Annotated in this window: 38 protein-coding genes (2 of these 38 cut by a window edge); 21 read left to right on the top strand and 17 right to left on the bottom strand. The window is 54.0% G+C overall.

Translation table 11 applies throughout. The annotated features are described in order from the left end of the window. The 6 genes from J4G78_RS15160 to infA all read right to left on the bottom strand — a co-directional run. Nucleotides 1-23, bottom strand: partial view of a MarR family winged helix-turn-helix transcriptional regulator gene (locus J4G78_RS15160; protein ID WP_207987361.1) — the beginning only. Its footprint begins 421 nt before the window's first position; the window shows 23 of its 444 coding nt (coding positions 1-23); its start codon is at nt 21-23; its stop codon lies beyond the left edge, outside the window. A 9-nt stretch (nt 24-32) separates the two neighbouring features. Beyond that, nucleotides 33-2,123, bottom strand: coding sequence for a TonB-dependent receptor (locus J4G78_RS15155; RefSeq protein ID WP_207987360.1), 2,091 nt, complete (start codon nt 2,121-2,123; stop codon nt 33-35). Then, complete coding sequence (maiA, locus tag J4G78_RS15150; protein WP_207987359.1) at nt 2,123-2,755, bottom strand: maleylacetoacetate isomerase; 633 nt, start codon at nt 2,753-2,755, stop codon at nt 2,123-2,125. Before maiA ends, J4G78_RS15155 begins: the two co-directional genes overlap by 1 nt. Nucleotides 2,756-2,838: 83 nt before the next feature. Then, nucleotides 2,839-3,843: a ribonuclease E/G gene (locus J4G78_RS15145; protein ID WP_207987358.1), complete on the bottom strand. Its 1,005-nt coding sequence runs from the start codon at nt 3,841-3,843 to the stop codon at nt 2,839-2,841. Further along, nucleotides 3,836-4,405 carry a Maf family protein gene (locus J4G78_RS15140; RefSeq protein WP_207987357.1) on the bottom strand — a complete coding sequence of 190 codons (570 nt, stop codon included), beginning with the start codon at nt 4,403-4,405 and terminating at the stop codon, nt 3,836-3,838. The genes J4G78_RS15145 and J4G78_RS15140 overlap by 8 nt, the downstream gene beginning before the upstream one ends. Nucleotides 4,406-4,518: 113 nt before the next feature. Beyond that, a complete protein-coding gene (infA, locus tag J4G78_RS15135; protein ID WP_108810762.1) occupies nt 4,519-4,737 on the bottom strand; it encodes a translation initiation factor IF-1 in 219 nt (72 codons plus the stop codon). 218 nt (nt 4,738-4,955) lie between these two features. On the opposite strand from infA, the gene J4G78_RS15130 reads away from it, so the two are divergent. Then, a complete protein-coding gene (locus tag J4G78_RS15130) occupies nt 4,956-7,523 on the top strand; it encodes a TonB-dependent receptor (protein ID WP_207987356.1) in 2,568 nt (855 codons plus the stop codon). 239 nt (nt 7,524-7,762) lie between these two features. Here the strand turns inward: J4G78_RS15130 and J4G78_RS15125 are convergent, their stop codons facing one another. The 8 genes from J4G78_RS15125 to hisG all read right to left on the bottom strand — a co-directional run bounded on the left by J4G78_RS15125 (nt 7,763) and on the right by hisG (nt 16,251). Beyond that, nucleotides 7,763-8,638 (bottom strand): cupin-like domain-containing protein, encoded by an 876-nt coding sequence (locus tag J4G78_RS15125; RefSeq protein ID WP_243457123.1) that lies wholly within the window; start codon nt 8,636-8,638, stop codon nt 7,763-7,765. Beyond that, nucleotides 8,635-9,852, bottom strand: coding sequence for a GNAT family N-acetyltransferase (locus J4G78_RS15120; RefSeq protein WP_207987355.1), 1,218 nt, complete (start codon nt 9,850-9,852; stop codon nt 8,635-8,637). Before J4G78_RS15120 ends, J4G78_RS15125 begins: the two co-directional genes overlap by 4 nt. A 154-nt stretch (nt 9,853-10,006) precedes the next feature. Further along, entirely contained in the window at nt 10,007-12,124 is a 2,118-nt protein-coding gene (locus J4G78_RS15115; protein WP_207987354.1) for a sodium-translocating pyrophosphatase, read from the bottom strand. A gap of 158 nt (nt 12,125-12,282) precedes the next feature. Continuing rightward, nucleotides 12,283-13,218 carry a thiamine-phosphate kinase gene (gene thiL, locus J4G78_RS15110; protein ID WP_207987353.1) on the bottom strand — a complete coding sequence of 312 codons (936 nt, stop codon included), beginning with the start codon at nt 13,216-13,218 and terminating at the stop codon, nt 12,283-12,285. A gap of 90 nt (nt 13,219-13,308) precedes the next feature. Continuing rightward, nucleotides 13,309-13,758: a transcription antitermination factor NusB gene (nusB, locus tag J4G78_RS15105; RefSeq protein WP_207987352.1), complete on the bottom strand. Its 450-nt coding sequence runs from the start codon at nt 13,756-13,758 to the stop codon at nt 13,309-13,311. Beyond that, on the bottom strand, nt 13,755-14,282 hold the full coding sequence (locus tag J4G78_RS15100; protein WP_207987351.1) for a DUF1993 domain-containing protein: 528 nt from the start codon (nt 14,280-14,282) through the stop codon (nt 13,755-13,757). The genes nusB and J4G78_RS15100 overlap by 4 nt, the downstream gene beginning before the upstream one ends. A 20-nt stretch (nt 14,283-14,302) precedes the next feature. Further along, nucleotides 14,303-15,601 (bottom strand): histidinol dehydrogenase, encoded by a 1,299-nt coding sequence (gene hisD / locus J4G78_RS15095; RefSeq protein WP_207987350.1) that lies wholly within the window; start codon nt 15,599-15,601, stop codon nt 14,303-14,305. Beyond that, a complete protein-coding gene (hisG, locus tag J4G78_RS15090) occupies nt 15,601-16,251 on the bottom strand; it encodes an ATP phosphoribosyltransferase (RefSeq protein ID WP_207987349.1) in 651 nt (216 codons plus the stop codon). The genes hisD and hisG overlap by 1 nt, the downstream gene beginning before the upstream one ends. A gap of 40 nt (nt 16,252-16,291) precedes the next feature. Here hisG and J4G78_RS15085 point away from each other — a divergent pair, with 40 nt between their 5' ends. Next, on the top strand, nt 16,292-17,359 hold the full coding sequence (locus J4G78_RS15085; protein ID WP_207987348.1) for a DUF2332 domain-containing protein: 1,068 nt from the start codon (nt 16,292-16,294) through the stop codon (nt 17,357-17,359). Between the two features lie 245 nt (nt 17,360-17,604). After that, a complete protein-coding gene (locus J4G78_RS15080; protein ID WP_207987347.1) occupies nt 17,605-18,567 on the top strand; it encodes an alpha/beta fold hydrolase in 963 nt (320 codons plus the stop codon). A gap of 65 nt (nt 18,568-18,632) precedes the next feature. On the opposite strand, the gene J4G78_RS15075 is transcribed toward J4G78_RS15080, so the two are convergent. The 3 genes from J4G78_RS15075 to J4G78_RS15065 are packed head-to-tail and all read right to left on the bottom strand — an operon-like array spanning nt 18,633 to nt 19,662. Continuing rightward, nucleotides 18,633-19,001 (bottom strand): cupin domain-containing protein, encoded by a 369-nt coding sequence (locus J4G78_RS15075; protein ID WP_207987346.1) that lies wholly within the window; start codon nt 18,999-19,001, stop codon nt 18,633-18,635. Continuing rightward, a complete protein-coding gene (locus tag J4G78_RS15070) occupies nt 18,998-19,381 on the bottom strand; it encodes an NUDIX hydrolase (protein WP_259371340.1) in 384 nt (127 codons plus the stop codon). Before J4G78_RS15070 ends, J4G78_RS15075 begins: the two co-directional genes overlap by 4 nt. Further along, nucleotides 19,378-19,662 (bottom strand): BolA family protein, encoded by a 285-nt coding sequence (locus J4G78_RS15065; RefSeq protein WP_207990772.1) that lies wholly within the window; start codon nt 19,660-19,662, stop codon nt 19,378-19,380. The genes J4G78_RS15070 and J4G78_RS15065 overlap by 4 nt, the downstream gene beginning before the upstream one ends. A gap of 67 nt (nt 19,663-19,729) precedes the next feature. Between J4G78_RS15065 and J4G78_RS15060 the strand changes: the two genes are divergently transcribed. The 18 genes from J4G78_RS15060 to J4G78_RS14975 form a co-directional block, all read left to right on the top strand. Next, the gene (locus tag J4G78_RS15060; protein ID WP_243457122.1) at nt 19,730-20,344 is read left to right on the top strand and encodes a J domain-containing protein; all 615 of its coding nucleotides are present in this window, start codon (nt 19,730-19,732) and stop codon (nt 20,342-20,344) included. A gap of 53 nt (nt 20,345-20,397) precedes the next feature. Next, a complete protein-coding gene (gene cobS / locus J4G78_RS15055) occupies nt 20,398-21,387 on the top strand; it encodes a cobaltochelatase subunit CobS (protein ID WP_207987344.1) in 990 nt (329 codons plus the stop codon). Between the two features lie 127 nt (nt 21,388-21,514). Further along, nucleotides 21,515-23,623 (top strand): transglycosylase domain-containing protein, encoded by a 2,109-nt coding sequence (locus J4G78_RS15050; RefSeq protein WP_207987343.1) that lies wholly within the window; start codon nt 21,515-21,517, stop codon nt 23,621-23,623. A gap of 80 nt (nt 23,624-23,703) precedes the next feature. Continuing rightward, on the top strand, nt 23,704-25,533 hold the full coding sequence (gene cobT, locus J4G78_RS15045; protein ID WP_207987342.1) for a cobaltochelatase subunit CobT: 1,830 nt from the start codon (nt 23,704-23,706) through the stop codon (nt 25,531-25,533). Next, entirely contained in the window at nt 25,530-26,201 is a 672-nt protein-coding gene (locus J4G78_RS15040; RefSeq protein WP_207987341.1) for a nitroreductase, read from the top strand. The genes cobT and J4G78_RS15040 overlap by 4 nt, the downstream gene beginning before the upstream one ends. Before the next feature lie 205 nt (nt 26,202-26,406). Beyond that, nucleotides 26,407-29,547: a CHAT domain-containing protein gene (locus J4G78_RS15035; protein ID WP_207987340.1), complete on the top strand. Its 3,141-nt coding sequence runs from the start codon at nt 26,407-26,409 to the stop codon at nt 29,545-29,547. Beyond that, nucleotides 29,547-31,601, top strand: coding sequence for an adenylate/guanylate cyclase domain-containing protein (locus J4G78_RS15030; RefSeq protein WP_207987339.1), 2,055 nt, complete (start codon nt 29,547-29,549; stop codon nt 31,599-31,601). The genes J4G78_RS15035 and J4G78_RS15030 overlap by 1 nt, the downstream gene beginning before the upstream one ends. Then, nucleotides 31,588-32,391 (top strand): hypothetical protein, encoded by an 804-nt coding sequence (locus tag J4G78_RS15025; RefSeq protein ID WP_207987338.1) that lies wholly within the window; start codon nt 31,588-31,590, stop codon nt 32,389-32,391. The genes J4G78_RS15030 and J4G78_RS15025 overlap by 14 nt, the downstream gene beginning before the upstream one ends. 105 nt (nt 32,392-32,496) lie before the next feature. Next, nucleotides 32,497-34,287, top strand: coding sequence for a ShlB/FhaC/HecB family hemolysin secretion/activation protein (locus J4G78_RS15020; RefSeq protein ID WP_207987337.1), 1,791 nt, complete (start codon nt 32,497-32,499; stop codon nt 34,285-34,287). Nucleotides 34,288-34,306: 19 nt separating this feature from the next. Next, entirely contained in the window at nt 34,307-42,724 is an 8,418-nt protein-coding gene (locus tag J4G78_RS15015) for a beta strand repeat-containing protein (protein WP_207987336.1), read from the top strand. A gap of 87 nt (nt 42,725-42,811) precedes the next feature. Next, nucleotides 42,812-44,266 carry a cysteine--tRNA ligase gene (cysS, locus tag J4G78_RS15010; RefSeq protein WP_207987335.1) on the top strand — a complete coding sequence of 485 codons (1,455 nt, stop codon included), beginning with the start codon at nt 42,812-42,814 and terminating at the stop codon, nt 44,264-44,266. Further along, on the top strand, nt 44,263-45,240 hold the full coding sequence (locus J4G78_RS15005) for a D-2-hydroxyacid dehydrogenase (RefSeq protein ID WP_243457121.1): 978 nt from the start codon (nt 44,263-44,265) through the stop codon (nt 45,238-45,240). Before cysS ends, J4G78_RS15005 begins: the two co-directional genes overlap by 4 nt. 166 nt (nt 45,241-45,406) lie before the next feature. Next, nucleotides 45,407-47,053 (top strand): acetolactate synthase large subunit, encoded by a 1,647-nt coding sequence (locus tag J4G78_RS15000; RefSeq protein WP_207987334.1) that lies wholly within the window; start codon nt 45,407-45,409, stop codon nt 47,051-47,053. Between the two features lie 28 nt (nt 47,054-47,081). Next, the gene (locus J4G78_RS14995; protein ID WP_207987333.1) at nt 47,082-48,518 is read left to right on the top strand and encodes an aldehyde dehydrogenase family protein; all 1,437 of its coding nucleotides are present in this window, start codon (nt 47,082-47,084) and stop codon (nt 48,516-48,518) included. Between the two features lie 259 nt (nt 48,519-48,777). Then, entirely contained in the window at nt 48,778-50,178 is a 1,401-nt protein-coding gene (locus J4G78_RS14990; RefSeq protein WP_207990766.1) for a multiheme c-type cytochrome, read from the top strand. Continuing rightward, nucleotides 50,178-52,172: a heme-binding protein gene (locus J4G78_RS14985; protein ID WP_207987332.1), complete on the top strand. Its 1,995-nt coding sequence runs from the start codon at nt 50,178-50,180 to the stop codon at nt 52,170-52,172. Before J4G78_RS14990 ends, J4G78_RS14985 begins: the two co-directional genes overlap by 1 nt. 374 nt (nt 52,173-52,546) lie before the next feature. After that, nucleotides 52,547-54,343, top strand: a complete 1,797-nt coding sequence (locus J4G78_RS14980; protein WP_375140373.1) for a hypothetical protein — start codon at nt 52,547-52,549, stop codon at nt 54,341-54,343. Between the two features lies 1 nt (nt 54,344). Next, nucleotides 54,345-57,671, top strand: the 5' portion of a protein-coding gene (locus J4G78_RS14975) for a hypothetical protein (protein ID WP_243457119.1). 912 nt of this gene lie beyond the right edge of the window; the window shows 3,327 of its 4,239 coding nt (coding positions 1-3,327); the start codon lies at nt 54,345-54,347; the stop codon falls past the right edge of the window.

Genomic DNA, 57,671 nt, shown 5'->3' with positions numbered 1-57,671 from the left:
AAATCATCAAGACTTGTTGTCATAAGTAATATTTATTCAATTCTGGTCCGAAGTCCAATCCAAAATGTCCTTGGAAAGGCTCGTTCGATAATATTGCTGCTACTAATCGCCGTCTCTACCCGCGCGTCGAACAGATTTTCAACCCGCCCTTCGACCAACAGACGATCATTCACTGCAAAAGCCAGACGGCCATCGACCGTGAACGCATCGTCCAGCCGGCGGGAGTTCTGGTCATCTTCGAACTGATTGCCAATATAGCGCAGCGAGACCGCGGCACCGGTGCCGTTTTCCTGCTCCCAAAGCAGGCTGGCGGAAGCATTATGCTCCGGTATCTGTGCCGGACGCAGACCATTAACGGCTGCGGCATCGCCAGAGGCATTGACCTCGGCATCAACATAGGAATAGGCGGCCCGGGCAGACAGATTCTCCACAAGACTGCTCAAGTCAAATTCGGTGTCGATTTCGATCCCTTTTGACTCGATGGAATCCAGATTTTGACGCTGGCGGAATACCCCTGCCCCGGATACGAAACCCACACCGGGAAACAGTCCCGGTCCGCTGTCGAGCGTGACATTGGCAACGGCATCATCCAGCTCGTTATAAAAGACGGTGATCCCGACCGAAACATTTTCACCGTCCCAATCCAGTCCCAATTCGGCGCCCTTCACCCGCTCCGGTTCCAGCAACTCGTTTGCAGCCGTGGCGTCCGGACCCACACGGAACGGGCGGAACAGTTCATTGAGGGTTGGCAAACGCCAGCCAAGATAGGCAGCACCGCGCAAGGTCAACTGATCGGTCGCGTCAAACGCAAAGCCTCCGCGCGCGGTAAATTCCGTGCCATCGCGATTATCAAATTGGGCATCTGTCCGCACGGAACCGGGGAAGGGATTGATGAGTTCAATCTCTCTACGAAAACCATCATCAATGGTCCAAAAATCGATGCGTCCGCCGCCAGTGAGTGTGAGGGCTTCCGTTGCCTGCACGCTGGCCTCTAAAAAGGCGCCATAGGTCGCGGTAGAGCCACCCGCATTGCGGCTGCGGCGCGGGGTATCATCGTCGAGGAAGAAGAAATTCTCGTTCGTCTCCCCTTCCGTCCGCCGCCAGTCGCCGCCGATGCGCAGTTCAACATTGTCACCGACCGGAGGGCGCACCTCAAACCGTGCACCAAGTCCGGTCGAGGGCACATTAAACTGTTCAAACACCCGGCTGACGCTGTTGCGATCCGCAGCGACGCCGCCAAAGCTCACGTCAAAATTGCGGATCTGGACATAGCCGAGGGCCGACCATTGCCAGCCGGTATCAGACCGGTTGACCAGCCGGATGCTGGCATCAGCGCCATCATTATGGTTTTCACTAAAGGCAAAACCGCGTTCGCGATCATCGGTAAATGCGCGGACATTGGCCTGCAATTCGGTATTGTCTGTCAGCGGCGCGACATAGCGCACGGCCAGACCGGCCTGCTCATATTCCGCCTGACGATCGACATCGCCGCGCTGACTTTCGATGATCGGAATGAAACCGTCGCCGCGCGCGTAGTTGGCGGAGACAGTCAACTGCCCCTGCCCCAACTCGCGGCCGAAAAGCAAGTCCGCCTCGACGCTGTTGCGGCTGCCATAGGCCGCGCCCAGTTCGATCAGATTGCCGACATCTTTGCTGAACAGTTCGATGGTTCCGGCAATGGCTCCGGACCCTTCCGAACCACTGCCTCCGCCGCGCGTTATGCGCGCAGAGCTTAGTGCCAGCGCGTCGTAGCCTGGCCAAGCCACCCAGCCGCCAAAGGGGTCGGCTTGCGGAACACCGTCCAGCAGCAGCACAGCGCGCGAAGACGCATTACCGCCCAGACCGCGGATAGTGATACCTTGACTGGTCGGATTGGCAGAGCGCGCATCGGAGCGACGAAACTGTTGCAGACCGGGAACCGTGCGCAATGCATTCTCAATGCGCTCATCTGTGTCCAGCTCGATTTCGATGGTGCTATAGGCATCATCCGCGTCCGGCAGCGGCAGGCCAGTTACGGTAATGCCCTCCGCAGCTTCGGCATCGGCTACAGTTTCCGCGGCAACCGGAACACTCAAAAGACAAACGGGCGCCACAAGCGGCCACGCCAAAATTGATTTTTTCATTAGTCTGTTTTTACCTGTTCGGGCGCTGCGTCATGAAACGCCGCCAATTTATTGCAAACCGCATCAATGCGCACAAGTTTTGGAAAGGCCGTCATATCGGTTTCAAACCGGCGGCCATTATACATTTGCGGGACAAGGCAGACATCGGCGAGATTGGGCGCATCGCCGCCAAAAAACCCGGCGTCCGGTGCCATGGCTTCCAGCGCCTTGAAACCCTCGCTGACCCAATTGCGATACCAGATGTTGATCGCTTCCTGATCCTGTCCCATTTCATGCTTGAGATATTTCATGATCCGCAGGTTATTAACGGGGTGGATGTCGGCCGCGACGACCAGCGCTTGCGCCAACGTCCGGCTGCGTTCCAGCGGATCGCTCGATACCATCGCCGGCTCAGGAAATTTTGCATCGAGATAGTCGATAATCGCGAGCGACTGGGTCAGGTCGTGCCCGTCGATATGGAGCATTGGAATAAAGCCCTGTGGATTGCGCGTAAGATAGTCCGCCTGCTTGGTGCTGTCGTCGAGCAGATTTTTGCTGACTGATTTATACGCAATGCCCTTTAGGTTGAGTGCGATACGCACGCGGTAGCTCGCAGAGCTGCGCCAATAGTCGTAAAGAATGATATCTGTCATGCAACGGCTTGTGCAGAGGACATGGACGAATTGCAAGGGGTGTAGCGACGAGTGACAAAACCCTCTTCCTCAAGGGGAGAGGATTAGCTAATCTGCCCACCTGCGATTGGAATATCACCTTTGGCCTCGACCGAAACATCCCGCCCGGTGCGCTTTGATAGCGCGTCCAGCCAAGCCTGCGGATGGTTCAGCTTCGCCGCAACCGCCGGATGAACGTCGAGCTGCAGGGCACCGGTTCCTTGCGTTCGTTCGGCCTGACGCAAAAGCGCCAAAGTGGCACTTAACACCTTGTCCGCCTGCATCACTTCCAGAACCGAAGGACCGGTCTTGCGGGCGACAACCTGCATCAGGCCGAAACCATTAATCGCCGTCCGTTCACATTTTCCGGCCATGTGCTGATCAAATATCGTGGAAACTTCTGTCCGCTCCGCTTTTGCCTCCAGGGTGGGAAAATCCACGCCAATGGAACCGCCGATATCAAAGCGCGTCAAAGCCAGTGCCACCGCTTTGGCTGCGCGTTTCGCCAACTCATAGGGCGCAAGCGGGCCGTCCACATCGATCACCGTCATCGCTGGCGTAAGCGAGACAAGCAAACTGCCGCCATCAAAATCGATCCGCCCGGTTTCCGCCTGTTCCATCGCCTCGTTCCAGCCAAAAGCCGAGAGCCTATCCGGCTCATGCGCCTGAATGGTCCGGACCGGTTCGCCGCCTGCTTCGATAATATCCAGCAGGCTCGGACCCATAGTCAGCGCACTTCCTTCGGCTGCTGGCCGTGCTTTTGCCCGCTTCGATTGCCCGCCTTTTTCGTCCAGCGCTTCGCGCACAATTTCAACCCGCACGCTCGCACCTTCGGTCAATCCTTTGGGCAATGGTTGCAGCAAGCCTTGCTCGCCGCTTGCCAGCGTCACGATGCCGGATCGTCCCGCCACCCATTGCTCGGTAAATTGCGCATCGACGATGGAAGCCAGTGTCGCGCCAGTGCGACCACGCTCGACCCGAACCGCAACCAATTCACCATCCGCAACGCGCAGCGCCCGGTTTTCACCGATACCGGCTTCATAAAGCCAGCCGTTTTGGAAATCAGTCAACAGGATAGCCCGAGGAAATTAGCAGATTGCGGGTCTCATAGAGCGGCAACCCCATGATTCCGCTGAAACTGCCACTGATTGAAATGACAAAAGCTTCGGCAAGACCCTGAATGGCATAGCCACCAGCTTTGCCCTGCCCTTCGCCGGATTGGATATAGGTGTCGATCTCGCTGTCCTGAAACCGTTTGAACTTGATGATGCTGTCGGACAGTTTCGTCCGCGCAGTCCCGTCCGCTGCGATGACGCAAACCGCCGACATGGTATGGTGCCGCCGCCCGCCCAGGAGCTTCATAAACTGGCGCTGTTCCGCTTCGTCTTCGGCCTTGCCCAGGATACGCCGTCCCACAGCCACAATGGTGTCGCCCGCGATCAGGACTTCACCGTCCTCGCGTGCGACCGCAGCCGCCTTTTCCTGCGCCATGCGTATAACATAATCGCGCGGAAGCTCAGCCTTCAGGGGTGTTTCATCAATGTCTGGAGAAGCGATCCGGTCAGGTTTCACGCCCAACCGGCCAAGCAGTTCCAGCCGGCGCGGGCTGGATGAGGCGAGGACGAGTTTCATATAGCTATTCCGTCATGCTGAACTTGGTTCAGCATCCAGAGCGACAATCCGCAATCATTGTGTTTCATAACCCTGGATCCCGGATCAAGTCCGGGATGACGAACGGAATTTCGTCACTTAAACCGGTAGGTAATACGACCCTTGGTCAGGTCATAGGGCGTGAGTTCCACGAGCACTTCATCGCCCACCAGCACACGGATGCGGTTTTTGCGCATCTTGCCAGCGGTATGACCAAGGACTTCATGGCCATTTTCCAATTCGACCCGGAACATCGCGTTGGGGAGTAATTCGCGGATCATCCCCTTCATTTCCAATAATTCTTCTTTTGCCATTCGGCTTTACTTTATCCCTATTGATTCGGTGTTTTTAAAACGTGTTGCGGTGCGCCATAAACCCAATTTTCAAAAAAGGGAAGGATTTGCTGCGCAGCGGCAAATAGCCTCTCAGGCGGCTTGCGACAAATTATTACAAACATTTGATTGATGACAACCGCACTGCACGGCAGTTTGGACGTGTTTCCCCCAATGCCTGAGTTGTTAGAGCTTTAGTAATGACCCAAACCTCCCCCAGATTTTTCGGCGCCAGCCTGCTGGCCCTTTCCTTCACGATTGCGCTTCCCGCGCATGGCCAATCCAATGACGACGAGCTCAAAAACGAGGATATCGTCGTCACGGCGGAACGCCTGCGCGGGTCGGTAATCACCGAAGTTCCGCCGATCGTCGAGCTCGATGCCGGTGACGTTGCCAGCTATGGTGTGTCGTCAATCGAGGATTTGGTCGAAGAGCTAAGCTCGCAAACCACGTCCAACCGTGGACGCGGCAGCGGCCGGCCCATCGTCCTGATCAACGGCCAGCGCACGTCCGGTTTTCGCGATATCCGCGACTTGCCGCCCGAGGCCATTCAAAGCGTACAGGTTTTCCCCGAAGAAGTGGCGCTGCAATATGGCTATGCGCCGGATGAGCGGGTGATCAACTTCATCCTGAAGGACAATTATACCGGCTTTGGCGCCGAGGCGGAATATGGCGTCCCGACCCGCGGAGACCAGAGCAATACAGAGCTGGAATCGACCTTTACCCATATTGGCGAGAACAGCCGGTTAAACCTGAATATCGAATATGAAACGCAAAGCGCGATTACCGAAGCAGAGCGCGGCATCATCCAGGACCAGGCGGGCGATCTGGTCAATCTGGGCGATTTCCGGACGTTGAGCGCGCCATCGGATAATGTGGAATTTAACGGCAATTATAGCCGCACCTTTGCCGATGGCACATCGCTGTCGTTCAACGGCGGATATATATATGACAAATCCCGCGCCCTGTTGGGACTGGCCAGCGGCACGCTGGATATTCCCGCAACCAGCCCTTTCGCGCAATCCGCCTCGGATGAAAGCCTGTTCCGCTACTTCACCCAATTCGGCCCGCTGCGCAAAACCGTCGAGACCAACACGTTTCAGGGCGGCGCGGCGCTGAATGGCGTGACGTCCGGTTGGCGCTATTCCCTGACCGCCGACTATGCGCGCGAAGAAACCGAAACCGCGACCGATAATAGCGGCGATATCAGCGCCCTGCAGGCAGCGATTGACGCCGGTACAGCAGACCCGTTTGCCAGCGACTTTGGTACCTTGCTGTCGCCCCCGATCACCGATGAAGCGCGGTCGGTCAGCAACACGCTCGAAACGCTCGCGACCCTGTCGGGCGCGCTGATCACGCTGCCCTCCGGTTCGGTCACCACGACCGTGCGCGGCGGCTATAGCCGAGAAGATCTCGACAGCCGCGACATCACCGATGGCGTGACCACACTCGGCAGTCTGGGGCGGGATAATTTCAATGCGGGAATCAGTATCGATATCCCGATTGCGGACGAAAATATCGATGTAACAGAAGCCATTGGCCAACTGTCGATCAACGGCAATCTGGGCTATAGTGAGCTTTCGGATTTTGGCGGTCTGGTCGAATTTGGCTTTGGCCTGAACTGGGAACCGCTTGACGGTCTGGTTTTTACCGCGTCGGCGATTGGCGAAGACGCCGCGCCAACAATCGAGCAGCTTGGCAATCCGGTCATCGTCACCCCCAATGTCACCACTTTTGATTTCACCAATGGCGAAACCGTGCTGACCAGCATTACCACGGGCGGCAATCTCGACCTGCCAACCGAGAAACGGCGGGATATCAAGCTGGCGGTCAATTACAGCCCGGAATGGTTGGATGGCATGACGTTTCTCGGCGAATATATTCGCAATAATAGCGAGAATGTCGCCTCCGACTTTCCCCTGCTGACCGAGGAAATTGAGGCGGCTTTCCCCGACCGCGTTACGCGGGATGAAACCGGCCGGCTGGTCGCCATTGACCAGCGTCCCGTCAATTACAGCAATGTGCGCAGCGAAAGCATCCGCTATGGTCTGGAATTTTCCAAACGCTTTGGCCAGCGGCGCGGGGGTCGTGGATTAAGAGGTGCAGGCAGGCCGGGTGCCGGAGATGGTGGACCACCACCCGATGACGCCCGTCCTCCAAGCGATGGACCGCCACCGGAAGGTGGGCCCGAAAGCGCGCCTTCCGAAGCCGGTCGGGCCGAAGCGGGAAGACCCGGCGCGCGCGCCGGCGGACCGCCACGCGGTGGTGGCAGACCCGGTGGGCGTGGTGGCGGCCGCTGGCGCGTATCGGCCTATCACACCGTTCATCTCGACGAGCGCGTATTAATACGGCCCGGCGTCGAAGAGCTCGACCTGCTCGACGGATCGGCGATCGGATCCACCGGCGGCCAGCCGCACCACGAATTTGAGCTGGAAGGCCGCTGGTTCAACAACGGCATCGGCTTTCGGGTCCAGGCAGAGCATCAAACCGCGACGCGCGTGGATGGCGGGCTCACCAGCTCTGATCTCAGTTTCTCCGATCTCACGACGCTGAACCTGCGCGCCTTCATCAATCTTGATGATCGCGGCACCCTGACCGAGCGGTTCAAATTCCTCAAAGGCAGCCGCATCGCCTTTCGCATCGACAATGTCTTCAACGATATTCAGGACGTGCGCGACAGCGACGGATTGGTGCCGCTCAGCTATCAACCCGGCTTTATCGATCCGATCGGGCGTTACGTGGAGATCAGTTTTCGCAAGCGGTTTTAGATGTATCCGTAATCACCACTAACCCCTGTTCGTCACAGATAATGCTTTCCTACAACTAAGACACTATGATATTGTAAAACTGTCTTTTTCACTGTTTTATATATGGATCTTGGCGACTTTCCTAAATGAACAAAAGAGAGTGAGAATTATGTGAACTTCGAAAGAATTGCGTACTATATTGATAGCCTCAGGACCTTGTACACTTTGTAAACTTAGTAAGAATTTTCCTTTCATAATGGCTATTTCACCAAGTGCAGATTCCGCAAAATCCGCCAGCTCATAGCCTTCACCTTATTATGATTCGGGAACCGGTGGGGTGCCTTGGGGTTCATCCCCCAACCACGCAACATATGATTAAAAACATGGGCGTCGGCTTCCGCAAAGCTCCAGTCGGAACGCCAGGTGATGGAAAGGGAAATGCTTGGCTCGGACCCGTTTTGGACGAAGTGCGGCGCCATAACCGGCACGAAAATCGCTTTGCCGGCTGTTAGATTATAGACCTGTCCTTGCTCGAAAAACGCGTCCTGCCAGACAAGATTGCGCGGACCGCCGCTATGATAGGATTCATGCGCCATGGAGGGCGCGAATCTCTCGTCACCGGGTGGAAAAACCGTCATGGTCTTTTCACCGCGCAATTGCAGTAAAATATTATGCTCTGGATCGAAATGATAAGGCGTCATGGCATTCGGCGATGAGACAAAGATAAAACCTTGCGGCCGCATCATCTTGCCGGTCTTGCTTTCAAGAATAGGTTTGATCTCTGCCAGCAGAGAAAGCAGCAACGCCTCATATTCCGGTATCTGCTCAATATTTTTGAGCACGGCCCAGCTTGCGGAACTTTCGATCATCAAGATTGTATCGGCAATGGACATGCCATTGTCCGGCACGTCATCCGGAGCGATTCCCACAGGCAGATCGCCCGGGTTATATTCTACGCTGGCTTTTGGCAGAGCTGTGCCGAGCTTCGCCAAAGCATCAAGCGTCAGCAATGTGTTGGCTGCCATATCATGATTGAGTATTTGCGGCGTTTCGGGATAACATTTCGAAAATTTTCGGCGCGCATCATCGCTGAAAACCTGTTTGCCAAACGCGTCTTTTCCCGACATCTGATTCATTTATGTGCCTGCGCAATATCAATAATTTCGCGCTTTTTGATATGGGCCATCAGGTCTTCCCCCAGACGGACCCCACGGAACATGGCGCCACGCGACAGGCCTTTGAGTTCGATGGAAAAGCGGCCGATGTGCCGGCGTCCGGACCATAAGCTGTCAATCATAGGATGACCTTCGGTCGCACAGCTGTCCATCCAGTCTATATCCCGTTGATCGAGAATTTTGAGATTTTCCACTTGCAGCAAGACGCCGGGCGAAAACCGCGCATAGGCCTGGTCGAACGCTGTTTTGAAGGAAAAACTGCCCGGTGCCGAGCGAAAATTTACCAGCATCGCCAGCGGCTTTCCATCCAATCGCAGATCATGGCGTTCCAGCTGGCCGGACGACGCGGCACCTGCCAGTGTTTCGCTAAAAAAAGCGCGCGTATCTTGAGAACAATCAAGCGCGGAGCCTTCCCGCCCTTTCCAGCTTTGCCGTTCCAGTTTCAGGAAATCATCAGTCCACCCATCAAGCCCAGCATCATCCATTTGATGCGAAAATTTAATTTCGCCCAGCTCAGCCAGACGTTTAGCTTGTCGGCGCAATTCCTTACGCTTCTTGGATCGGATGGTTTCTGTATAGTAGCTATCAGCATCCAGATTGCTATGCAGCCATGCTCGGGCCTCGCTATGCACGAGATCGCAGCGGCGCTGTTGCCGAACGCAAACGGAACGCAAGGCTTGATCGAGTGGGCCACCGACCGTCAAACCTCTGATGTGCAGAAAACCAGGCCAGTTTTTGATATCCAGTTCCCTGAACAAGGCTGTCCAGAATTGGTTTTCAAATCCACTGCGCACCAATGGCGTGCCCAGAAAGCTGTTATGATGAGTCCAGTTCTGGACAAACGGCACCGGCCAACGGCCAAATTGCCGAGACGGTCCAATCGGTAGCAACCCGAGCAGGTCAGATTTGTGCGGCACACCTGCCCAAAATAGAAACAAGCTAAGATCGGGATGGGTGCTGAAATGCTTTAGCGCGGGGTTCAGCAACAAATGCTCGTAATAGACATTTGGCTCGGCTGCATTGCGGGCAAGCTTTTGCCATGATGGCAGCAAATTTTGGCCTGTCGTCGCAACGGGCTGCAGCTCTGCTGAGGCAGAGGATACCAGAGACACGCGATCGTCGGTCTCATAATCAACCGCATCATCACTTTGGGCCTGAAACCCGCCTGCATCCATAACCTTACCCTTATTGTCGGGGTCATTTGCTAGCAAAAATAGGGTAATAAGCGATTAACGGCGATTATTCGGTCTGCACGAGGCGTCGTACCCAAGCAAAACCCCGCCGGAATTGCTTCCAGCGGGGTTTGTTCAACCAATATGCCGGCTTGGCTTATGCCATACCGTGCGCCAGCGCTGCGAGCAGCAACAGGGCCACAATATTGGTGATCTTGATCATCGGGTTCACAGCTGGACCAGCGGTATCCTTGTACGGATCGCCCACTGTATCCCCCGTCACGGCCGCTTTATGGGCTTCTGAACCCTTGCCGCCATGATTGCCGTCTTCGATATATTTTTTCGCATTATCCCATGCGCCGCCGCCTGCTGTCATCGACAGGGCAACAAACAGACCAGAGACGATCACGCCGAGCAGCAATGCGCCGAGAGCCGCAAAGCCATTGGCCTGATCCGATACAGCGGTGACCACGAAATAAACCACGATCGGTGCCAGTACTGGTAGCAGCGATGGCAGGATCATTTCCTTAATCGCCGCCTTGGTCACAAGGTCCACCGTGCGGGCATAGTTCGGCCGCGATGTGCCATCCATAATGCCCTTGTCAGCAGCAAACTGTGCACGGACGTCTTTCACAACATCACCCGCAGCACGACCGACAGCGGTCATACCCATGGCTCCGAAGAGGTAAGGTAATAGCGCACCAAGCAACAAACCAACTATCACATAAGGATTTTCGAGGCTGAAGCTCACTTGCAGATCCGGGAAGAACTCTCTGAGGTCAGCCGTGTAAGCCGAGAACAAGACGAGAGCAGCCAAACCAGCAGAACCAATGGCATAACCTTTGGTCACCGCTTTGGTGGTGTTACCCACAGCATCCAGTGCATCGGTTTTGTCCCGAACGCTTTCGTCCAGACCAGACATTTCAGCGATACCGCCGGCATTATCCGTAACCGGACCATAAGCATCCAAGGCCACAACCATACCGGCCAGAGCGAGCATGGATGTTGCCGCGAAGGCCAAACCGATCAAACCTGCCAACTGATAGGCCACAACGATACCGATCACGATTACCAACGTGGGCAGAGCAGTTGCTTCCATCGAAATAGCCAGCCCCTGGATCACGTTGGTGCCGTGGCCGGTCTCCGATGATTTGGCGATCGAACGCACCGGGCGATATTCCGTACCCGTGTAATATTCAGTGATCCAGATGATCAGACCAGTAACGGCCAGACCAACCATCATCGACCAGAACAGAGCCATGCCGGTAAAACCGCCCGTGCCATCAAGATTAGCACCGATAACCGTGTTCATATCACCCAGCGTGCGCATCGTGACATACCAGATTGCCGGGATTGAAAGCACGGCGGTGGTGATGAAGCCTTTGTACAAGGCACCCATGATGTTGGTGCCGCTACCCAAACGGACCATATAGGTACCAATGATTGAGGTAATGATGCAGACGCCGCCAACGATAAGCGGCAATGACATAAGGTCATAAAGCACCGTATTGCCAACCAGATTGCCAACCGTGAGCGCCAGCAGCACCATCGTAGCACCGACCGTCACCACGTAGGTTTCGAACAAATCGGCGGCCATACCAGCGCAGTCACCAACATTGTCTCCTACGTTATCAGCGATTGTTGCAGGGTTGCGTGGATCATCCTCAGGGATGCCAGCTTCAACCTTACCAACCAAGTCGGCGCCAACGTCGGCTGCTTTGGTAAAGATACCGCCGCCGAGACGTGCAAAGATCGAAATCAGAGAAGCACCGAAGGCCAAGGCCACCAGCGAGTCAATAACCGTGCGGCTTTTCGCTTCGAGGCCCATTTGGGTAGTAAGCACCCAAAAGAAAATCGAGATCGCAAGCAGCGCAAGACCAGCAACCAACATTCCGGTTACTGCACCAGCGCGAAACGCGACAGTGAGACCAGTTTGCAAACTGTCGCTAGCGCCCTGCGCCGTGCGGACATTCGCACGAACCGAGATGTTCATACCGATATAACCAGCAACGCCGGAAAGAATGGCACCAACAAGAAAACCAACGGTCGAAATACCACCTAGGAACAAGAAAACGATAACCGCGACAACGACGCCGACAATACCAATCGCGCGATATTGGCGGTTCAGATAAGCTTGTGCGCCCTCTTGAATAGCAGCAGCAATGTCTTGCATTTTTTCATTGCCGGCTGGCGCATTCAGCACCTGACGGCTGGTAATAAAGCCATATAATACGGCTATTAAACCGCAGATTATTGAAATGGTGACAACAGTCATTGCTGTTCTTCTCCCCCTATATTTTTATAATGAAAAGCCCCAGAATTGGGGCAATATCGCGGAAACTTATAAAGCGTGAAGCGCATGGTGCAACCCCTGTTTTCACGGGCATCACTAGCATTTCAGATACCCCGCAAATTGGCCGAAATTCGCAACGGCTAGGCGTGTACGAAACCCAAAGTCTCTGGTAGACCGATCCGCTCGCCCTTTTGGACCAGCGATACGCCTGACCCGGGCCGACATTTTCCAATTTTGCTAAGGTTGATCGGTAATACGGTTTCCGGGCTGGCGGTAAGCAACAATTGATAATCATCGCCGCCTGTCGCTGCGCTCATTCTGGCCTCTTCGCCCTCTCCAAACACGGTTTTGAATGATTGAGAGAGAGGAAGTTGGTCCAGATCGATTTCAAGATTCACCCCGCTCGCACTAGCTATTCGCGAGGCATCAAGCAGCAAGCCGTCCGAAACATCCATCATTGTGCTGACCAATGACGACAACGCCCTACCATCATCCAGTTTCGGAACAGGTCGGTTATGCGCTTTCAATAGAGCGGCAGACGTTTCTATATCACCGGCATGCGCCTTGCCAGACGCAATCTGTAGACCAGCCCAGGCATCACCGATATGTCCCGTAACATATATACTATGGCCCGGCTCCGCACCGCAGCGCGCTGGAATGATATGACCTTTCGCTTCACCGAAAGCGGTCAATGCCAAAGTCCGTTTGCCATCCGCTCCGGCAGAAACGGTATCTCCCCCAAGCAACGGAACACAAAAATGGCCGATGGCTTCTTTCAGTCCGCGGACAAAGGCCGTATCCCAGTTGTCATCGCCTGTCTGGCAATATCCCATCAACATGCCGAGCGGCTTCGCGCCTTTGGCGGCGAGGTCAGAAAGGTTCACCGCCACAAGCTTCCACGCCACATCGGCAGGATCAGCGCTGGACAGGAAATGGACATCCTCGACCATCATGTCATGGGTCATAACAAGCTTGTGCCGGCCAAAAGGCAGCACCGCAGCATCATCAGCCAATCCGCGGGCAGCCGGATGGGTCGCCAGTGCTTTTAACTGGTCAATAAAATCTAATTCGGTCAATTGAGGCCCCTTCACAAAGAAGATGTGCCCCACATCTATAACTAACACTCACGCTCCCCTACAAAGCAGGACCGCATGAATGTCAGCCCCTCAGCTGCCCCGAACCTGCTTCGCTATTGTGTCCAGCAATCCGTTTATGAAGCCGCTGTCCTTTTTGTCAAAAAAGGCATGTGCGACGTCAACATATTCGCTGATCACTGTCCCCGTCGGGACATCGTCCCGCGCCATCAATTCAAAGGCCCCGGCGCGTAATATTTGCAACATAGTTTTGTCGAGCCGCCCCATAGACCAGCCAGATGCCAGTTTTTCAGCGATCAAAGCATCAATTTCATCCCGTTTTTCGGACACTCCAACGACGACATCATCAAAGAAATCGACCTCGACCGGACGATATTGGGCATCTTCAATCTCAGCACCCAGCCGGTGATCATGAAATTCTTTCAAGAGCCGCGGCACCGGTGTCTTTTCCATGTCATGCTGGAAAAGCGCCTGGACTGCGGCGAGGCGGGCCGTGGAACGGGTATTTGATTTTGCGGTCATGCTGGCCGCTTCATCCGCGGAACGCCCACAAAATCCATTTTGCCAATCTTGAAACCGCGTTCACGCAGGAGATCATAGGCTGTGGTGGCATGGAAGTAGAAATTGGGTTGCGCGAAACTGAACAGGAAATTTTCGGCCGTAAATGGCATGACGGTCTCTTTGAAACGGAATTCCATGGGTTGCCCAACAAAACCAGCCATCTCTGCTTCGTCAACCTTTTCAAGTCCGGCTTTCGCTTCGTCGAGCTTTTCGTAAAGCCCTTCCCAACTGTCTGGCGGTGCCACGAGGCTGGGGGTAAAAACGCCTTCACGCACAGCCTCGATTGCGCCGAGCGAATGCTCACGACAACATTTTACCTGGTAGGAAAAGGGCTGCATGTCTTCAATAAGCCGAGCACCGATAATTTCTTCTGCAGCAGTACCGGTCTCGTCACAATGCGTTTTGGCCTTATCGACCAGCCCGCGAACGGCTGCTATAATCTGAAGCTGTGACGGGATAACGGCGTCATATAATGAAATGGTCATAGGCTTTGTCTTTCTGTTGATTATCGACGCGTGTCCAGCCGCTTTTGCACGCTGGCAGCATGAGCAGGCAAACCTTCGGCTTCGGCCAGGGCAACGGCTGCTGGCCCAATTTTTCCAAGCGCCGTTTCATCGCATTCCAGAAAGCTCGTGCGCTTCATAAAATCGGTGACGGACAGCCCAGACGAAAAGCGCGCACGCCGTCCGGTTGGCAGTACATGATTGGGACCGGCAACATAATCGCCAACCGCTTCCGGTGTATGACGCCCTAGGAATACTGAACCCGCATGACGGACTTTATTGAATAAAGCCTGCGGATCATCGCAAGCCAGTTCCAGATGCTCGGCGGCCAGACGATCGACCAGCGGCATCGCTTGCTCCAACCGATCGACCAATATGATCGCCCCGTTATCGATCCAGCTCTGAGTTGCGGTCTTACTCGTCGCTAACTCACCAAGCTGCTTTTCAACCTGCGTTGCAACCTGATCCGCAAAAGCGGCATCATCCGTAAACAATATCGATTGGCTGGTCGGATCATGTTCCGCCTGAGACAATAGGTCCGCAGCGATCCAGTCCGGATCATTCTGGCCATCGGCGACAACAACAATCTCGGACGGCCCGGCGACCATATCGATGCCGACTACGCCATAAACCTGCCGCTTGGCTTCCGCGACCCAGGCATTGCCGGGACCGGTAATCACATCAACGGGCGCGATTTTCTCGGTTCCAAAGGCCAGGGCGGCCACCGCTTGCGCGCCGCCAATCCGCCAGATTTCATCGACACCAGCAATTTGGGCGGCAGCCAGAACCAGAGGATTTACTTCGCCACCGGGCGTCGGTGTCACCATGATCACCCGATCCGCACCAGCAACCTTGGCCGGTATCGCGTTCATCAATACGGAGGACGGGTAAGCTGCACGGCCGCCAGGAATATAGATGCCTGCCCGCTCAACGGCATTCCAGCGCGCACCGATCCGGACGCCGGCATCATCGCGATAGTCGCGATTGTCCGGCACCTGACCCTCATGATAGTCACGGATACGGATTGCCGCCAGTTCGAGGGCGATCCGCAGGTTGGGATCGAGGCCATCAAGCGCTGCCTCGCATTCGGCAACCGAAACCTTCCAGCCAGTAAATTCCAGGTCATGACCGTCAAATTTCTGAGTGAGCCGGGCCACGGCCTCGTCGCCATCGGACCGCACATCCTTGATGATCGCAGCGACATCCGCCGATACATCCGCGTCCGCCTCCCGCCGCGCGTTGACCAACGCGTCAAAAGCATCGGCAAAGGCGGCATCCGAGGTTGAAAGCCGCAAAGCCATTAGACCTGCCCCACCAGTTCGCGGAATTTCTGGACCAGTCCGGTTAGCTCTTCGCTGCGCATCTTGAAGGCCGCCCGGTTGACCACCAGCCGCGCGGAAATATCAATAATCCGGTCCGTTTCGACCAGATTATTGGCTTTCAATGTGCTGCCTGATTCCACCAGATCGACAATATGCCGCGACAGGCCAAGCGAAGGCGCGAGTTCCATGGCCCCGTTCAGCTTCACACATTCCGCCTGAATGCCCTGCGCCTCAAAATGGCGGCTGGTCAGGTTGGGATATTTGGTGGCGACACGGATATGCGAGATATTGTCAATCTGTTCGGCATCATCCTTCGGTTGCGCCACGGACAGGCGGCAGCGGCCAATGCCCAGATCAACCGGTGCATAAAGCTCACTATAGTTAAATTCTTCCACCACGTCCGACCCGACAATACCGATCTGCGCGGCGCCATGAGCGACAAAGGTCGCCACATCAAAGGCACGCACCCGGATGATCGAGACATGCGCCTGATTGGTGCCGAACATCAGGCTGCGGTTGGCCTTGTCGAAAAATTCCGGCGCAGGTTCGATGCCGACCTTGGCCAGCATCGGCAGCGCTTCGTCGAGAATCCGTCCCTTGGGGATTGCAAAGATCAGGGGTGTAGTCATAGAAGCCGACGCATTAGGGCTTCATACCGGAAAGGGCAATATGTCTAACCAGCAAAAGATACAGAACGCCTTCACCAACCAGATCGAATATTGCCGGTCCAATGGCGCGCCGATTACCGGCCGCATTGTTGAGGCGATACTCGGGGCACTGGATGAAAACACCGAACTGGGCCGCCGGGTGCTGGAATGGGAAGGCAATCCGCTGGCCGATGCCCTGCCGCTGCGGGTTGCGGGCGGCTTTCATGCGCTGCATCTCGCTGGTAATCATGATCGGCTTTCCGCCATCTATAATGGCGACGACCAGGCCGCAGCCGATGCTGAGCAGATCATTGCCGAAACCATTGCCAGCGATGAAGCCGCTTTGTTGCCCTGGCTGAACTCTCCGCCCCAGACGAATGAGGCCGGACGATCATCCTCTTATATTGCGGGTCTGCTCTGGCTCACGGCACAAGGCCTTCCGCCGCGCTACGAGCTGCTCGAAATCGGCTCCAGTGCTGGCCTCAATCTGATGATCGACCGCTATCATTATGACCTTGCTGGCGTTTCCGTAGGGCCGGATAGTGCGCCCCTGACCTTCACACCGGAATGGGAAGGACCACCGCCGCCGGACGTCCCTTTTGCCTTTGACTCCATCCGCGGCTGTGACATTGCTCCGGTGGATCTGGCCGATCCGGCACAGGCCAGCCGGCTCACCGCCTTTATCTGGCCCGAGCACACTGTCCGCTTCGAGCGGATGAAGACCGCCATAGAGCTGGTCAATCAGCAGCCACCCCGTCTCGAAGGCGCGAGCGCCGATGACTGGATGATCGAACAACTCGCCAAACCCCAGAAAGAGGGCGTCACCCGGGTCTTGGTTCACTCCATCGTCTGGCAATATATTCCCAAAGCCGGGCGCGAGCGGATTAGCCAGGCGATGGAAGCAGCAGGCACCCAAGCCACAGCAGAACGACCGCTGGCTTGGCTATCGTTGGAGGCCAATCGCGAAACCTATCGGCACGAGCTGATTGTCCGGCACTGGCCTCATTCAAACGGTCCCGGCGGCCAGCCGGTCAAACTTGGCGAGGCCCATGCTCATGGCGCCTGGGTCAAATGGCTTGAGGCATCGTAAATGTCCCTTCCACATTGTTCATATTTCGAACCAGTTTGATAAAGATTATACGCCTTATACACAGAATGGCGTTAAAAAATCTCTGCCTTTCCTTCACATTGATAGATTGCTTAAATCATGTGTAAGGGGTCCGAACCATGTAGGAAAGCGCTTTATCCCTGTAGCCTAGACCTACTTCGCCTCTCTTGACTTTCTGTATTATGCGCATAATACACTAATTGATCCCATTTAGTGAGGAATTGTCGTTGCGAATTTTTATTTTTTGGATTTCTGTTGCCTTTGTGTTGATTGGCGGCGGTGATCTGTCTGCTCGGGAAGCCCCCGAAACGCGATCACTTTCAACCGGCTCTGAGGTTGCTACCTGGGTTATCTCTGCAGATGATCCTCAACACAAAACGCCGATCCTGTATCTTCATGGCGGTCCCGGAATGTACACCGAAGATCGCAGAATTGAAGAGGGGCAGCTATTCCGAAATTTGGGCTTTAACACAGTCTATTACGATCAAGCCGGCGGCGGCCAATCCGGGCATATCCGGGCATCAGAATATACTGTGGATAGAGCCGTACTTGATTTGGAAGCGCTGCGATCAAGCTTGAATACAGAAAAGCTGATATTATGGGGAAACTCCTATGGGGCGACACTAGCAGCTATCTACGCGGATCGATATCCTGATCAGGTTGCTGCTCTGATATTCACCTCGCCCGGAACATTCCCGGGCACCAAGCCGAAGCGTAATTATAAAGTCACCGCGCGAGGCAAGATAAAGGTCAATAAATCAGTCAAAAAGGCGATTAAAATCATCGACGGAGCCGATCCCGATGCCGAGGAAAAGTTGACCCAGGCCGATGCTGGCGTTCTATTTGACGGTTTGCTGAACTCTGGCATGATGGCCGGAATGATATGCAAGGAATCGGATATTGAAGTTGGTACGTCATCTCGCGGAGGGAATTTTTACGCCAATCGCCGTATCCAGGATACAATCAGAACCGTGCGGTTTGACCGAAACGACCTGCCCAAAGTCCCGACTATAACTCTACGAGGAAGTTGTGATTTCCATCTGGAAGAAAATGCTCAACTTTACAGCAATATGTTTGGTGGCGCGCTGGTTGAAATAAAGGCCAGTGGCCATGGGCTTTTGGAGAACCAGCATCTCGTAAGGCAAGCGCTCAAAGAATTTGCAGAAACCGCACTGGCCAATGTCGAGTAAAAGGAAGCACGTCCGACGCACAGAATTGCTCAAAAAACCTAGACTTAGGAAAGCGCCTTTTACGCCTATAGCTGGTCCAAGTCGGTCACTGTTTTCTCGGTCACGACATTGCCGGTGTTCAATATTGTCTTGGGTTCCAACAACAGCACATGGCATTCGCCATCCAGCCCCTCCGGGCGATGCTCGACGCCGCGCGGGATGATAATAAATTCGCCCGGCTCTACGTCGATATCGCCGGTGCGCAGGCCCATGCGCATGGTTCCGGCAACGACCAGAAATAGCTCATCCTCTTCCTCATGATGATGCCAGTCAAACTTGCCCGCAAATTTCGCCAGCTTCACTTGCGCGTCGTTAATATCACCGGCGACTTTGGGAGACCAATGGTCGGAAAAACTTGCGAAGGCATCTTTGAGATTGACCTTTTGGATCGTCATGATTGTTGCCCTTGCTGAAGTTCGTCCACCAGAAGTTTGATAGCCGGAGCCATTTTTTCCGTCTGTCGATAGTCGATAAAAGCGACCTCGGATATCTCGGCCCGTGGCCTGACATCACCAATCCAACGCGCTTTATAGCAATTCAGCTCCACAGCTCCATCGCGTCCCAGCGCGGGTCCGACGACACGCCGGTCAAATGTTACGGTGTCCCGATCAATCGCGACGCCCAGCTCTTCATCGATTTCGCGCAAAAGCGCTTGTTCCGCGGTTTCGTCCGCCTCAATCGTTCCGCCGGGCAGATACCACAGCTGATTGTCACGGACGCGCACCAGCATGATTTGCTCGCCTCTTGTTTCCAAAAGACAAGCGCAACGGATCACTCCCCCGGCGCCCTCGCCTTAATCGCCATGGCGTGGATCTTGTCCTGCATCAAATCGCCGAGCGCCTTGTTGACCATCCGTTGCCGGTTAAGTCTGGACTGACCTTCGAACGCTGCGCACTCGATCTCGACCGTAAAATGCGACTCCCCGCTGCCATCATCGCCCGCATGGCCGTGATGGCTGGCGCTGTCGTTGATGACATTCAGCGATGTGGGCGACAGCGCTTCCAAAAGCCGCTTTTCGATTTCTGCGGCAACGGGGCCTTTTGATTCTGTTTCCATCATGCCTATATAGAGGCTTCACCAGCATTTGCGAACCGCCTTTTCGCCCCAATAACCGGACAATCTTTTGCCTTCCTCCGATCCTCAAAAGAAAAAACCCAATCGTTTTCACGGCCGTGTGGAAAGCGAAGGGCGAACTTGCGCGATTGATGGATGCGAGGAAGACGGCGAATTTCGCGCACCTCCTGTTTATGGCGCGCGCCATGGCTATGATGGCCCCGGCGAATTTCGCTGGCTGTGCCTAGACCATGTCCGCGAGTTTAATCAGGGCTATGACTATTTCGACGGCATGGATCAGGAACAGATTTTTGAAGCGCAGCATCCCGTGCGCGGATGGGACAGCAGCAGGCGAATCTACCAAAATGGTCCGAGTGATGCTCCGGCATGGTCCGATTTTACCGATCCGCTGGATGCTATCGGCGCAAGATTTGCTGCCAGCGTTTCACGGCCCCAAACGCCCGGTCGAACGATCAGTGCTGGCGACCGCAAAGCGCTGAAGACGCTAGGGCTTGGCGAGGATGCGGCCCATGAGATAGGGCGCGGCGAAATCCGGCGCCGCTATTCCGAACTGGTGCGGAAATATCATCCCGACCGCAATGGCGGCAACAGAAGTCATGAGAAACAGTTGGCAAATGTTATCGCGGCCTATACGCAGCTTAAGGAATCGCCAGATTTTAGATAGTGGCTCTGGCTTTTTGCATTCCATATTGAGGCCTGAGTTTTCAAAGGACAAACATGACTGACATACCCAATACCCATCCCAGCGGCAGCGGCGAAACGATTTTGGACGCACCGGATCAATCCGTTGATGCGCGGGAAATGTTTGGCATTGATCTCGACATGCAGATCCCGGCATTCAGTGAGAAAGACGAGCGGGTTCCCGATCTTGATCCTTCCTATGTGTTTGATCAGGATACGACCGCCGCGATCCTCGCCGGTTTTGCGTTTAACCGCCGCGTGATGGTGCAGGGTTTTCACGGTACCGGCAAATCCACCCATATCGAACAGGTGGCGGCACGGCTCAATTGGCCCTGTATCCGCATCAATCTGGATGCCCATATCAGCCGGATCGATCTGGTAGGCCGCGACGCCATTGTCTTGAAAGATGGCCAGCAGGTCACCGAATTCCGCGAAGGTTTGCTGCCATGGGCATTGCAGACGCCGACGGCCTTGGTATTCGACGAATATGATGCGGGCCGTCCCGACGTCATGTTCGTGATCCAGCGCGTACTGGAGGCAGAAGGCAAATTAACCTTGCTCGACCAGAATCGGGTTATCCGTCCGAACCCGAATTTCCGTCTATTTGCGACCGCCAACACCGTTGGCCTGGGCGACACTAGCGGGCTGTATCACGGCACGCAACAGATCAACCAGGGTCAGATGGACCGCTGGAACATCGTGGTCACGCTCAACTATCTGCCCGCCGCGACCGAAGCGCAGGTCATCCTCTCCAAGGTTCCGGACACGGACGACAAGACCGTGGAGAATATGATCAAGGTTGCCGATCTGTCGCGTCAGGGCTTCGTCAATGGCGATATTTCCACCGTAATGAGCCCGCGGACCGTGATCAGCTGGGCCCAGAATGCCGCTATCTTCAATAATGTCGGCTTTGCCTTCCGTTTGAGCTTCCTCAACAAGTGCGATGAAGCCGAAAGAATGCTGGTCGCTGAATATTATCAGCGAGTCTTTGACGAGGACCTGCCGGAAAGCGTTGCGGGCAGTTAAACTGGCTTCATTTCGGGTTCACCCGATATTGAGCATAGCGTTGTCTTTGGCTCAAGAGGAGGTCCGGTAATCACTATTCCAAATTGCCCCTCGCTTTTTGTGTATTGCTAATGTAATACAGTCAATAATGCTGGATAAAACATTTTCCTCTGACGCTCCGCGCCGTCGCTGGTATTGGCCATTCCGTCGCAGAGCGCCTGTAAGCACTGCCTTTTACGAACCCTATGGCGATGCGTTGCCGCCGCATTTGCAGGACGAACCGCTTGCGCCACTTAAGAAGCCCCGCGGCAAATGGTGGTGGTTTAGTCGCGGAGTTGCGGCTGTCTTGTTTCTGTTGATTCTGTTGATCGCTTATCTGGCTATCACAGCCCCGCTTTCCAAATCTCTGCAACCTATAGCTCCGCCGCAAATCACTCTGCTGACCTCCGACGGCCAACCGATTGCTCGCAATGGCGCGGTGGTCGAGGAGCCGGTGGTGATCACAGAACTTCCCGACCACGTTGTCAACGCGTTCTTGGCAATCGAAGACCGGCGTTTCTATTCGCACTGGGGTGTCGATCCCCGCGGCCTCGCGCGGGCGGCTTTAAGCAATGCGACCGGCAGCGGTATGACCCAAGGTGGAAGCACAATTACGCAGCAGCTCGCCAAGCTGACCTTCCTTACACCAGAGCGCAGCCTGACCCGAAAGGCGCGCGAAATGCTGATCGCTTTCTGGATGGAAGCGCGATTGTCCAAAGATGAAATCCTTCAGCGCTATCTGTCCAACGTCTATTTTGGCGACAATGTCTATGGCCTGCGCGCCGCTTCGCTTCATTACTATTATCGTAAGCCGGAAAACCTGAAACCAGAACAGGCAATCATGCTAGCCGGACTGGTTCAGGCCCCTTCCCGCCTTGCACCGACCCGCAATCCCGATCTTGCCGCCAAACGGGCCAAGCTGGTGAAGGCGGCCATGGTCAATGGCGGCTTCCTGACGCAGGCAGAGGCTGACAAGCTGCCCAATCCGGTGCTGGATGTTCGGACCAAAAACACGGTCCCTACCGGCACTTATTTTGCCGACTGGGCCATGCCGCGGGCCAGAGCGCTGTCGGAAATGAGCTACAGCAAACTCACCATCACCACTACGCTGGACTCCCGGTTACAGAAAATAGCTGGCAATGTTGTCAGCCGCGCGCCGCTCGGCAAAGCACAAGTCGCGCTGGTCGCCATGCGGCCCGACGGTGAAGTGGTCGCGATGATCGGTGGACGCGATTACAAGCAATCTGCGTTCAACCGCGTGACCCAGGCGAAAAGGCAGCCGGGCTCGACATTCAAGCTGTTCGTCTGGCTAGCGGCCTTGCGCGCGGATATTCGGCCAGAAGATATGGTCGATGATAGCCCCATCACCAAAGGCGGCTATCTGCCGAAAAACGCGGGAGAGAAATACCGCGGAGAGATTACGTTGAAAGAGGCTTTCGCCAAATCGAGCAATGTCACGGCCGTGCGTTTGTTCCAACAAGTTGGCGATGAAGCCGTGATCCGTGAAGCCAGAAATCTTGGCGTCACATCGAAACTTGCTGAGGATGATCCGAGTCTGGCGCTGGGTACATCTACCATGACGCTACTCGAACTGACTGCCGCTTATGCGGGCGTCGCTAACAATAGCTGGCCGGTCGAACCCTATGCGTTCCAAAAGGGCGAACAGAGCTGGGCGGCATGGCTGTTCGACTGGCCGGGCCGCTATGGCAACAGCACGCATGAACGGATGGAAGATATGCTGCGCGCCGCCGTTAACGAAGGCACAGGTCGCAACGCCCGTTTGTCTATTCCCAATTACGGCAAAACCGGCACTAGCCAGAATAATCGCGATGCCCTGTTCGTCGGTTATGCCGGAGACCTGGTGGTCGGGGTGTGGGTTGGCAATGACGACAACACACCGCTCAAGGGCATTAGCGGCGGCAGTATCCCTGCGCGCATCTGGCGCGATTTCATGCGTCAGGCGGTCCTTGGCGCCGGGCCGGTGAGCAAACCGAAACCGAATCCCGATGGGCCGATCAAGCCATTGGACGTGCCCGATGCCCAAGATTTGGAAGATGTACCGATTGACCTTGGCGATTCCGAAATTCGTATCAACGGCGGCGACAGCGTTTCAATTTCAACCGAGATTGGCGGGATCCCTGTCGACTTGCGGCTCGATAATGACGGTGTGGCCATCGAAAGCAGACGCGAAGAAGCACCTGCCGCTACGGATCGCTAGGCACTGACTATATCCTAGCAAAATGGTGGAATATTGACCTTTGATTCCCCTCAGTTTTCCGCTTATGGCTGTTGTCTGCTATGGCTGACCGTTCCAAACTTGATGATCTGAAAGACGTGCTCGGAGGCGCTGCGCGCGCAATGTCTCATGAACCGGAAGTGGAGCTCGCTTATACCGCAGAAGCACCTTCGCAATCAGGCCAACATTTAAAAGTGCCCATGCCGGCACGCGATCTGCCAGCCGAACAGGTTGCACAAGCCCGAGGCTTTGCCGATAGTTTCGCCTTGAAACTGCGCTATCACAACGAGGGCCGTCACCGAAAAAATGCGCCGCAAGAAGCGATAGCAAGAGCGTGTTTTGATGCCCTCGAGCAAGTGCGCACTGATGCACTGGGCTCCCGCAATATGAAGGGCGTGAATGGTAATCTTGATGCGGCCCTCGAAATGCGGATGCGGTCTGACCCAATATCACGCGCGCAAAATCGAGATGAAGTGCCTATTTCAACCGCCCTTGCCTTGCTAGCACGCGAGAAGCTGACCGGTGAAGTACCGCCGGAATCGACTCAAAAAGGCGTTGAGATGCTGCGGGAATGGATTGAAGAAGGCGCCGGTGCCGATCTGGATGGCCTCAATTTGACGCTGGATGATCAGGACAGCTTTGCCAAATTGTCGACCCAGTTGCTCGAGCATCTTGACTTGATCAGCAGCGATGATGAAACGTCAGACGCCGACGATAATGATGACGATTCTGACGATGATAGCGAAAATCAGGAAGATGACGGTGCGGACGACGAAGCGACCGGCGACCAGGGCCAGCAGGACATGCGCTCCGAACAGTCAGAAGATGAGGCGCAGGAAAGCGAGAGCGAGCTAAACTCGGAAGAACTTGAAGAGGGCGCGGAAGAAGAAATGGGCGACGCCGGTGATGATGGCATGATGCCGGTGCGTCCGAACCGCCCGATGTCCGACCTGCCGCCCGGCTTTGATTATGCGCCGTGGACCGAGAAATATGACGAGATTATCAGCGCCACCGAATTGTGCGATGAAGAGGAACTCACCCGGCTGCGCGCCTTTCTCGACCAGCAACTGACCAATTTGCAAGGTGCGGTCACCAAGCTAGCTAACCGCCTGCAACGCCGATTGATGGCACAACAAAATCGCAGCTGGGATTTTGATCAGGAAGAAGGCATGCTCGATGCCGCGCGTCTGGCCCGTGTCGTGAGCAATCCAGCGCACAGCCTTTCCTACAAAATCGAACGTGAAACCGATTTTCGCGATACGGTGGTTACTTTGCTGATTGACAATAGCGGTTCAATGCGCGGCCGGCCGATTAGCATTGCCGCGATCAGCGCGGATATCATGGCGCGCACCTTGGAACGCTGCGGCGTTAAAACCGAGATATTGGGCTTTACCACACGCGCCTGGAAAGGCGGCCAATGCCGTGAAAGCTGGCTGGCAGAAGATCGTCCCGCGAATCCGGGTCGGCTCAACGATCTGCGCCATATCATCTACAAACAAGCCGACGAGCCGTGGCGGCGGGCGCGCAAAAACCTTGGTCTGATGATGCGCGAAGGCTTGCTTAAAGAGAATATCGATGGTGAAGCTCTTCTTTGGGCGCATAGCCGATTGATTGCGCGGCCCGAGGAACGCCGGATATTGATGGTCATCTCCGACGGCGCGCCAGTTGATGACTCAACGCTTTCGGTTAATCATGGTGCCTATCTGGAAAATCATCTGCGTAAGGTTATCGACTGGATTGAAAGCCGCTCGCCCGTGCAGCTGGTTGCCATTGGCATCGGCCATGATGTGACCCGTTATTATAAGCGTGCTGTCACCATCATGGATGCGGAACAACTGGGCGGGACCATGGTCGAGCAGCTGGCCGGCCTTTTCGATGAGGAAGCAAAATGAACGTAACCGAAGCCGTTAATTCTCGCCGTTCCGTTCGCCAATTTCTCGACAAGCCTGTTGACCAGAAAGTCCTTCAGAAGGTCCTTGAAACCGCAGCCCGATCGCCGTCGGGCGGCAACACCCAGCCATGGAATGCTGTCGTCGTTGGCGGAGATGAACTGACCCGCATCGCGGACGCCGTCAAAGCCAAAGTCCCTAGCGCACCTGCGGGTGAAAATATGGAATATGACATCTATCCGAAAGACCTCGAAGGACGGTACGAGGAACAGCGCAAAAGCGTTGGCAAAGCGATGTTCGCTTCCCTGAACATTCCAAGGGAAGACGGCGGCGCGCGGATCAAGCAGATGATGGCCAATTGGGACAGTTTTGGCGCGCCTGTGCAGCTGTTTACCTATACGCGTAAATATATGGGCCCGCCGCAATGGTCCGACATGGGCATGTGGCTCCAAACAGTTATGTTGCTGCTCCGGGAAGAAGGCCTGGATAGCTGTCCTCAGGAAATTTGGGCTATGTACGGCACATATATGCGAGAGCTGCTGGGTATTGACGATGACCATATCTTTTTTTGCGGCATGGCCATTGGCTATCGAGATCCCGACGCACCGATTAACAATTTCAATGTTCCGCGCGTTCCACTAGCCGAAAGTGTAAAATTTCAGGGATTCTAAATCATTTAGACCACTGATAAATAAAGATTTTATTTTCAGACGTTTCAAAAAGTGACAATTGTCACCTCATTTACACCATTGTGTCCATTAATTACTATGCCAGACTCGGAATTGTCGCTTATGACTGTTTCTGAGGGTTTTTCGGGTCGTAATTTAAGCAGCTTAGCCAATGGGCGTAAGCCGCCATGGGCATTGTGGGGAATTTATGATCGGTCCGAGTGATTTTCGTTTGCCGCTATTGGCATTGTTTCCTGTATTGATTGCGACTTCTTCCATTGCACATGCGCAAGGAACGCCGATATTATTGCGCGACAGTTTTCCGATCGGATCTGGTGACGGAACGCTTTGTCAGGTCCAAGACAGAAGCATAGAGAATAAAACCAAACAGAGCATTTTTGACCGAAGTTGGGCAGTCGTCTGCCGCGATTCCGCTCGTCCGGTAAGTTTTGTCTATGCCTTTCGCGCGCCAGAAACGGATGTCATGCAGCGCATCGCTCGACATCGCGCAAACGCAATTTCCTGTCCTGAAAATAAACCGAGTGTCATTGTCGACGGATTGAAACAGACATCGTGCAAACTGTCCGACGAACCGGTCGCCTATTCGATATTTCAGGAACAGAGCGGCAACACAACCTACGTTGCAGAAGGCCTTGCGGTCTATGATAGCGCAACAACTCTTGCGCTGAAATCGATCATGGCGGACAAGACTGTCAAAGGCAAAATTGATATTGCCTCAACATCTATTGAAGATCCGTTTGCCTTCGCCCGGGTTCAAGCGTTAACATTAAAGCCCGATCAAGCTTTGGCAGAAGGCTATCGCCGCAATTTAAGTGGTGACTATGCCGAGGCGGCTGCTTTTTTTGAAACACTGCAGCAACGGACATCGGGTCTGAATGACGTAAAGGTCAATCCGCAAGAATATTTTATCAATCGCGCCCTGCAAAAATCCAACCTCGGTGAATTTGCTGAGGCAGATGAGCTATTTCGCGAGGCAAAAGCGGTTGATTCCGGTAGCGTGGTAAACCAGAAATTATTGCGCAATTTTGAAGCGATACATCTTTTGAATCAGGGGCGTTATGAAGAAGCGGTTACGCGGGTTAACCTGCCCATCGCCGCTACTGAATCGCAAAGAGAATCCCTAGTAGCCAGTCTTACAATCACACAGCCGATTGCGATGCGGCTTAATGGTGATGATAAAACGGCTAGCCTTTTGGGTTTGAATGATGACCTGAAACTGACCGCTGCCGAGCGCGGACAAATTATTGATGCACAAGCACTGCAGCTTATCGGCACGGCTCAGCGGATAAGAGGCGACGACGCTGAAGCGCAAAAATCTTTGACCACTGCCTATAATCAGGCAGTTGCTGTTCGCGATGGACGCGTGACGTCGATCACCCGGCTGCGCACACAGATATTGTCGGAACTGGCGCTTATTGCGGAAACGCGGGGCGAATTTGCCAATGCTGAACAGCTATTGCGCAATGCATTGGAGCTGGTGGAATTGCAATATCCGCAAACCCGTGCGGTTAACGGTGCAAAGGCAAAGCTGGCCAGCTATTTGCTGCGCCAGGACAAACAAGATGAAGCCCGGCAATATTATCGCGAAGTTGTTGATAGCACGATTGGAAAACGCAGCGCAGCTACCGGCATCGCGAACCAGCTGGCGCCCTATTTCGATCTGATGACCAAAGATCCTGACGCTGCAGAGGAATTCTTCAAGGCCTCCCAAATTCTTGTCAGGCCCGGTGTTGCTGAAACCCAGGCGGTTCTGTCACGTGAATTAAAGGGTGGTACGGATGAAGCGTCACGGCTATTCCGCCAGTCCGCCAATCTCGATCGCAGCATCGAACGGTTGCGCATGCGGTTCACCGCATTGGGCAAGATCGAGCAAACGACAACAACCCGGCAACGGCGCAGCGACCTTGCAGCCGAAATTGAGGAATTAGAGCGCAGCCAACAACTTACTATTGTTAGCTTGGCGCAATATCCGCAATATCGCGCCGTCGCGGGTAGCTCAATCGCACTCGCAGATTTGCGCGCCAGCATGATCGATAATGAAGCCTATTTGCGGATGGCGATTGTCGGAAATGACGTGTTCATTTTCTACACCGAAAAAGATTTTGCGACGATGTACAAAACATCCCTGAGTGCTGATGCGTTGGATGAAAAAGTGGATCTATTGCGTGCATCGATTTCTGCGTTTGAAAATGGCCAATATGTAACTTATCCTTTTGATATCGAAGCATCACGCAGCCTGTATCAGGATCTGATGGGACCGGTATCAGAAAGACTAGCTGCTAAAAGTCATCTGATCTTTGAACCAGATGGAGCGATGCTGCGATTGCCCATCAATCTGTTTGTTGTCGATGACGCCTCAGTCACAGAATATCTGGCGCGGGTTGAACAGCCTGATGGCGATCCGTTTGACTATACCGGCGTGCGCTGGCTCGGAACCGATATCAATATCAGTACTGCGGTATCAGCCCGCGGATTTGCGGACGCCAGACAAGCACCAGTTTCAAAAGCTTCGCGGCAATATCTGGGCTTAGGGAATAACCAGCCAGTTGCGGCTGAAACCGGTGTTCGCCGCGTGCGGGCTGCGGCGGGCGGTGTGGATGCCCAGTGTAATTGGGCACTCAATGAATGGAATAATCCGATTTCGGATGCCGAGCTGATTCAAGCCCGTTCGATCATCGGGCAAGGCGGCTCCGAAATACTGACCGGCACTGCCTTTTCGGATGATAAGATATTGGCGAAATCCGATATTTCCGAATATCGCATCCTGCATTTTGCAACCCATGGCCTGGTCACGGCGCCCAAACCATCTTGCCCCGCCAAGCCCGCCTTACTGACGTCTTTTGGCGGCGAAAAATCAGATGGTTTACTCGCCTTTGACGAAATTTTTGATATGAAACTAGACGCCGATATCGTGATCCTTTCGGCCTGCGATACAGCTGGTAAAGCGAGCATCAGAGCAACACGCGAGGCCGGCGTCAGCAGTGGCGGCGGTACTGCACTGGACGGTCTTGTTCGATCCTTTATTGGCGCCGGCAGCCGCTCTGTGCTTGCGAGCCATTGGCCTGCGCCCGATGACTTTCAAGCCACCGAGCGTCTGATTGGCGGACTGTTCGACAAGGGGCAAGGTCAGTCCATTGCTTCGGCTTTGCGGACGTCACAGAAAGAATTGATGGATGATCCAGTGACATCGCATCCTTACTATTGGTCGGGCTTTGCGATTATCGGCGATGGGTCACGGCCATTTCTTCCCGACGGATCACCGACTGGTCAGACTGCAGATGTGGCTGGAACAAGCGATAAAAAAATTGCGGTGGCCAATTTGAAATAATGGCAAGCACAGCAAACCCGAACGACCCGGCAACATCAAGCCGTGATGTCAAGGCTGAGGCCCGCGGAGTATTGCAATCTCTGCGTCGGTTGTTCGATCAGCTTGGTCCGATCCGCTTGGGTTCTACGATCTTATTCTTGTTCCTAGCCCTCCTGATGGCCCGGTTCAGCTGGACCACACCGCTAATCCAGGATGCCGAGCGCGCGCTGTATGATATGCGTGCATCGGTTTTCGCCCCGGAGGTCGAGAAAGAAGACCGGATCGTGATGATTGTCTATAACGAGGATACATTGAAGCTTACCGGCCAACGCTCCCCTGTAGACCGGACAATTTTAGCACAGGCACTGGAAACAATTGATGCCGCCCAGCCTAAATCCATTGGTATAGATATTCTCTTTACGATGCCGCAGGATGATGATGAGCTGCTTGTTTCAGCGTTCAAACAACTCGAAACGCCAACATATATTGCTTATGCCGATCCAAAATATAATCCTGAAATTGCATTTGCCGAACACGAGTTTCTAAAATCCTTCCTGAGCGAAGTCGAAAGCGAAAAACTAAAGCCCACCAGTATCAGGTTGAATACCGATAGTGACGGTGTTCAACGGCGCTGGACCCCGCAAAAAGCCGAGACACCGGAATTTATGGCCATGGCGCTCACGGAGCCCAACCCGGAATTCGCCGCAAATAACGGGGCGATCCGCTATCTGGTGCCCTCAAGCCAGGATATGCCGGTGTTCGACAAATTCCCAATTGAGAGCTTTGCTGATCCCGCCACTGCCGACATGTTACAGTCTTTCATAAAGGATAAATATGTTCTGATCGGGGGTGATTTCGTCGATCGTGACCGGTTCGAAACGCCAATTGGTTCGATCACGGATCTACAAAGCGAAGATGGCAAAATGATTGGTCTGGAAGTGCACGCACACATGCTGGCGCAGTTGCTTAACGATGATCGACCCGCGCTAGTCCCCAACTGGACGCTATGGGCGGCGGCTCTCATCGTAGCGATATGCGGCGGCCTCTCAGCACTCATCATGGGCAATGCCGTAAAAGTCGCCTTCATTTTGATCGGCCAGTTTGCCTTTTTCCTGGTGTTTCCCTTTTTCCTACAAAATCTGGGCATTGATACCTTAACCCTACCTGCCTTTGGCTGGGCGTTGGGTTGGCTATTTGGTTACTCCTCCGTCGGATCGGCGGCAAGAACCATCAACTCCAAACAGCGTGCATTTGCACAAGGCGCGCTTGGCAAATATCTGCCGAAATCTATCGCTGGCGAAATTTTACGCGATCCTGAGAAGCTCTCTCTGCATGGTGAAAAACGCCAGATATTCGCTGTTTTCACGGACTTGGAGGGCTTTACAAAGTTGAGCCACGCCATTGAACCGGAAATGGTGGCAACTTTGCTGAACGACTATCTCGACCGGCTCAGTGAGGTCGCGCTCGAATATGGCGGAACTATCGACAAATTTGTCGGTGACGCGCTGGTCACTTTCTGGGGCGCGCCAATCGCCTATCCTGACGACGGCGAACGCGCAGCCAAAGCCGCTTATGCTCTTTATCAGGCAGGAGAAGAATTTCGTAAAAACGTACCCGAAGGTGTGCCGCCAATCGGCCGGACACGGGTCGGCTTGCATTATGGCGATGCGATTGTCGGCAATTTCGGCGGCGATGGCCGTATCCAATATACCGCGCTTGGCGACGCCATGAACACGGCGGCTCGGCTCGAAGCCGCCAACAAGACTCTGGATACCAAAGTTCTGGTCAGCAGAGAAGCGATGGAGCGCACTGGCCTCGATTGGTACCGTCCAATGGGTACGATCACCCTGCGGGGCCGTTCGACACCGGTAGACGTTTTTGAACCTGTACCCGACTGGGAAGAAAAAGATCGTGCGGCAGTGACAGCCGTCATAGCGGCCCATCAAAAAGGTGATATTGATTATGTTCAGGCACTTAGTGCTATTGTGACGCAATATGGCGAGGATTTAGGCTTGGCCAATTTGCGCAAGAGACTTGAAAATACAAAGAATGGAGAAAGCTATGCACTCGGCTGATTTAAAAACACCTAAGGCGGGTAAAAAACTTGGAAACCTCAGTAAAATTGCCTTCGGCGCGTTTTTGCTCGTAGGATTAACAGGCACGGCCATTGCCCAGAATATGGTAGTACGTTCAACGGGACCATCGGCAAAATCCTACCCAGCTGGTAAGAAGCTTTCCAACAATGCGAAGCTAACACTCAAAAAACTGGATCAGGTCACGATCCTGGGCAAGGGCGGGACCCGGGTTCTCAAAGGCCCAGGGACATTTTCTGTCAATCGCAACGGCGCGCGCCAATCGAGTAGCTCGACCCGTTTGTCCAGCTTCATCAATAATCGCGGCAGCAGCCGGGCAAGAACCGGAGCCGTCCGCAGCGCCGGTGTTACGGATACCACTGTTGCGCCGAAAAACCCTAATCTATGGTATTTGGACGTGACAAAGGGTGGCAAATTCTGTGTTTCAGATGCCAACACATTGGTGCTTTGGCGCCCGGACTACACCGGATCAGCAACTGCCAGCATTGTCGAACCGACCAATGGCACGGTAACAGAAGTCGCTTGGCGAAAAGGCAACCCACTGAAAAGCTGGCCGAAGACCGAGGCACCCTTGACCAATGGCGCTAGCTATCGGTTGATCGGATCCAATGTTGAAAAGTCAGTCGAGGTCAATTTTGTGATGTTGAATGATGCACCCAAAAGTCTCGATGAAGCGGCAACAGTGTTGATTGCCAATGGCTGTCAGAGCCAACTCGATCTGTTGGTCGAAACGTTGGACGACGGATCATCGGAGAGCCAAGAACAGAGTTAACCAAGGAATAGTTTTCACGCCTTGAGGTGAGGGTCACGGCGTGAAATTATAATATCATATATCCAACCGGGGTCGCGCTGGAAATATGAAAAACCGGGGAAGAATATGTCGCGAGCGCGCGCAATAAGAAAATTGACTTTATTGGTATCAATACCAGCAATGCTGTCTGCTCATGGTAATCTATGGGCACAGTCATCTGTGGCCGCTCCGACGAGAGAAGAAATTCAGCGTGGGTTGCTGGGCGAAGCCGAAAAAGGTCAGCCTCAGCCGCTGACGGTAGAAGGCGGTATCGAACGGTCCGCCTGCCCGCTCGCCAATCCCGAATTTGCCGATGTTAAATTCACGCTGCAATCGGTTGATTTCGGTGGATTGGGCGTGGTCGATGCATCGATATTGCGATCTGCTTATACCGGCTATATTGGCCAAGAAGTTCCCGTTGCCGTGGTCTGCGAAATCCGCGATCGCGCCGCCACTATTTTACGCAGCGCTGGTTATCTGGCTGCGGTTCAAGTGCCGCCGCAGACGATTGATGGCGGCAATGTAAAGTTTGATGTCCTGCTCGCGAAGATGACATCGGTCCAGGTCCGCGGTGACGCAGGATCATCCGAAAAGTTGCTTAAGCAATATATTGATCAGCTGACCAATGAGCCGGTTTTCAATATTGACGTCGCCGAACGTTACCTGCTCCTTGCTCGCGATATTCCAGGGTTGGATGTGCGGCTGGCATTGCGTCCGGTAACGTCCCTTGCTGATGGCCGTCCCGGCGACGTAATCGGCGAGTTTAACGTGGTCCGCACGCCAGTCTATGTTGATGCCAATATTCAGAATTTTGGATCCAAACAGGTTGGCCGATTTGGTGGATTGCTGCGTGCGCGGTTTAATGGAGTTACCGGCCTTGGTGATGAAACCACCATCAGCGCTTTTTCAACCGCGGATTTTAGTGAACAGCAGGTTTTACAGGTCGGTCATGAATTTCGGGTTGGAGGCGAAGGCCTGCGCTTTGGCGGCAATTTCACCTACGCATGGACCGATCCCGAACTGCCTAATGATTTCGACATTGAATCCGAGACATTGGTCGCCGGCGTTTACGCCACCTATCCATTTATCCGCAAACAGGCGCGCAATTTGTTTGGCACCATTGGATTTGAATATATTGATCAGAAGACCGAAATTTTTGGCATACGGACCAACGAAGATGACCTCAGCATCGCCTATGCGCGTCTGGATTTCAGCGAAATTGAGCCTGGCAGCATATCCGGTCGCGGCGGTTATTCCGCTTTTGAACCGAAATGGGCCATGGCCGGATCGCTCGAATTGCGTCAGGGGCTGGGTATATTGGGCGCTAGCGAGGGATGCGGGCCAGCATTTGTCCGCTGTGTTGGCCAAACCGTCATTCCAACACGGGCCGATGGTGATCCCACAGCCTTTGTGGTCCGGGGACAAGCAAAACTCGATTATCGCCCCACTCCGCTACTAGCATTCACACTGAAACCGCGTTTCCAATATTCTCCCGATGCGCTATTTTCTTATGAAGAAATTTCCGGCGGCAACTACACAACCGGTCGCGGCTATGATCCGGGCACCATAATCGGCGACAGCGGATATGGCTTGCAAACGGAAGTCAGCTACGGCTCGCTAATTCCCGATTCACCCAATGGCACGGCTTGGCAACCCTATGTCTATTTTGACGCGATGGCGGTGTGGAACAAGAATTTCCCGGGCGATCCTCAGAAAATTTATTCCGCCGGCGGCGGTATCCGCGCAACCATTGGCCGTCGGGCCAGTCTGGATGTGATGGCTGTTGTGCCGCTGAAACGCGGCCCCTTTGAGACTCGGCGAGACAGCGCACGGGCATTGATGACCCTTACCGTGCAACTCGCACCCTGGTCACGATAAGCGAAAAAGGCGGCGAATGATGACCAGAGGCAAGACGATGACACAGACCAGCAAACCAGGCGCGATCAAAGGCAAAACTATGCAAAGAAGCGAACAACAACCGATCAAAGCCCCTGCGTTCAACAAATTGAAACTGCTTGCCAGCGGGTCCATTACGGCAGCCGCGATGATGTTAGCGATGACGCCGCATCATGCACTGGCTCAGGCTGCACCGTCACCGAGCGGACATGCTGTTAATGCCGATCCGCAACTGACCAACGGTAATTTTACTTTGGGAACCGGTAATTTCACACCCGGCCCGACCAGCGATACCGTTTCAATCAGCAGCGACCAGGTGATTATCGATTGGGATCTTTTTGACCAATCGGGTGGTGGTACAATAAACTTTTTGCCGCAAGACAATGGCTTGGTGTTCAACCGGGATGGCGGCGGAAGTTATACGGTACTTAATCGCATTGTCCCGACTGACATATCTCGCGGCATAAGTATCAACGGGAATGTCTCCGCTTTAAGCGGTTTTGTGCCCTTTATCGGTGATGTATGGTTTTACAGCCCCGGTGGTATTCTGGTTGGCGCCAATGCAAATATCAATGTCGGATCATTGGTTCTTACGACCAATGCAATCGACACAACAGGTGGGCTGTTCGGGCCGGATGGAGAAATTCGTTTTCGCGGTCCAGCATCTCCAGTCGGCGGACCATTCCCAGCCGTCACCATAGCGAACGGCGCACAAATCAACGCGATCAGCGAAGGCAGCTACGTTGCGATGGTCGCACCGCGCGTTAATCAGGCAGGAACGGTCAACGTTAACGGATCCGTCGCTTATGTCGCAGCCGAGCAGGCTGATATCACTATCGATTCCGGACTTTTCGATATCAATCTGCTAGTTGGGTCAAACGATACGGTAGGCGTCTCTCATACAGGAACCACTACCGGTCCCGTACGCAACCCGGATCCTGCCTTTAACGGAAATAAGGATAATCAGGCTATCTACTTTGCGGCATTGCCAAAAAATCAGGCGATGACAATGCTGCTACAAGGCACGATGGGCTATACGGCGGCCTCCGCTGCCACCGAGGCGGACGGCAGGATCATCCTGAGCGCAGGTGGTAATATAGATTCGACGGGTTTGAGCTTTTCCGACGATTTTCGGGTTACGATCGATGAGGTGGTCGATCCGGCAATTAATGGCAGCATTGACCTTACAGGCCTTGATTTCAGTAACAGTATCGCCGCTTTTGCCAATAATAATATTGCTATTCAAGACCTTCTCGGCGCTCCTGTTACCGGCGCGCAAGGTATCAACCCCCTCGGCCTGACATTCACTGCTGGCGACTCCATTCGTATGGAAGCGGCCGGCGATACTGGCCGCATCAATATTGACGGTGATATCACCTTGAACGCGGTCAATGGCGTCCAGATTATCGCTCGGGACACATCAGCGATTACAGTTGGCGGCAGCCTGTCGATCAATGCGTTTTCAGCGACGCAGGGCGGAACAATTGACATTCTCGCCAGTGGCGGCGGTAGCAGAACACCGGGATCCGGCGACATAATTGTTGGCGACGAACTAGTGGTAAATGCTGGAATTGCCGGCATCAGGAGCCAAGGGAGTGATGTCGCACAGGGTGTGGATACATTTGGCGGTACAATCAATCTAGACATTCTTGCCGGCGGCTTGCTCGATATCAATGGCGGCGGCGGACGCAACGGTTCATCATTTGACGTATCTGCCGCACCCAATATGGGTATGGTAACAGCGGGCGAGTCCACCGGTGGCACTATTAACGTGAATATTACCGGTGTCGGCAGCACATTGACTGACAGCACAAGCGTGCAATTCCTGGCCAATGGTATTGCTGGAAACAATTTCAATGGAACCGCTTCGGGCGGAACTAATAGTGGTGGAACAATTAATTTCACCGTCACCGATGGTATTGTGAATGCAGGGTTTGGGTTTCTTAGTGCGAGCGCGATCGGAACAAGAAATGCCGACGGCAATGTGACGGCATCTGAGAATGGCGCAAATGCTGGCGATATCGCAGCCAACTTTAACAATGCCACGCTAAACCTAACGGGGCGACTTGTCTTTGACAGCGACGCGGTGGCCGAGACCGGCTTCGACGGAGCGGGTAACGAAGTTGCTAGCCCATCCATGTCCGGTAACCTTGATGTTACATTCGACAACACGACACTGGATGGCACTGGCTTGGGATTGAATACAAATTTTGTCGGTAGCGGAACGCCAGGAGACCTGTCCTTAAGTGTCCTAAATGGTTCTGACCTTACGTTCACAAACGATTTTGAATTAATGGTGACGGGTAATGCCAATACAAATGGCACAGCTTCAAACAGCGGCAATGTAAACCTGCTTATTGATAACGCTTCCATCGACTCGGCCAGCTTCGCTCTTGCATCCTCGCGCACCACATTCGCTGCTGCTGATGCCCTGACGGATGGAACAACCGGAACGGTCAATGTCACTGTCCAGAATGGCGGAAGTCTAACGGGAAGTCGGTTTGCGATGTCCGCCAATGCGCGTACACGCACCCAAGGTGGGACAGCCATCGCTGGTGACATCGTAATAAATATTGATGGCGGGACGTTAGCATTTGTTGATGGTCCCTTCATGGAGCCTTCGGTAAGCCTATCAGCCAGTGGTTCCGGACGGAGCAATGCCAGTGATGGCCTTGCCGCAGAACGTGGTCTGGGCGTTGGCGGGAATATCACACTGACACTCGACAATGGCAGCAGTTTTTCGGCCGAAACTTTTTTGAGCAGCGCCAATGGTTCAATCGAAGATATCCAAGAAGGTCCAATTCCCATTCGCGGCCAAGGTGGCAACGGCAGTGGCGGCCAGACGACATTCAATCTGATTGACGGAAATTTCTCTGCTAACGACGTGACGGTATCATCTGGCGGCTTTGCATCTTTCGGAGGCGACTCAGCACCTTTCGGATTTCCAGAGCTGCCAGGTGTTGTCGGCAATGGCGGCGACGGTCAAGGCGGCGATGTCGTCTTCAATCTTGATGGTGCTGTTGTGACCGTCGATAACCTCACGGTTTCGGCCGACGGAATTGGCGGCAACGGCGGCAATGCTCGCGATATTGAAGGTGTCGTAGCTGGAAACGGCGGGACTGGCACAGCAGGGAATGCCATATTGAACGCTAATGCCGGAAGTTTGACCGTCAACGATAGGCTAGAAATTGTCGCTGGTGGTTTCGGCGGCAGAGGCGGAGATGGTACCGGTGTCAACGCAGGAAGCGGTGGCGATTCTGTCGGTGGTGTCGCAACATTCAATCTTGACGGAACAGCTACTATCTCGGCTCAGCTTGCGTCAATTTCGGCAAGTACTGATGGCGGTCGCGGCGGCGATGCACTGGTTGGCGGAATAACGCCATCGCAGCGCGCCGGAGATGGTGGCAATGCGGTTGCCGGTAGCGCTGTATTCAACAATAATAGCGGCGATGTAACCTTTACCAGTACGGAAGTTACCGCAATCGGCACAGGCGGCGATGCGGGCAATGATCCTAACGCACCGACACGCTATGGCGCTTATGGTACCCCTATTCCTGCAGTTGGCTTTACTGGTCAGACCGCTGGCAATGGCGGTGACGGAACCGGTGGTAACGCGACAATCAATCTCAGACAAGATGACGTGACTGATCGGGTGTATCTGGTCGATGCCCGAGGAGTGGGAGCAAAAGGCGGTGAAGGCAATAGCGGCGGTAACGCTGGTGCAGGAACCGGCGGGACGGCGACACTCAACATCACGGGTTCGTCGGTATCCCTTGACAGTCCGGTCGTGACGGCAACCGGTACAGGCGGCGTCGGCGGTATCGCTCGCACCATATCGGGCAATGGCGGTAATGGCGGCGATGCCCAAGGCGGCGTCGCAAGGCTGGAAATAGTCGGTGCTGGCGCATCATTGAACAACGTCGGAGACCCTCTTGTAACCGTCGCTGACGCTTTCGGTGGCGACGGTGGCACCGGGTTCGATAATTTCAGTGGCAATGGCGGAGACGGTGGCGATGGCGGTTCAGCAACCGGCGGCACTTTGGAAATAGCGGTTCGCACAGGTGCAAATTTTGCGCTGAGCGGCGGCGGTGAATTCACGTTATCCAGCACCGGTACTGGCGGCCTTGGCGGAACTGGTGGTTATTCCTATGCCAATGTCGCAGGCGATGGCGGCAATGGCGGCAATGGAACCGGCGGGACGGCCCGCCTTTTGGCACAAGGTGGCACGATTACCGGCAATGACGTTACGATTACGACCACTGGCCAAGGCGCAGATGCCGGGCCAGGCGGCTTTGCCTATGCGGGCGCTGGCGGTGTATTGGGCACGGCTGGCATTGGCGGTCTTGGCACCGGTGGGACCGCAGCGCTGGAGGTCCAGGAGGGCAGTCCCGGTATCCTAACACTTGGCAATGTCACCATGTTGGCTAACGGCCTAAACGCGGGTGACGGATCAACACCAACCGGAATTGGTGGCCGGATCGAATTAACCGACACGTCGACCGATCCTGCTGGTTTGATTACGCTGGCCTCATTGAACGCCGAAGCTTTGGCCGGGGTCGGTCCTTCAAGTGGATTTTTTGTGATCGGAAACAGTGACCCTATTACCATATTGGGTGACTTGATTGTCAATGTGGCAGGCAACATAGAATATGCTTTTGATGGCGCCAGCCAGATGACGGTTGGGGGGTTTGCCGATTTGCGCTCCACTTCCGGTTCGATACTAGTGGATCACACCAACAATGCCGCCGGGACCATTTCCATCGACGTTGTTTCGGAATTTGATGCCGATGCGGCCAATGATGTCAACAGCATGGTAGGATCAATCATTCAGTCAGGCTCTCAAATCAGTGTGAATGCTGGCGCAAATATTTTCGCAAATGATCTGCGGGCACTCAACATCATCGATCTGACAGCCGGACAAAATGCGACTCTGAACGACGGCGCTGTGACCGGTCCGCCGGATGCTTCCCCTCTGGGAGCTGGCTCCATAATTAACTCCGGCATTTCAATCGAAGCTGGTTTGTCCGCAACACCTAGCCCTACGCCCGTCTACGATCCTATCTTTGATGCCACCGTCACCGGCAATGTTACGTCGACCGGTGCCATTCGCGTCCGGGCGGGCGGTAATGCAATTTTCCAGGCAGGTAGCAATAGTATATCCGACAATGGTATTTCGGTTTTCACAGGTGACGATATTATCATTGAAACAGGAGCGCGGTTGGAAGCTGCAGCCAATCCTGTTGATACGCCAATATTGGCCACCCCTTTTGACAGCGAGAACAACCTAATACTGCAAGCTGGCGCGTTAGTTCCCGATCTGATCTCAATACCAGCCACACCTATTGCTTCGATCGTGGCTGCGGGGACGATCGAAGCCAATGAATTTGCGGTGGTCATGACGGCGAATGCAATAGACGGCCTGGGCGGTGCCATTGATGCCAGCTCAATCAGCGCCGATATTAACGACGCGCCTACCAATGCTGAAATCGGACTTTTCGGCCAATCTGACGACGCCGGTCTCCTCAGTGCAAACTGCGTTGAAGGTACTCTTTGCCTCGGTGCACTGGGTGCCGACAATATCGTATCCATCGGTCAGGCGGGCGTTCCGATTCAGGCAATTATCGAAAACGGAGACATTATTGCCAATCGCATATTTGTTTCTACACGCCGGGACATCGTAATGGGTGCAGACGGTATTCCATCACGCTTCATCGCCAGCGACGAGATTTTCGTTAACAGTACCGAAGGCGACGTAAACCTTCTCGATGCAGAATTGACGAGCGGCCTATTGGGTGTCGATGCAGCTGGAAGTCTGCGGGGTTCGGGCTCTCTCAATAGCGGCAACGATATCGGCATTAATGTAAGCGGTGATATCTCGGCCGCTGTTATAAATACTGGCGGTGAATTGACGACGGTAGAGAATCGCAACGGCGCACTAGAAGGCTTTTATTCTGTCCCGGGTAGCATGAACGTTGGCATATTGACCGTCGGCGCTGGCGACGTAAACTATGATGCCGGCGGTGATTTCAGCTTTGATCAGGTCAATGTGCCTGACACCAACATAATATTAAATGCGCCGGGATCGGTTTTCCTAGGGGCCACATCTGGTGCACAAAATATCGATATCAATGGCGGCAATATAACCGTTGGCGGTATCGATGCTGGCGTCGATATTGTTCTGTCCTCTGCAGATTTCATTGACTTTGGGTCCATCGACGCTGGAAATATGCTCGACCTTAGCGGCAGCGATATCACGGGTGATGTTCTCGCCGCCGGTACGACCGTCATGGTTGTAGGCACTGGCAGTCTCTCCATTGGCAATGTTATCTCTGGCAATGAAACATTTCTGGAGGGCACTTCGGTAACGTTAGGCGGTGCAGATACCGGCGATAATGGTGATATCCGGTTTACCGAAGGTTTGCGTATCCGCGCTCTGGACGGCGACATTAATATCGGCGGCGATCTGGATATTTCGCGTACCGGGGATTTTTTCGCCTCGGGCGACATCATCTTTGGTGATGTCGATGTGACGAGCAAAATACTTTCTAGGCTGGATTTACGGTCGGTCGGTTCCGTTGCATTTGGCAATGTGACGTCCGATTCCCTCATCAGTGTCCGGGCCGATGGCAACTTCACCGCTGATACCGTCGCCGCCGTTTTTCTCCGGGCCTTTGTTGATGGGCTGGTCGATGTCACGCGCGCCGAAGCCCTCGACAGTAATTTTGAAGCTGATCTCGGCATTGAAATTGCCGAGCTGATCGGCGGTTCGGCCGTGTTGCGGTCTTCCGGCGGCGATGTTGCTGTTCGGAACAACGCCTTAGTCAGCGACAGGTTAATTGCCAACGGCAACAATGTGTTCCTGCGATCGGACGGTGCGATGAGAGTCCGGGCCACGGCTAATGCGGGTACGATCGATATTGTTACTAGAGGCAATCTTGTGGTCGATGAGGCTAGTGCTACGAGCAATATCCAACTGACTAGTCTAGCCGGTAGCGCGGAATTGAATGAACTCATCATAGTCGCCGCCGGTGCCGGCAGATCACCCGCAGGCATAAGCGGTCAAGCTGTGGTAAGCGCCAACGGCAACATTGATATAACCGCAGCGGTTGACGTGGCGATTAATGATACCGTCAACGCGAACAATGCCTTGACCATCACCGCTGGTAATCTGGTTGATATTCAGGCGCTTGCAACTGGGACAACTATCGACCTGTCATCAGCAGATATCAGTATTGGCACATCGGGCCAGCTTGGCGAGTTCACACAGACCAATGATATTTTCATCGAAAGCAACGGCAATAATCAGGCAATCTTGGGCGGTGCCGGAACCGCAGGCGTTTTCAGCCTTAACAATGACGAATTTACCCGAATACAATCGAACCAGGACCTCACCCTGTTTGTTGCCCAAACCGGTAACGCCACACCAGACCTGATCATTCAGGATCTGACCATTCAGACCGGTGACAATGTCAGCGGGGCTCAAACGGCAACCATCGGCTTCTCTGGCACACTGACCATCGATTCCGGTCAGTCTACTCGCGTTGACGGCAATCTAAACCTGACCAATGCGTCGGCCGGGACAACGTTGAACATGACATCTGTCAACGACCTCAGGATCAATGCCAATGGTGGCCTGATACAGATTACCGATATCAATGGCGGTTTTGGCGGAGTGGGACTCATGACGCTGACGGCCCAAAACATCTACGCAATGACCGATCAGGCCTTTGCCGATATTGCCGGGCTCGACGTGAATGCGGTCGATCTCCGTCTGGAAAATAATGATGGCATCAATCTCGACAATGGCCTTATTCGAGGCGGCATTGCACAATTTGTGGTCGACGGCGATCTGTTCATCCAGAATACCGCCCCCGGGGTCTCTTTTGATGAACGCCGCGGTTTCACAGTCGGCAGTTTAACGATCAACGGACTCAGCGCAGGCAGCAATGCCAATATTGTCATCAATGGCATTGTCGGCGGTGACACAGGGGTCGACACCATATTTGCGACAGATACTGTGGTCGGGTTTGACGATTTTTCCACGATCAATGGCTGCGTTATAGTTGATCCATCAAGCTGCGGTGCACCGCCTCCGACGCCTACTCCTACACCCACTCCAACTCCAACTCCAACCCCGACGCCAACGCCAACGCCTACCCCAACCCCCAATCCAGATTTTGATGATCCAGAGATCGACGATCCGGTGCAGGATATTATTGAGGAAGAAGTCACCCCGGGCGAAGATGGTACGGTGGTAAGCGATCCATTCGAGACCAATCTTATCGAGCTGAAGGAAACAGAGGAATATGTCGATGATCCGTTGATTGACGAACCTGTCACCGGCGCTGGTAATGATGACCTTTGGGTCGGCGAAGATGATGGTGGTGACTGCGCGGAAGGCGATGAATCCTGTAGCTAAGGTGGCCCGACCGAGAAAGAGGAGCTTGAACCCGCCGAGTGAATTGACCGGTTGACCTTTTATATCGCAAGCCCTTAGGCGGTGGATATGAATGAAAATACCAGCCATCCCTTGAACCTGTTTAACAGCCTGAGCCGATCGCTCGAGGAATTCGCTCCTATCCATGAAGGCGAAGCGCGGGTCTATACCTGTGGTCCGACAGTTTATAACTATCCCCATATCGGGAATATGCGGGCCTATGTTTTTGCTGACTTATTGGGGCGAACATTAAGCTGGAAGGGTTTCAAACTCACCCATGTCATCAACATTACTGATGTCGGGCATCTGACTGACGATGCCGATGATGGTGAAGACAAGCTCGAAAAAGCGGCCGCAGAACGGGCGCAATCCATCTGGGATATCGCCAAACATTATACCGAAGCTTATTGGGAAGATATCAAGGCGCTGAACATCCGCCAGCCTGCTCATTGGTCCATAGCAACTGACTATGTTCCGCAGATGATTGAATATGCCAAAGGCATATCCGACAAGCATTGCTATGAACTCGATAGCGGCCTCTATTTCGATGTCTCTACGGTCGCCGATTATGGTAGCCTCGCTCGCGCGGCGACCGAAGATGGCGAGGGTAGAATTGATGCTGTAGAAGGCAAACGCAACGCGGCCGATTTCGCAATCTGGCGCAAAACACCCGATGGCGAAACCCGGCAGATGGAATGGGACAGCCCCTGGGGTAAAGGCGCACCAGGCTGGCATCTGGAATGCTCCGTCATGTCGGAGGCTTTACTCGGCCTGCCCTTTGACATTCACACGGGCGGGATTGACCATCGCGAGATTCATCATCCCAATGAAATTGCCCAGAATCAGGCGCATAGCGGCTGTGACCATAGCGGTGCGCGGGTTTGGATGCACAATAATTTCCTGATCGACCGGTCTGGCAAAATGTCAAAATCGGCAGGTGAATTTTTGCGCCTGCAACTGCTGATCGACAAGGGCATTCACCCCCTCGCCTATCGTCTGATGTGCCTGCAGGCCCATTATCGCAGCGAGTTGGAGTTTAGCTGGGATAATCTGATGGCTGCGCTCACGCGTCTCAAACGTATCATCATGGGCGTTGAACGATTGAAGGATCGCCTCAAGGCTGCGCAAGACGAAAAGCCGCCTCATCCCAAGCTCGCGGAAATGCGTGAGCAATTGGATGCGGCAATGAGTGACGACCTCAACAGCTGCCCGGTCATTCCTTTGCTGGAAGATTTACTCTCACTAAAAAAAGTCGATGCGATACAGCGGATGAAACTGTTGCAGGACATTGACAAACTGCTCGGACTCAACCTGGAAATACTTACCAGAACCGACTTGCGGGTGCGGCCCAAATCGGCCTCGATCACCGAAGCAGAGATTGAAGAAAAGCTCGACCTGCGCCAGCAAGCCAAGGCAGATAAAGACTTTGCCGCAGCCGACGCGATCCGTGATGAATTGACCGCGCAAGGTGTGGACTTGATGGATGGCAATCCGCTACGCTGGGAATGGAGCATTTCGATATGAGCCAAAAAAACGAAAAACGGCCAATAGCAGCCATGGCATCATTGGTCCGCCCGATGGTCGAACCGCATTGCGACGATCTTGATGTGACATGGTTTACCAGTACAGAAGAAGCGCTTGAAATTGCACCGCACGCCGAAATCGGTTGGTTCGATATGTATGATAAAGAGAAAATGGCATCGGTGCTGGCGGCTGCCACCAATCTGAAATGGCTTAACAGCATCTATGCGGGCGTTGAACATTTTCCTCTGGATCAGCTTAAACAGCAAGGCACAATCGTCACCAATGGCGCAGGGCTAAATAGCTCCCCCATCGCAGAATTTGTGCTAATGGGCATGCTTGCGGCCGCCAAGCGGACCGACAAATTACTGGAGCTTCAGGAGCAACAGGACTGGCCGGAACAAGCTCCCGGAACGACTGAACTAGCCGATGGCAAGGCATTAATCATTGGCTATGGCGGTATTGGTCGGCAAGTCGCGAAAAAACTCTCCGGTTTTGAAATGAACGTTACCGCCGTGCGCAGGACGCCTAGCGCCGATCCAGCTGGTGTTGGTACCGAAGTAATTGGAACAGATGACTGGCGTGACCGACTGGGAGAATTTGACTGGGTCATCGTTTCAGCGCCAGCGACAACAGAGACACAAAAGCTCCTCGGCAAAGATGAGTTTGCTGCGATGAAAACATCGGCATGGCTAGTCAATGTCGCCCGCGGCTCTTTGGTGGATCAGGACGCGCTAGTGGACGCGTTGAACAGCAAGACTATAGGCGGAGCAGTCCTCGACGTAACTGAGCCCGAACCATTGCCCAAAGGTGACCCCCTCTGGACTGCGCCAAACTGCTTCATCACTATGCATGTTTCCGGTGTAGCCCAAACCCGCATGTTCCAGCGCGCAGCAGGCCGCTTTGTCGAGAATTTGAAGCGTTATCAAAATGCGGAAGAGATGATTGCCATCGCCGATCTTGATCGCGGCTATTGAACCATTGAGAAAATTTTGGATTGATGCGTGACACGGATGTAAATTTAACTTATCAACCAACGGCATAGGGGTACGGATGAGTCTTTTTCTGGAGGGGAAAATCATTCCGGGGTCGTTGCCAAAATCTTGAGCAAATACTGATCATGGTGATCAGGGAAGGACCCACATGACCAAAGCATCTGATTTATTCGTTGAATGTCTCGAAAATGAAGGCGTAGAATATCTTTTCGGCGTTCCCGGCGAAGAAAATCTCGATATGCTCGACAGTCTGTCGCGCTCCAAAAAAATTGAGTTGATCCTGACGCGGCATGAACAAGGCGCTGGCTTTATGGCCGCTACCTATGCCCGTCATACAGGAAAGACTGGTGTTTGCATGGCAACGCTGGGGCCCGGCGCGACCAATCTGGTCACCGCAGCCGCCTATGCGCAACTTGGCGGAATGCCGATCCTGATGGTCACGGGTCAAAAGCCGATCAAGAAGTCGAAGCAGGGCCGTTTCCAGATTCTCGACGTTGTCGATATGATGGGGCCGATTACAAAGTTCACCCATCAACTCGCTTCGGCGGACAATATTCCGAGCCGGGTTCGCGAAGCTATCCGTCTGGCCGAGGAGGAGAAACCGGGCGCAACCCATATCGAGTTTCCCGAAGACGTGGCCGACGAACAAACCGATTCCACGCCGATCAAGCCGAGCCTATCCCGGCGTCCTATTGCAGAAGCCAAAGCTGTCCGGGCTGCTACGAAAAAGATCGAAAGCGCCAAGTCGCCTATCCTGGTCATCGGCGGCGGTGCAAACCGCACAACGACGGGCCGAATGTTGACCCAGTTTATCGAGAAAACCGGCATCCCCTTTGTCACGACACAGCTTGGTAAAGGCGTGGTCGACGAAACCAACAAAGAATTCATGGGCTGTGCCGCTCTATCTGCGAACGACTTTGTTCATAGCGCGATTGAGTCTGCTGATCTTATCATCAACGTCGGTCATGACGTGATCGAAAAGCCACCTTTCTTCATGCAAGATGGCGGTACGGAAGTCATTCACGTGTCGATGAACACTGCCGAGGTCGATCCGGTTTATTTCCCGCAAATTGAAGTGATCGGCGATATCGGAAATGCAATTTGGCAGATGAAGGAAGACATCGTTCCATCCGGTTCTTGGAATTTCGACCATATGTATAAAGCGCGTGCGGCCGAAGAAGAACATACAGCGACGATGGATGATGACATGCGTTGTCCGATTTATCCGCCACATCTGGTGAAAGTCGTTCGCGAGCAAATGCCAGCGGATGGTATCATCTGTCTCGATAATGGCGTTTATAAAATCTGGTTCGCACGGAACTATAAAGCCCGCCAAGCAAATACCGTATTGCTTGATAATGCCTTGGCAACCATGGGCGCAGGCCTTCCCTCTGCCATGGCATCGGCCATGGTCTATCCTGATCGCAAAGTCATGGCGATCTGCGGCGACGGCGGCTTCATGATGAACAGTCAGGAAATGGAAACGGCGGTTCGGTTGAAACTGAACATCACGGTACTGATCCTCAATGACAGCAGCTATGGCATGATCCGTTGGAAGCAAGCTAATATGGGCTTTAAGGATTGGGGTTTGACCTACGACAATCCTGATTTCGTCAAATATGCGGAAAGCTATGGCGCTCATGGGCACCGGATCACCAGTGCGAAAAATCTGCAGGAAACGATCGACAAATGCCTGAACAGCGAAGGCGTACATCTGATCGATTGCCCGGTGGACTATTCCGACAATGATCGTATCCTCAACGTTGAAATCAAGGAACTCAGCGCTAAGGTATAAGAGAGGCCAAGATACAAGAGGATAGCCCATGACAAAGCTTAAAGACGTTTATCCGCTTTATCTCAATAATGTTGCCGCCCAGCCGAATAAAGATCTGGAAGTCACCGACAAGTTTACCAACGAAGTCGCTTTCCGGACAGCGCTGGCCACGCCCGATGTTATTGAAGAAGCCATTGCCGGGGCAGTCGAAGCCGCCGAACCGATGGCGCGCATGGCGAGTTATGAACGGCAGAATGTTTTGCAGCATTGCGTTACCCGTTTTCAGGAGCGCTATGATGAACTCGCTTATTCGCTTTGCGTTGAGGCCGGCAAACCCATCAAGGATGCAGAAGGTGAAGTCGGTCGGCTGATCGATACGTTCCGGATAGCCGCCGAGGAAGCGGTGCGCAACTATGGAGAAGTCCAGCCGCTGGACATTTCTGAGCGCGCAAAAGGCTATCAGGGCATGTGGAAGCGCGTGCCGATCGGGCCGTGCAGTTTCATTTCGCCGTTTAACTTTCCGCTTAATTTGGCAGCGCATAAAATTGCTCCTGCCATCGCGGTGGGCTGCCCCTTTGTTATGAAGCCAGCGTCGAAAACACCGCTTGGTGCTATTATCATGGGCGAAGTTCTCGCCGAAACCGATCTGCCAAAGGGCGCGTTTTCGATATTGCCGGCAAGCCGTGATGGTGCTGATTTGTTCACCGTGGACGAGCGGCTTAAACTGCTTTCCTTTACTGGATCGCCCGGTGTCGGTTGGGATTTGAAAGCCAAAGCAGGGAAAAAGCCGGTAATCTTGGAGCTCGGCGGTAATGCTGCCGTCATCGTGGATCATGATGCTGATCTCGAAGATGCACTGGAGCGGATTATCTTCGGGGCGTTCTATCAATCGGGCCAAAGCTGCATCGGTGTGCAGCGGATTATAATCCACGAAGCTGTTTACGACACTTTCAAGGATATGTTAGTTGCCAAAACCAAGACTTTAATCACCGGTGATCCCAAGGATCGCGATACGTTTATCGGCCCGATGATCTCGGAAGGTGAAGCCAAGCGTCTACATGGCTGGATTGAGGACGCCGTCTCTGGCGGAGCGACCTTGCTCTGTGGCGGCAATCGAACTGGCAATATGCTGGAGGCAACTTTGCTAGAAAATGTCGACAGCAATGCGGATGCTAATCGCGAAGAAGCTTTTGGTCCGCTGGCACTGCTCTCGAAATTCAGTGATTTCAACGCAGCGCTAGATGAAGTTAACGATAGTAAGTTCGGCCTGCAAGCGGGCATCTTCACCCGTGACCTGTTCAAAACCTTGGATGCATGGGACCGGCTGGATGTCGGCGGCGTGGTGATTAACGACGTGTCATCCTATCGCGTTGACAATATGCCTTATGGCGGCGTGAAGGATAGTGGTTTAGGGCGAGAGGGTATCAGATTTGCTATGGAAGACATGACTGAAATTCGCAATCTTGTCATCCGGCGCCAAGTATAGAAATCGAATCGTTCAAAAGGTGATTCTCACAAACGTGCAGTCAAACGATAAAAAAGTGGCAAATCGGCAACGTTTGACCAGCGAGTAAAGCAAAAACAGTGATACAAGCCATAGAAAAACCGCCATATTTGAGCTTTTTTACCGTTGCATTGAGGTTTCAATGAAGCATAATAGAGTGCGTAGATCATAGTTAACGACTTGGGTCGCGTCGAGCTTACAGAGGGGCCTGATCTCCGGATCAGGAAAAGCAACGATGCAAATGGGGAAAAATCTGTCGTGGAGACATAGCTGGTCGGTACTGGCCGCTGGTCTATTCTGTTTTGCGCTTGCTGGCGTAGCTCTCTTTATATCGTCTATCGCAACACCTGCACCTGTTGAAGCAGCACAAGATTTATCCAGCGGCACCTACATGGGCGTTGCAACCTGCGGTGGCACCACCTGCCATGGCCGGCAGGAAGCGGACGGAGAGATCGTCCGCCAAGACGAATTGATGCGCTGGCAGGAAGAATCAACTCCAGGAGGTGCGCATAGCCGTGCTTTTCGGGTTCTGCGTGAACCACGCAGCATCGCAATTGCCAAACGCCTGGGCATCAAAGACGCGGCTTCATCCCAACAATGCCTTGGCTGTCACAGTACCCCGGCAGCAAAAAAAGGACCCCGTTTCCAACTCAGTGATGGTGTGGGTTGTGAAGCCTGTCATGGTCCATCATCCGGCTGGTTGTCAGCCCACTATGCCGTTGGTGCCAACCATGCGAAGAATGTTTCACTTGGTCTTACCCCGCTGGATAATCCCAAGGCCCGTGCCAGCAATTGTCTTGATTGTCATTTCGGTAGCGCGAAAAACGGCCAGTTTGTTGATCACCGGATCATGGCGGCGGGCCATCCCCGCATTTCCTTTGAGCTCGATCTATTCTCAACGTTGCAACAGCATCATGACGAGGATGTCGATTATGTCCGCCGGAAAGGTAGAACCAACAGCGTACGTTTTTGGGCTGTGGGCCAATCGATGGCGCTGGAACGGTCGCTGAACCTCTTCTCTAAGCCTGCACTGGCGCAAGAGGGCTTGTTCCCGGAATTTTACTTCTATGACTGCCACAGCTGTCATCGCCGCATCTATGACGAAGCGTCTGCCCGGCCGACATCCATAAACAATCCCGGCCGTCCTATCCCCGAAGGCATGCCTCCTTATAATGACGAAAATATGATCATGCTCAGCGCCGCTATCAAAGTAGCTGCACCGGATCTCGCTGGGCAATTTGATGCGCGGTCAAAAGCTTTCCACGCGGCCATGGGCCAAGGCCGCGGGCCAGCGGTTCAAGCCGCTGCCCGTTTGCGTCAGACTGCCACGACATTAGCGGATCGTTTCTCGCGCACGCAATTTGGCCGCGATCAAACCTTCCAGATCATGGAGACCATCGCCGGACAAGCCATTTCGCCGCGCTTCACCGATTATGAAGGTAGCGTACAAGCCGTGATGGCGATTGACACTTTGCTCAACGGTTTGGTCAATAGTGGTCAAGTCAGTGAAGCCGCTGCCGCCAGCCTGCGCGGTCAGATTAACGTAGCCTACAAAGCGGTCGACGAACCGAACAGCTACAAACCACTACAATTCCGACGGGCACTCGGCAGCGCTGTCAGAACCATAAGGGCGCTAAGATAATGCGGAAGCTCCGTTTCACTGCTGCCATTTCAGCAGCTGCTTTGATCCTCAGCTCTTGTGGCGGCGGTGGTGACAGCAATGATTTTGGCGGTACGCCGTCCCCCTCTCCGGCTCCGACGCCCACACCAACTCCGGTCGATGGCAATGGCGGCGCATTTACACCGCCTGCCCAAGAGTCGCTCAGCGTTACAGACGTACAAACTATTATCGCGCAAGCAGTTGGCGAAGCCACGGCGCGCAACCTGCCGTCAGTCATCGCAGTTACCGACCGGGTCGGCAATGTGCTGGCCGTTTTTGAAATGAACGGCGCAAGGGCCATCGCAACCACCAGCGCGCGGACCGCCCTAGGTGCAATCAACCCCGCTCCTATCGATGTGCAGGGTGTGGATGTACCAGCCGCTGCAGGGGCGATCGCTAAAGCAGTAACGGGTGCCTATTTATCAAGTTCCGGTAACGCCTTCTCAAGCCGCACCGCCAGCCAGATTGTTCAAGAACATTTTCCGCCTGCACCTACTGCAGCAGGATTGGAAAGTGGCCCTCTCTTTGGCGTGCAGTTTAGTCAATTACCCTGTTCAGACCTAAATCAACGGTTCGGAAATGCTGGTGCAGCCGCTTTAATAGGCCCAAAGCGTTCGCCTTTAGGGCTTTCCGCCGATCCCGGTGGGCTGCCGCTTTACAAAAATGGCGTCGTTGTCGGTGCGATTGGCGTCATGGGCGATGGAGATTACGGCTTTGATTCCAACATCCTCGATATCGATATCGATGACGAGGAAGCCATTGCACTGGCTGGCATTCAGGGCTTTGCACCTTCCGCCGCCATCACGGCCAACCGGATTTCAGTTGATGGCACATCGCTTCGATTTAGCGATATGGTCGTGGGCGATCTCTCCCCACTGCAAACTAACTTCCCGGCGATCAATGGCACTTCCGGCAATCTCATTGCTGTCACCGGCTATACGGCAGGCGCGATCATCGCTGGCTCCGCTTATGGTACCGAGATTTCTGGCATTCGGGCATCCACCGCAGCGGAATTCCAAAACCGGGATGCGTTCGTCTTGTCCGATGGAACCGGTGCCAACCGCTTCCCGATCCGCGCAGGTACAGATGGAGCGGATGTCGCTACGCCTTTAACAGCAGCCGAAACTCGGGCGATCCTAGAAGAAGCGTTTATTATCATGAGCCGCGCACGCGCCCAGATCCGGCAACCGCTGGACAGCCGCGCGCAGGTTTCAATTTCGGTTGTCGATACGCATGGCGAGATACTGGGAATTGTGCGGTCACCCGATGCGCCCATTTTTGGAACTGACGTTTCGCTGCAAAAGGCCCGCACGGCTTCCTTTTTTTCCAACAGCGTTGCCGCATCCGATCTGCTTGGCAATCCCGATACCGATGTTGCATCTTTTGTGCAGCGCGTCCGCACCTTCTTGAATGATCCGAATGCGTTGACAGGTACGGTCGCATTTGCAGATCGATCCGGTGGTAACCTTGCACGGCCCTATTTCCCTGATGGTGAATTGGGTCGTCCTCCCGGGCCCCTGTCTCGCCCGATTGAGGACTTCAATCCGTTGGCGACCGGTTTGCAAGCGGCGTTGATCTTTCCTAATTTGGGTCAACACCTTGCCTTTGTAACGGGTGCCTCAGCAACAGACACACCCATGCGCTGCACCAACACGCCGGATGCCGTGGCGGGTCAGAACCGGTTGGAGAACGGTATCCAGATTTTCCCGGGCAGTGTTCCGATTTATCGCGGCAACCAACTCATTGGCGGTCTTGGAGTATCTGGAGACGGTATCGATCAGGATGACATGATCAGCTTCCTCGGCCTGCACAATGCCGGCTTGCGGGTTGGTAGCATCGGAAATGCACCAAAAGCCATTCGCGCCGACAATGTCGTAGTTGATCTCGGCGATGCCCAAGTCCGTTTGCGCTATGTGAACTGTCCGTTTGCGCCATTTCTCGACACCGCTGATCAAAATGTCTGCGAGGGGCTGTAAAGCAAGTGCCAACGGTTTCCTCCTCTCTTATGCCAATCATGGCGGCGATGTCTGGCCAGGCAGAACAGATGGAAGCGCAGCGCGCATCTGTTGAGGAAATGGAAACATCACTGGCAGCCTTGTTAGCCGGAGAAAATTTCGACTGGATGCGCGTTGAAAATTCGGATTTTGATCTGACCAATCTACATGGCAGCAGTGATGCATTAGCGATAGGGAATGATGCCTTAACTATCGGTGTCGGTTCCCTTAGCGTTGAAAACTTGGCGGTTGGTGGTCCCGATCCCGAAGAGGGAGATGCCGTCGCCGCTTCGGAACCAATTGTTGAAGATAGCAATGCGATCGAACCGTCAGTCACGGAGCCCGAACAACTGGAAATGGATTTTGACGGTCTGGAAGCAGACGAAGCGCTGATAGATGGTCGTCGCCGTCCCGGCGTTCCGAAAGAGCTGCCCGACCGCGTGACTCAAAACAATCCGGGCGCGGTCAGTGCACCGCCACCGGAAGCGTTTCCAACAGACGAGTTTCCGGTTCCCGATCGCTGGCGAATATTACAGACGCTGTGTCCGCAAAAAGGTGGTGACCAGTCGATTTATAAAGTCTTTGGCGCACTGAAAAGCAATTGCAGCAATACGTCCAATCCCTATGCACAAAATGTTCTCAAGGGTGACAAGCCGATCCCGGAAGATAAAAAACCTTCTTTCCTGAAGGGCGACGACTGGTTCTTTGTCGTCAACGCGATCTCCGATACAGTGATCGAGCCGCGCAGTTTTCCCATTCCGGTCGGCGTACAAACAACCGAGAGACCCGGCAGCATTGACGTCTTTGGTCGTTCAGGATCGGAAGTCTATGCGCAGACTTTCATCACCGGCGTGGCCCTGATTAAGGGATCCACTGCCTATAAGCCGCCTGACGTCGAGTATCGGCTAACGCTCGCCACACAGATCAACCACGTGAACGTCCCGGAACGCCGGGTATTGTTTGTCGAACCATCAAAAACCTCCAACCGCACCGACTATTTCGTTGGAGTTCAAGAGGCGTTTTTTGACTATCATATCCGTAACACGTCCGCGCGTTATGATTTTGACAGTTTCCGCATTGGTATCCAGCCGATGCAAGCTGATTTCCGAGGCTTCCTGTTCCAGGATAACCAACTCGGCTTCCGTCTGTTCGGAACGCGGGACAATAACCGCGTGCAATATAATCTCGGTGCCTTTGTGCAGCTGGAAAAAGATACCAATAGCGGCCTGAATGACATTCTTCAGACACCGCGCGAAAGCTACATCCTATTTGCCAATCTCTATCGACAGGATTTGCCTTTTGTGGGCCTGACGAGCCAGTTTAGCGTCACTTACAATATGAACCGCGAAAAGAACGATATCGAGATTGACGATAACGGTTTCCCGGTTCGCCCTGCCCTGATCGGTGATTTGCGCGGCCGCGCTTATGACGTCGTTTATCCCGGCTATGCGGTGGATGGACGCATCGGACGGATTAACGTGACCGGCCAGCTCTATGGTGCCTTTGGCGAAGATCGCAACAGCATCTTCACGAGTGAGCCCGCTAAGATTGCAGCCTATTTTGCGGCAGCAGAAGCCAGCTATGATGTCGATTTCTTGCGCTTCCGTGCCTCCGGTTTGTTTGCTAGCGGCGATGGCAATCCTTACAACAACACAGAAGCCGGTTTTGATGCGATTTTTGAAAATCCGATCTTTGCCGGAGCTGATACCAGCTATTGGATCCGTCAAACCATTCCCTTTGCCGGTGGTGGACGGGTAATCAGCATTAATGGCCGCAACGGCATATTAAACTCGCTCCGCTCTTCCAAGGAGCAGGGACAGAGCAATTTTAACAATCCTGGCACTATATTAGCGGGCGTGGGCGTTGATGCAGACCTGACACCCGATTTTCGGTTATCAGCCAATGCCAATCATTTGTGGTTCCACAAGACCGAAAGTCTTGAAGCACTACGTGTAGAGGGTTCAATACCGAAAGATATCGGTTGGGATTTATCAGCGGCAGCCATTTACCGTCCCAACGCCAACCAGAATATCGTCTTCCGGCTGTCTGGTGCGGCGCTGCTCCCCGGCAAAGGCTTCGAGGACTTGTTCGATCAGACCGACAAACGCGATTTCCATTATTCTATTCTTTTCAACGCGATACTGGCTTTCTGATATGCAACAGCGAAAACATATAGATTTGTATTCCCGCGCAGGCGGGAATCCATCTCCAGTTCGTGATGAGAATGTAAAGCTGGAGATAGGCTCCCGCCTGCGCGGGAGCACGGTCTTTGGTCTCGCCGCCGTTTTTGCGGTGTTTTTCCTATTCTTTGACTCCTCCCAACTACTCGCAGCGGGCAAAGAAAAGCCTCAGAAAATTGATTACACGTTTACACCGCCCGCCCCACAGAACCAGACATGGGATATGGCCGATACCAAGAGCAGCGGTTGCATATCCTGTCATACCGACAGTGATCAGAAAACAATGCATGAGACACCCGCGGTGGTGCTAGGCTGTGTCGATTGCCACGGCGGCGACGCTAGCGTCATGGGCGACAACGAATGGGGTAAAAAGAGCCCCCAATATATGTACGCGCTCAAAAAAGCGCATGTCCTCCCCAAATATCCCGAAAGCTGGCATTGGCCTTCATCCGCCAATCCCAAACGCAGCTACACCTTGCTGAACAAGGAATCCCCGGAATTTGTCCGCTTCGTCAATCCATCCGATTACCGCGTTGCGCGCGAGGCTTGCGGCGCTTGTCACATGGAGATTATCGAGGCGTCCGAACGCTCGTTAATGGCAACGGGAGCTATGCTGTGGGGTGGTGCTGCCTATAATAACGGTATTGTACCGTTCAAAAACTATATCTTTGGTGAAGCCTATACGCGCAAAGGTTTGCCCGCGACGATCAAATCACCCGGCAATCCGCATGGCACGGTAACAGATGAGCAGAAGAAGCGCGGGGCCTTACCTATTCTTTACCCTTTGCCCACTTGGCATACCATTCCGCCCGGCGATGTATTCCGTGTCTTCGAACGCGGTGGCCGCAATGTGAATACACAATTCCCGGAAATCGGCCTGCCCAATATCGGCGGAATCATCCAGCGGCTGGAGGAACCGGGCCGTCCGGATCTGAAACAGTCCAACCGCGGGCCCGGCACAGGCTTGCGCGTTGCTATTCCGGCCCTGAACATCCACAAGACCCGGCTCAATGATCCGTTCACGTGGTTTATGGGTACTAATGACCAGCCCGGTGATTATCGTCAGTCTGGCTGTGCCAGTTGTCATGTGGTCTATGCCAATGACCGCGAACCGCGCCACAGCCTCATCTGGGCCAAATATGGCCGCGACGGCCAGACACAGACCAAAGATCCCACGATCCGCAACTTGAAAGAGGGCGAGCATCGCGTTGGCAAATTTGGAACTTATGACGCTTCCTACAGCAAAAAGGGCAGCCATGATGAGAAAGCTGACTATCATGGCGACGGGCATGATGAGGGTCATTCCGATGATCACAGCGGCGACATAAATCCGGCGAAACGCGAAAAGGGCCATCCGATCCAGCATGCTTTCACGCGCGCCATTCCGACCGCACAGTGCATGAACTGTCACATGCATCAGCCCAATATCTTCCTGAACAGCTTCCTCGGCTATACGATGTGGGACTATGAATCCGACGCGCCGCTAATGTGGCCCGGACCGAATAATTCCACGCCGCGGCCCGAGGGCATGAGCGACAAGGAATATCAGAAAATCTACAAGCAGCAGAAATATCCGGATGCTGAAGAAGTCCGCAAGATATTGGACCGCAATCCGGAAGCCGCGTCTCCAAAAGGCCTTTGGGGTGATCTCGACTTCCTGCGCAACGTCTATGATCTCAACAGTGAAGCCAAAGACACACAATTTGCCGACTATCATGGCCATGGTTGGAATTTCCGAGCCATATTGAAACGCGACCGCGACGGCAATTTGCTCGACAAAGCCGGCGATATTGTCGAAAATGACGATCCAGAGAAATTCCGACGCGAGGGCGAGGAAAAGTTCGTCGAACCTGGTATCAATCCCGGTAAGTCTGTCCACATGATGAGCATCCACGCTGAGGTCGGCATGCAATGCGCTGACTGTCATTTCGCGCAGGATAGCCATGGCAACGGCTTGATCTATGGCGAAGTCGCGAATGCAGTGGAGATTAACTGTAAGGACTGTCACGGTACAGCCGATGAATATCCGACATTGATGACATCCAATCTGGCAGCCCGGCCAAAAGGCAAAAATCTGGCGCTGCTGCGCAACGCGGACGGCCAGCGGCGCTTTGAATGGATGCAGGACGAAGACGGCAATCGCGTGTTGATCCAGCGTTCCATTGTCGATCCGGAAATCAGCTGGCGCGTCAGTCTCGTCAAAGACAGCGTCGACCGCGCCCATCCCGATTTCAACCGCAAAGCGGCGCGCGCCAAACTCATGTCCAAGACCGGTGCAGAAACGGGGAAATACAGTTTTGGCAGCGGTGTTCCTGCCGCGGACCGGGCGCATAAAGACGAGAATATGGTCTGCTTTACCTGCCATCTCAGCTGGACGACCAGTTGCGGCGGTTGCCACTTGCCGATCGAAGCCAACTGGCAAACGGAAAGCCATAAATATGAAGGTGGCACGACACGAAACTATGCCACCTACAACCCACAGGTAGCCCGCGACCAGATGTTCCAGCTTGGCAGGCACCAGACGACCAAAGGCAGCATTATCGCTCCGGTTCGCTCCACCTCGGCGCTGGTATTGTCCTCAACCAATATCAACCGCGAGCGCATCTATGTGCAGCAGCCGCCTATCTCGGCAATCGGTTTCTCCAGCCAGGCCTTCGCCCCCCATTTTCCGCATACGGTTCGCAAAACCGAAACGAAACAATGCTCCGATTGTCACTTGAGCGAAGCCAATGACAATAATGCGATCATGTCGCAGCTGCTGTTGCAGGGCACGAATTTCGTGAACTTTGTCGGCCTGCATGCCTGGGTCGGGATGGACAAGGGCTTTGAAGCGGTCCGCGTTACCGAATGGGATGAGCCGCAAGCGGTCATCGGTTCCTACCTGCAAAAATATGCCTATCCTGATTATTGGCGGATGCATGTTGAAGATAATGGCCGCGAGCTGATCAACTGGGTGCGCGGCGAACGACTGGACGCCAATCTGTCTGGTGAGACCAAAGCGCTGGAAGAATTTGCCAATGTCGTTCAGGGCACTGGCGACAGCGTTCGCTGTCTGCAGCTGCGCGGCGAATATATGTTTGTCGCAGAGGGCAAAGGTGGTTTCCGCGCCTATGATGTTGCTTCCATCGGCAACAAGGGCTTTTCCGAACGGATCATCAAAGCGCCCTTCTCATCATTGGGTCATGACACGCATGTTGATACCAAGAATGCTACCTGCATGGCGCTTTCAACAAACCAGCCTGTTGCCCCGGAACGCAATACGGCGGAGCTGCGCGAGATTAACGAAGAGCAGGCTTTCCAT

This window comes from Parasphingorhabdus cellanae (genome assembly GCF_017498565.1).
Lineage (GTDB): Bacteria > Pseudomonadota > Alphaproteobacteria > Sphingomonadales > Sphingomonadaceae > Parasphingorhabdus > Parasphingorhabdus cellanae.
The sequence above is the reverse complement of the archived record's forward strand: the minus strand, read 5'-3'. Positions and strand labels throughout refer to the sequence as shown.

Bases quoted from the DNA above. Each gene is read 5' to 3' on its own strand.
- cobT (WP_207987342.1), top strand. From the start codon at position 23,704: ATGGCTGACCGTTCCAAACTTGATGATCTGAAAGACGTGCTCGGAGGC.
- J4G78_RS15035 (WP_207987340.1), top strand. From the start codon at position 26,407: ATGATCGGTCCGAGTGATTTTCGTTTGCCGCTATTGGCATTGTTTCCT.
- hisD (WP_207987350.1), bottom strand. From the start codon at position 15,601: ATGGCTTTGCGGCTTTCAACCTCGGATGCCGCCTTTGCCGATGCTTTT.
- J4G78_RS15025 (WP_207987338.1), top strand. From the start codon at position 31,588: ATGCACTCGGCTGATTTAAAAACACCTAAGGCGGGTAAAAAACTTGGA.
- nusB (WP_207987352.1), bottom strand. From the start codon at position 13,758: ATGACCGCAAAATCAAATACCCGTTCCACGGCCCGCCTCGCCGCAGTC.
- J4G78_RS15065 (WP_207990772.1), bottom strand. From the start codon at position 19,662: ATGGAAACAGAATCAAAAGGCCCCGTTGCCGCAGAAATCGAAAAGCGG.
- J4G78_RS15100 (WP_207987351.1), bottom strand. From the start codon at position 14,282: ATGACCATTTCATTATATGACGCCGTTATCCCGTCACAGCTTCAGATT.
- J4G78_RS15125 (WP_243457123.1), bottom strand. From the start codon at position 8,638: ATGAATCAGATGTCGGGAAAAGACGCGTTTGGCAAACAGGTTTTCAGC.
- J4G78_RS15140 (WP_207987357.1), bottom strand. From the start codon at position 4,405: ATGAAACTCGTCCTCGCCTCATCCAGCCCGCGCCGGCTGGAACTGCTT.
- J4G78_RS14990 (WP_207990766.1), top strand. From the start codon at position 48,778: ATGGGGAAAAATCTGTCGTGGAGACATAGCTGGTCGGTACTGGCCGCT.
- J4G78_RS15005 (WP_243457121.1), top strand. From the start codon at position 44,263: ATGAGCCAAAAAAACGAAAAACGGCCAATAGCAGCCATGGCATCATTG.
- J4G78_RS15085 (WP_207987348.1), top strand. From the start codon at position 16,292: ATGTCTAACCAGCAAAAGATACAGAACGCCTTCACCAACCAGATCGAA.
- cysS (WP_207987335.1), top strand. From the start codon at position 42,812: ATGAATGAAAATACCAGCCATCCCTTGAACCTGTTTAACAGCCTGAGC.
- J4G78_RS15000 (WP_207987334.1), top strand. From the start codon at position 45,407: ATGACCAAAGCATCTGATTTATTCGTTGAATGTCTCGAAAATGAAGGC.
- J4G78_RS15130 (WP_207987356.1), top strand. From the start codon at position 4,956: ATGACCCAAACCTCCCCCAGATTTTTCGGCGCCAGCCTGCTGGCCCTT.
- infA (WP_108810762.1), bottom strand. From the start codon at position 4,737: ATGGCAAAAGAAGAATTATTGGAAATGAAGGGGATGATCCGCGAATTA.
- J4G78_RS15030 (WP_207987339.1), top strand. From the start codon at position 29,547: ATGGCAAGCACAGCAAACCCGAACGACCCGGCAACATCAAGCCGTGAT.
- J4G78_RS15120 (WP_207987355.1), bottom strand. From the start codon at position 9,852: ATGGATGCAGGCGGGTTTCAGGCCCAAAGTGATGATGCGGTTGATTAT.
- J4G78_RS15020 (WP_207987337.1), top strand. From the start codon at position 32,497: ATGTCGCGAGCGCGCGCAATAAGAAAATTGACTTTATTGGTATCAATA.
- J4G78_RS15040 (WP_207987341.1), top strand. From the start codon at position 25,530: ATGAACGTAACCGAAGCCGTTAATTCTCGCCGTTCCGTTCGCCAATTT.
- J4G78_RS14985 (WP_207987332.1), top strand. From the start codon at position 50,178: ATGCGGAAGCTCCGTTTCACTGCTGCCATTTCAGCAGCTGCTTTGATC.
- cobS (WP_207987344.1), top strand. From the start codon at position 20,398: ATGACTGACATACCCAATACCCATCCCAGCGGCAGCGGCGAAACGATT.
- J4G78_RS14995 (WP_207987333.1), top strand. From the start codon at position 47,082: ATGACAAAGCTTAAAGACGTTTATCCGCTTTATCTCAATAATGTTGCC.
- maiA (WP_207987359.1), bottom strand. From the start codon at position 2,755: ATGACAGATATCATTCTTTACGACTATTGGCGCAGCTCTGCGAGCTAC.
- hisG (WP_207987349.1), bottom strand. From the start codon at position 16,251: ATGACTACACCCCTGATCTTTGCAATCCCCAAGGGACGGATTCTCGAC.
- J4G78_RS14980 (WP_375140373.1), top strand. From the start codon at position 52,547: ATGGATTTTGACGGTCTGGAAGCAGACGAAGCGCTGATAGATGGTCGT.
- J4G78_RS15015 (WP_207987336.1), top strand. From the start codon at position 34,307: ATGACCAGAGGCAAGACGATGACACAGACCAGCAAACCAGGCGCGATC.
- J4G78_RS15050 (WP_207987343.1), top strand. From the start codon at position 21,515: ATGCTGGATAAAACATTTTCCTCTGACGCTCCGCGCCGTCGCTGGTAT.
- J4G78_RS15075 (WP_207987346.1), bottom strand. From the start codon at position 19,001: ATGACGATCCAAAAGGTCAATCTCAAAGATGCCTTCGCAAGTTTTTCC.
- J4G78_RS15155 (WP_207987360.1), bottom strand. From the start codon at position 2,123: ATGAAAAAATCAATTTTGGCGTGGCCGCTTGTGGCGCCCGTTTGTCTT.
- J4G78_RS15115 (WP_207987354.1), bottom strand. From the start codon at position 12,124: ATGACTGTTGTCACCATTTCAATAATCTGCGGTTTAATAGCCGTATTA.